Raw genomic sequence first — 48,184 nt, forward strand, 5'->3', positions numbered from 1 at the left:
TTCTGGCATCCCCGTCGATCCGGGGGCGTCGTACCAGTCGACCGGCTCTTCGGTCACACGGTAGCCGAGCTTGTGCGCGAGGTAGAGGACCTCGAGGTCGAACGAGAAGCCGTCGACGACCTGGGTGGAGAAGAGGCGTTCGGCCGCGGGCGCCGTGAACAGCTTGAACCCGCACTGGGTGTCGGCGACGTCGATGCCGAACACGCGCGACACCAGGATGTGCAGTCCGCCGCTCAGCACCCGGCGCGCGAGGCTCTTGTTGCTCACCGCCGCCCCGGCGACGGCGCGGGAGCCGACGACGACGTCGAATCCGTCGTCGACCCGGGCCGCCAGGCGGTCGAACTGCTCGATCGGGGTGGACTGGTCGGCGTCGGCGAACAGCACGAGTCGTCCGCGCGCGGCCAGCATGCCCCGACGGACGGCGTCCCCTTTCCCCGCGTTGCGCGGGGCGGTCAGCAGACGCAGGTTCGCGAAGCGGAGGTCGCGTACGAGGCTCGCGGTGGCATCCGTCGATCCGTCGTCCGAGACGATGAGCTCCCACGGCTCGCCGCGCGCACTCATGTGGGTCGCGATCGCGCCGATCGTGGGGAGGATCCGCCACTCCTCGTTGTACGCCGGGATCACCACCGTCACGGCGGGGTCCTCGGTCAACGGCTCCAGGACCCACTTCTTGTAGGCCCGGTAGGCCGATGTCGGTTCGCTCACGCGCTTCCCCCTTCCGCGACGATCCGCCGCCCGCCCGCCGCAGACACCAGCGCGTTCCCGGCCAGGACGACCAGCAGCACCGACATCGCGACTCCCTGCGCGGCGATGAGGGATGCCATGTCCCCGTGCCACACGAGGAGGAGGATCACCTGCAGCACCGCCGCCCCGAGGAGGATCCACGACGGCCGGGTCCGCGACCGGGACAGGTGGTAGCTGGCCACGAGGTTGCCGATCGCGAAGAGCGTCGTGGTCAGCGCGTAGGCCGCGATCGGCACGGACAGTCCCGCGTACGCGGGCCCCAGGACCACGCCGAGCACGGGTCCGCCCCAGAAGAACCCGCCGACGGCGCAGACGAGACCGATGGCGGTGACGATGACGATGCCGTTCCGCAGCACGTTGGAGGCATCCTCGCCCGCGGCGTGGCGACGGACCGCGACGGGGAAGACCACCGTGGCGACCGACCACGCGAGGAAGAACACGGCACGACCGACGAGGGCCACCGCGGCGTACACACCGGCGTCGGCCGGCGGGAAGACCGCCTTCGACACGAGGATGTCGCTGTTGTTCGCGATGATCTGCCCGACCAGCAGGATCGAGACCATTCCGGCGTAGGCCCGCACCTCGCGCGGGTCGATGGCGCCGCTCACCGGGCCGTTGCTCGCGCGCGCCACGGCGCTCACGACCGCGCACGTCACGACGAACGACACGCTCAGCGCAACCGTCGCGCCGATGACGCCGAATCCCGCCCACACCAGGGCGATCCCGAGCCCCACGCGCGTGACCATCTCGATGAGGAACGACAACGCCAGGGCGGGGAAGGCGAGCCGCGCCTGCAGCGTGCCGCGGCCGACCGCCTGGACGAGCCAGAACGGCACGCCGACGGCGAGCACGACGAACGGCCACGGCGACGCCGTGCGGAACAGCTCCGACCACAGCGGCGACCCGGCGGCGAGCGCCACCGCCGCGACGACACCCGACCAGATGGCGAGCCGCCGCAGCCGGCGCACGAGCGCATCCGCGTCGCCGGGGTACCCGGACGCATCGGCGCGCGCGACGAAGCGGGCGGCGACCATCTGGAGGGCCAGGGCGACGGAGGTCAGGGTGAACAGCAGCGTCACCATGAGGTTGGCGTCGGAGAACTCCGCCGGGGTGAGGACCCGGCCGAGGAAGAGGTTGAGGGCGTAGTTGCCCGCGTTGGCCACGAGCATCGCGCCGGCGAGCATCGACCCGCCGGCGACGAGTCGACCGGCGCCGGCGGCCGGCGCGCGCCGCTCCTCGGTCACGTCCGCCTCCGCGTCCGCAACCGGTCGATGTGGGCGATGTGCCACTGCACGACCTCGGCCATCGGGACGCCGCTCGCGGCGGCGAAGTTGCGGCGGCCGAGCTCCTCGCGGCGTTCGGGGTCGTCGAGGACCAGCGCGAGCGCGTCGGCGAGGCTCTCCGCATCGCCGGGCTCGAAGTACACGCCCTGGAACCCCTCCTCCTCGATCACGTCGACGAGGTCGCCGATGCGCGGCAGGACGGCGGCGCGCCCGTACTCCCCCGCTTGGTGCAGCACGCCGGAGCTTCCCGTCGTGGACGTGTACGGGAAGGCGACGACGGATGCCGAGAGGAAGAGCGGTGCGACCTCCTCCTCCGCGATGTAGCCCGGCATCTCGAGGTGCGGGACATCGGCGTACCGCTCCGCGGCCTCGGCCATGTACCCCGGCGAGTTCGGGCTGTCGGTGCCGGCGAGCACGAGCCGCAGGTCGTCGTATCCGCGGGCGAGCAGGAGGCGGTAGGCCTCGACCAGCAGATCGACCGTCTTGTACGTCCCCCACTTGCCGAACGCCATGATGGTCCGACGCCCCGGCGGAACGCCGAAGGACGGCTTGGCGATCTCCTCGAAGCTGCCGTGCGGGGCGAGCAGCGCGTTCGTCGCGCCGTAGCTGTCGCGGAGGAACTCGACGTACCGCGGGATGGTGAGCGCGACGATGTCGGCGCGCAGGAGCGCACGGGTGAGAATCCGGCCCGCGAGCGTCATCAGCCGCGCGGTGAAGGCCGATCCGGCGAAGCCCGCGTCCTGCATGTCGACGTTATCGGCCAGATTGTGGAGGATCACGAGCGTCGGCACGCCCCGGGCCCGCAGCAGCGCGGGGAGGAGCAGCCCGAGCGCGCCCGGCACCCGCTTGTCGCCGAACGTGGCGAACTGCAGGTTGAGGATCACGGCGTCCGGTCGGGTGCGGGCGATGGCCCGGGCGACACGCGGAACCGTTCGCACATCGTTGAACGTCCAGCTCGGTTCGAACTCCACGCGGTCGAGGGGCGCCGGCTCGCCGGCATCCGTCTCGTCCCTATAGACGACGACGTCGCTGACCTCTTCGAGTCGACTGAGGTGCCGGACCAGGTGATAGCCGTATTCGTTGAGGCTGTTCCGGCCGGGCGGGAACGCCGTGACGACGCCGATGCGCAGGCGCACAGCCGTATCGAGCGACCCTGCTCCCTGCTTCGGCACCATGGCTTCCCCCCACCGCGTGAGGATGACAGTACTCGTATGGCGGGCGTCGTTGTCACCTTCGCGATCACCCCGCCAAGCGATTTTGTTGACATCTTGAGAGCGCTCCTGCAACGTGGTGCCATCGCGCCCGCTGGGAAGTTCGGCGCGGCAGGCAGGATGCCACGATGACGCGACGAAACCTCCTCGGTCTGGAGCCAGGACAGGGCACTCCGCTGTGGACCGCGTTCGCCCTCGCGCTGGTCGTCACGGCGGCCTACGCCGCGTCGCTCTGGGTGCTTCCGGACGAGGGACCCGCGCTCGCGTGGTTCATCGCGGCGCGTCTGCTCGTCGAGTCGACCGCGTGCGGCCTGGTGATCGCGCGCGTCGTCCGCGTGCCGCGGGAGCGCGCGGCGTGGAGCGTCATGGCGGTCGCGCTCGGCATCCTCGTGCTAGCCAACGCCGTCGAGTCGACCGCGGGACTGCCCGGGGGCACCCTCCGGTGGCTCGTCCCCGCGTTCAACCTGCTGTTCTTCCTCGCGCTCCTCGGATGCCTCGGCATCCTGGTCCGCGATCGGTTCGCGCGCCTGTCCCTCTCGACGTGGTTGGACGCGCTGATCAGCACCCTGGGCCTGCTGTGCGTCGCGTTCTTCCTCACCGCGCTCACCGGCGTGGAGGAGCAGGCGACGCTCTTGAGCCTGGCGTACCTCATCCCGTCGCTGCTCTACGTGAGCGTCCTCGTCGCGCTGCTCTCGGCGCTCAACCGGCGACCGTCGGCGAGCTGGTGGCTGAGCCTCGCGGCCGCACTCCTGCTCTTCATCGGCGGTCTCGCCATCGGTCCCGCGCTCGCGGTGGGGCAGCCCATCCCTCCCTCGCCGATCGACGCCCTCTGGCCCGCGGCCGCGCTGCTACTGGCCCTCGTCTCGTGGTGCGCTCCGACCCGACGACCGGGCACGAGCGGCAGCCTCCGCGTCGTCGTGTACGTGCCCGCGATCTTCACGACCGGCGCCCTGGTCATCCTGGTGTTCAACGAGTTGGACGACGGCGGCGGGATCATCGAGTTCCTGGCGTTCGCCACCCTGGCCGCGGGCATCGCGCGGCTCCTCGCCTCGGTCCTCGAGGCCGAGCGTCTACGGCGCCGCGAGCGGGAGCTGAGCGTGAGCCTGGAACGCGCCCGGGATGCCGCGCTGGCGGCGACGTCGGCGAAGAGCACGTTCCTCGCGACGATGAGTCACGAGATGCGGACGCCGCTGAACGCGATCCTCGGGATGAACGAACTCCTCGCCAGCACCGACCTCGACCCCGTGCAGCGCGACTACGCGGACCGCGCGGCCGCGAGCGGCTCCCTGCTGCTGGACGTCGTCACCGACATCCTCGACTTCTCGAAGATCGAGGCGGGCGCGATCGACCTGGTCGCCGCGCCGTTCGACCTCCGCCGCCTGGTGTCTTCGACGGTGACGGTGCTGTCGTTCGCCGCGGAGAGCAAGGGACTCACGGTCGCCGCCGACTACGAGGCCGCCGTCCCCACGTACGTGATGGGGGACGCGACGCGGCTGCGGCAGGTGCTCGTCAACCTGCTCGGCAACGCCGTGAAGTTCACCGCCGCGGGCGAGGTGCGGGTCCGCGTGACTCGCGGCGCCGGACCGGATGCCGTGCACTTCGCGGTGACCGACACGGGAATCGGCATCCCGTCCGAAGCTCTGCAGCGGATCTTCGAGCCGTTCACCCAGGCGGACGAGTCCACAACCCGCACCCATGGCGGCACCGGGCTGGGGCTGTCGATCTGCGACGCGCTCGTGCGCATGATGGGCGGCCGGATGCACGTCGAGAGCGAGGTGGGGCGAGGCAGCACGTTCTCGTTCGAGATCGCCCTGGCCGCCACGGCCCCGCCGGCGGATTCCCCGCGTGCCGTGGTCCGGATCGGCCGCGACCCCTCGGCGCCCCGTCCGACCGGCGAGACCGAGCCTCCCGCACCCCAGCGCGACTCCGCGGCGGTCGTCACGGCATCCGTCGGTCTCCCGGGTGTCGGCGCGCTGAACGTGCTGGTCGCCGAGGACAACCCGACTCTGCAGCTCCTGTCGACGCAGATCCTGAGCCGGCTCGGGCACCGCTCGGCCGTCGTCGGCACGGGCGCGGATGCCGTCGACGCGGTGGCTCGGGAGGCCTATGACATCGTCCTGATGGACATCCACATGCCCGTGATGGACGGGTTGGAGGCCACCCGGGCGATCCGCGCCGCCGGCGACGCGATCCGGCAGCCGTACATCATCGCTCTGACGGCGGGCGCGACGGAGCAGGACCGCGACGACTGCCTCCGGGCGGGCATGAACGGCTACGTCACGAAGCCCTTCACGATGAAGGACCTGCGCTTCGCGTTCGAGACGGCGGAGCTGAACACCCCGGCACGGGATGCCGAACCGGCCGCCGCGACCCCGCACCGCTTCACGCTGCTCAACGACCTGGGCCCGGAGGTGAAGGCCGACGTGCTGCGCACCTTCGTGGATCGGAACTCCGACGACCTGGCCGCGATCTCCGACGCGGTGCACCGCGGGTCGGCCGACGAGGCGCGGGCGCTCGCCCACCGCCTGCGCGGGGCGAGCCTCGCCCTGGGCGCCACGACGCTCGCGGAGGCGTGCGCGCGGATCGAGCGGGGCTCCGACGAGCAGGCGCTCGATCCGCGTCGCCTCGCCGCGGTCCGGGACGCCGCGGCGCTCGTCGTCGACGACGCCGAGAGGGAGCTTCGTGCCCTTTCGTCGCGCTGAGCGCGCGGCATCCGTTTCCTCCCCCGAGACGGATCACCCGCTGCCCGACGACGCGCACGCGGAGCACCCGCGCCCCGAACGCGCGCGGAGCCTGTCGACGCGGACCATCGCCCTCGTCGTCGGGGCGGTGTACTTCGTCGGCTCCCTCGTGATCTTCCGCGACGTGCTGTTCGCCATCCCGTCGGTGCTCCGCGGCGACGCGGTCATCGCGGGCGACGAGCTCGTCCCGTTCTTCAACTGGCACAGCCAGCTGCTCGACCAGGCCGCCGGGCAGTTCAACGAACTCGTCAACGGGTACGAGTTCCGGGTCCGCTACGCGTTCCTCACCACCTGGCTCCGGTACTACACCGTCCTGCCGTTCGCGATCCTCATCGTCATCCCGGCACTGTTCTGGGTGGCGTACCTGACGGTCGCGCGATTCATGGACAAGGTCTTCACGTCGCTGTCCTCGCAGGCGATCTACCTCGCGACGTTCTTCCCCGTCTCGCTGATCTACCTGATCATGGTCTACGCCAAGATCACGCACTTCTACACGCTGGTGCTCGGCCTCGTCCTCATGACGATCTCGTCGCTGTGGATGCTCTACGCGCTGCTCTTCGCGGGCCGCAAGTGGAAGCGGTGGATGGTGATCGCGGCGCTCGCCACGCTGTTCAACCCCGCCATCCACTACCTGGTGCTGTTCAGCCTCTTCTTCGCGATCACCATCGTGACGCTCCTCGTGGGCGAGATCGGCAAGTGGATCCGCACGGGCGGCCCCCGCCGCCTGCATCGGCTGCCCGGACGCGTGCGCACCCTGGTCCTCCACGGCGGACGGTGGAAACGCCTCCGCGCGTGGTTCGGCCGCTGGTCCCTCACGACGACCGGGCGCATCGTCTGGGCGATCTTCATCTACGGCCTGATCACCCTCATCCCCTACGCGCTGTTCGTGAAGTACGTCGCGCTCGCGGGAGTGTCGAACCTCAGCGACACGGTTCCGGGCGATTTCTACTTCATTCAGGATGCCTCGGTCTCGTGGTTGCACGAACTCTCCTGGGACCTCGCCGGGATCACCGACAAGATCCTCTTCGGCGACTACCTCGCGAAGGTCCCCCGGTATCCCGACGCGGTCTACACGCTGCTGCTGTTCGTGCCGCTCGCGGTCCCTTGGGTGCGCCGGCGACTCTTCCGCTCCCGCCCGCACCGGCAGTTGCTCGGCGTGCTCATCGTCGCGATCGTCTTCGCGCTGTGGGCGACGATCGGCTATGGCGAGCCGCTGTGGTTCCCCACGTTCCACCGCACGCTGGCGGCCCTGGCGATCACGGCCAACGAGAGCCACTCGGCGATCGGCAACCTCGTCGTGACCGCCGCCGGCACGGTCGTGCAGATCCTGCGCTTCCCGCACCGGTTCCAGCTCATCCTCTTCATGCTCGCGCCGCTGGTCATGTCGCTGACGCTCGCGCTGTTCATCGACGTCGTGAGCGGACGGTGGCTCGCCCCGCGCCGGGGTCGGGCTGCCCGGCGGAGACAGGCTCCCCCGTCGGCGAGACCAAAGGATCCCGTGCGGGTCCGCGCCCGCAGCGAACTGCTCATCTCGCTGCTCGCGACCGCGTGCATCGGGGCGGTGTTCTTCACCCCGTTCTGGTCGAACAATCCGTACCGGTCGGTGTTCGGGTCAGGGAACATGGCGGGCTTCCTCGCGCCCTTCCCCCTGCACGACCTGCAAGAACTCAAGCAGGAATTGAACGCACTCCCCGAGGGGAAGACGGTCGTCCTCCCGCCCACCGAGACCGCGAAGCTCGTTCAGGATGCCAACGGCGTCGACCACAAGTTCATCGACAAGTTCTTCATCTACTACCTCGACAAACCGAGCTACTACTACGGCCTCACCGGGGACGTGAAGAACAAGTTCGACTTCTTCCTGATCCTCCGCGGCCTGTATTACCAGCAGGACTGGTGGATCAACGTCGCCCGCGACATCCAGATCAAGTACATCGTCGTGAATCGCAAGATCCACTCGAACAACGGCGTCGGCGCCGAATACCTCCCGAACGTCGAGAGCTACGTCGAGCCCGGGCTCCAGCGGCTGAAGGGCGACGTCGAACTCCGATTCCAGAACGACAGCTACGCGCTCTACGAGATCACCGACCAGCCGCACGCGGACCGCGAGACGATCCTGGTCGATTCCAGCTGGCAGACCTACCTCAACCTCGTCTTCAATCGCCGCAACCTCAGCCGCTGTTACACCTTCCAGTACACGCCGTACTACGACCCGTCCGAGGTTCCTGAGGGGTCCACGATCCATCTGCTCAGCGACGACGAGACCACCTCGGCGCTCGACCTGTGGCTGCTGGACCATCCGGAGGCCGTCGCGGGTCCGGACACCCGGATGTTCGCGTTCAACCCCGACGTCGTGGCATCCAACTACTACCTGTCGCCGATGTTCCGCTCGTTCCTGCTGTTCTCGAACACCAAATGGAACCGCACGGGAATGATCACGCCGGGGGTCTTCGGCACGCTGCGCGGATCGTTCATCGGTCTTCCGCGCGCGACCGAGATCAGCGTTCCGGTCACGGTGAAAGAGCCCGGGAAGTACCACCTGCTGATGCGGTCGGCGAACACCGCGAACACGCTGCACATCTCCTCGTCGACGCTGTCGTACGACGAGTCGTTCGAGCTGCGCTCCCCGCCGCAGAACGTCAAGCTGTTCCCGGTCGACGACGTGTACAAACCCGGCCGCGTGGCCACAGACACGTCCGGCATGTCGGTCGCCGATCTCGAGCAGCAGATCCCCGACACGCTCGTCCCGGTCAATTCGGGGTTCAGTTTCCAAGACCTCGGAGTCGTGGATGCCGAGGCCGGGAAACACACCTTCGCGATCGACAAGACCGACACGAATCCCATGCTCTTCGAGGGCCTCATGCTCGTGCCCGAGGAGACCTACCGGTCGCTGACGCTCCCGTCGAATGTCGAGCGGATCACCGATCCGAACGCCCTCGACTGCTCGGAGCGCACCGAGAGCGCCGGCGGCAAGGACGGCTACGTCGATCCCGCCGCCAACCCCGAGCACGCCAACCTCACGCAGGACGAGCTGCTCAACCTCGCCGCGGCCGACGTCACCGACCTCGAACCTCCCAACGGAGGCGTCGTCGGGTCGAGCTGGGTCGGCGTCGGACTCACCGTCGCGCTCATCGGCGCGAGCCTCGTGCTCGTACGCTGGCGCGCACGCTTGCACCACGACGACGACGAGGACGAGGATCGCGACGACGACGATCCCGACGACGACACCACCGACCCGCCACCCCAGGAGCCGCGATCATGACCGCACCGTCCCGCCGCATCGTCTTCCTCGGCACGCACGGGCAGTACAACATCGGCGACGAGCTGCTGCTCGAGACGTTCCTCACGCAGCTCGGCGCGCAGCACCGCTACCTCGTCAATAGCTACGATCCGGCCTTCACCCGGGCGCAGTTGCGCCCGCGGTTCGACGTCGAGGTGATCGACACCGGCGCGGACCGCCTGCGGCTGCTGCGGGCGCTGCGGGGTGCCGACCTGCTCGTCTTCGGCGGCGGCTCGATCATCAAGGAGCTCTACGCCTCGACGGGCCGGAACCCCTACTCGACGCTCGCGATGATCCTCGGGGTCGTGACGTTCGCGCGGCGCATCGCCCGGAAGCCCGTTGCGATGCTCAATATCGGCGTCGGTCCGCTGCGGACGCCGACCGGGCTGTGGCTGGCGCGCCGGATCCTGTCGCAGGTCGACCTGATCACCGTGCGTGATCAGAAGTCGTTCGACACGTGCCGCGAGATCGGCATCGACGCGACCCTCGTCCCGGATGCCGTGTTCTCCACCGACGAGGAGTTCCTGCTCCGGCCGGCCGACGATTCCCCCGCAACCCGCCCGGGCGGTCCGCTCCGCGTGGCCCTCAACCTCAACTTCGACATCGAGAACCCGGATGCCTGGGAGCCGTTCCTCAACCGGCTCGCCGCCGCCCTCGAGTCCGTCCACGCCCGGCATCCGATCGAGGTGCATTCGCTTCCGATGCAGATCGGTTTCAAGGACCACGACGACGTCGAGGTGCTCGACGCCCTCGCCGGGCGCTTGGCATCCGTCCCCTTCGTCCGCCACGAACCCCGGACGCACGTGGATGCCGCCCGCCTCATCCGCGACAGCGACCTGCTGGTCAGCGAGCGGCTGCACGCGATCGTGATGGCATCCATCCTCGGGGTGCCCTCGTTCGTGCTCGCGTACGACGTGAAGGTGCGCGAACTCGCCAAGACGCTCGGCCTCGAGGACCGCACGATCGACATCAACGAGCCGTTCGAGGCAGCCGCGCTGGCCGATGGTCTCGTCGACCTGATCGAGCGGCGGGATGCCGTGGGATCGGCGGTCGGCGCCCGGAGCGCCGAGCTGCGCGCCGAGGCCCGCGCCAGCTTCGCGCGGGCCCGCGGCTGGGTCGAGAACGCGTGAGCTCGTCGAGGCCCCGAGCCGTGACCCTCGTTCGCTCCGCTTCGCTGACCGATCGCGCCGAGTACGCCTACGCAGCAACTGCCCCGGCCGACGCGCGACTCGTGTTCCTCGCGGGGTCGTGTCCGCTCGATCTCGAGGGATCCGTGGTGGGCATGGGCGACTTCGCGGCGCAAGCGGCGAAGTGCGTGGAGAACCTGGCGATCGCGCTCGCGGAGGCAGGCGCCGAGCTGACGGATGTCCTCAGCACCCGGGTGCTCGTCGCGTCATCGCAACGGGAAGATCTCCTGGCGGCGTGGCGCGTGGTTCGGGATGCCTTCGGGGAGCACGACGCTCCGAGCACCCTGCTCGGCGTGACCGTCCTCGGTTACGAGAACCAGCTCGTCGAGATCGAGGCCGTCGCCGCCGTCCTCGACGCCGTCACCGAGTAGTCGGCGTTCCAGCCTCCGCGTCGGACAGAAAGTGCCGCAGCGCCAGCGGCCTCCGCAGGAACCGCTCCTCGTCGGGGAACGTCACCGGTTGCGTCCGCCAGTCCTCGCCCGCGTAGGAGATGAGCGCGGCCTCGTCCGCCCATTCGCTGACGTACTGCACCCGACTCGGCTCGGCCAGGTCGACGAGCACGTCGGCTGAGGAACCCGCGATACCGCTCCAGGAAAGATGCGAAAGCGTCAAGAAGGACAGGATGAAAGCCAGATGGTGGAGAACTCCGCCCACGACAAATCCCCGGCCCGCGCAGCGGCAACCGGGGCTTCGTTTAGTTCAATTTGCAGGCGCAGCCGCGGCCACTTTCGTAAGCAGATTCACGAAGGCCGAGCACGTGACGAGCAAGTAGACAGCCAGTGCGGCGTCAACCTCCTCGCCCCCGATGTTGGCGTGACGGATACCACCCGCTTGGCTCGTGTAGCCGTACATGGCGCTCCAAGCCTTCAGAATGGCGGGATGCACTGGGAGCCCCCTAGCACCCAGTTCCTTGACACCATCGCCGAGGGTTTTCTTTCCCGTCAGTGAATACACGGTAGCCTCCACTGCCAAGACAGCCTCGCTCGCCACCTTCGAGTACTGAGGGTTCTGCCGGTCGGACAGTAGCGCGGTGGCGCGCTCGAGATGTGACCTTGCCGCGTCGGTGGCCGATGTGATCGCCTCGCCAATCTCCGCCGCGCTCTGGTCGTCATCGACTCTTACGAGCACGGCACCGACGAATCGATAGCCAACGAGATTCCGCGTCAGGACCTCGTTGATACGTGACCGGAACTGTTTCGAGAACTCATCAGGGAATTGCTGGTCGAGGGCCACCCCGAGGCCTTCCACTAGTTCGAACATGTCGACCCAATCACCCTGCAGCACCGTTCGCTTAATAGCTGACTCGCAGCCAGCCCACGAGTATTCGTCGAGCGGGCGGCGCAACACCTCTGCCCAGACGTGCTTCATGGCGGGTTGAGACGAAGTGCGCAGCTGTGTCCAGAGAACCTGTATAAGCGGATGGATCACATTGAAGACTGCAACCCTAGTTTCCTCGTCAATTGAGTCCGTCTGAAGAACTACCCGCACCGGCCGCTGCCCAATACGCTGCCCGAATCGTTCCACCCGATGCCTCCCTGCAGGCAATGACCAATTCAAGTTACCGCACCACTTCGCATATCACGCCGCGCAGGGCAAGAAGGCGCCCGAGTCCGCGAAACGCAGCAGGGTGTCACACGGGGCTATCGGAACGAGGACACAGGCGTCGAGGAAGGCCGCGAACAGACTCACGCTCAGGCCTTGCGAGCACGCGCCAGGGCGTCGGAATAATTCGACGCCTCCACCTCGTAGAGACCATCGTCGTTCGCCTGTCGGGTCATCTCGTCCAGACGACTGCGCCGTTCGTCTCGCTTTCGGTCACGGTATGCGAGGACGTCATGGAGCCGAAGACGCCGATGACGCGACTCCCCGAGTCGCTCGAAAGGCAATTCGTGCTCATCGAGGAGCCGCACCAAAGTGTTTCGGCTGATGCCCAGCAGAGTTGCCGCCTGTTGTGTCGTCAGCTGCCGATCGATGGGCTCGAGACTGACGGACTCTCCTCGCTGCATGGCCGAGACCACTCGCCGCAACGCCTCGTAGGCCGGAAGCGGCAGTGCAATCTGCTCCCCGTCCGGTCCGAGGAGCATGGCGGGTGCCGAGTTCTGCTCGAGGAAGTTCGCCAGCTTCAGCATCTCTTGGAGATCGTGAGGAGGCTCCACCACCTGTGCCTGGCGAGATGAGATCGGCGTGCGTGTCATGGCATCCATTATCGCCCAATTCGCCCAAAACGTTCAAAACGTTCAGCGCGGCAGGGAAACGACTTTCGATCGATCTGCCTGTGGCGGGCCATCCGCCAGCCATGCATCGACGACCCGGGCGCCATGTTCGACGTCCGCCAGCGACGAGTTCGATGCATACAGAAGGCGGGTTCGTCCGTTCTGCAATCGAATCTTGACCGTGTAGAACGTGCCCCCGCTGTTCATCAACAGGGCCAGCCCGAAGTCTGCGAGGATCCCGAGCTCGCTGGGCTCAGCGCTCTCGACCGTCGCTCGCGGGTACCTCCGCGTGAGCAGGTACCCACGGGCGATCAGCGTCGTCGGAGTGAGTTCCACCCCGCAGATTCCGAGTCGGACAAGGAAGAGAGCCGTGAAGGCGGAGGCGAAGGCGAATAGTGCTGTGACGATCAGACGATTCCAGAGATCGGTCGTCCCCTCCGTCCAGACGTGGATGGGCACCACCGCCAGCAATCCGAGAAGGAGTCCGCCGAGGGGAACGGCCAGCACGTTCCAGATCCGAAAACGTCTCCCGAGCGACCACACCACTCCGATCAGGCTCTTCTGTCCGTAGTACCGCGCGAGCACGGATGACGGAGGGCTGAGGAGGACAAGGGTGGCGCCCGCCCACGCGAGGAGGCCGACAACGGCGACGACGATGTCCGGCTCGAAGGTGTACTCGGGCTTCCCCGTCGAGATGAGGATTACCCGCATGAGCAGCCACCCTCCGGCCGCGCAGCCGGCCAGGGCGATGACCGGGGACCACGCGAAAACCGCCCTCCAGAGGCGGGCCGACACCCAGTCCCGCGACTGCCGGTCTCGGTTACGACGAGATCGGACGGCGCGCGTGGTGTCGCCGACGACGTGCTCCCCCGTCACCGGCGCAGCCCCGGGTCCTGCTCGATCGTCGGCATCGACGATAGGAAGTGCCGCAGCGCCAGCGGCCGCCGCAGGAACCGCTCCTCGTCGGGGAACGTCACCGGCTGCGTCCGCCAGTCCTCGCCCGCGTAGGAGATGAGCGCGGCCTCGTCCGCCCATTCGCTGACGTACTGCACCCGACTCGGCTCGGCCAGGTCGACGAGCACCTCATGACGGAGCAGCCCGCGATACCGGCCGGGGAACGTGGCGACGAGCCCGCGCAGCACCGCGAGGAACTCGTCCTCCATGCCCTCCCGGACGTGCGCTTCCGATACCCGGACGATCATCCCCAGAACCCCCGGTGCGGCTCGGCGGCCTCGTCCTCGAGGTGCGGCCCCGACACGGCGACCGCCGGCTCCCCGTGCGCGAACACCTCGCGCGACGGCAGGTCGAGCTCACGGCCGCCGTCCTCCGACTCGGCGAGCGCGATGAGTCCGCGCCCCGAGAGGGCGTAGACCATGCGCCCGATGCCCGCCCAGAACATCGCCCCCGCGCACATCGCGCACGGTTCGCACGATGTGTAGAGAGTGGATGCCGCCAGGTCGGTGGCATCCACGGTTCTCCAGGCGAGGCGGACGAGGTTCGTCTCCGCGTGCGCCGTCACGTCACGGTCGGTCAGCACGGTGTTCTCGGCCTCGAGCACGCGGCCGTCGGCGGTGACGAGCACCGCACCGAACGGATGGTTGCCGTGGGCGCGCGCGAGGATCGAGAGCTCGATCGCGCGGCGGAGGTGGGCGAGGTCGGTCGGGGCGAGGTCGTCGGCCATGGCTCGATGATGGCAGGATGCCGCCCGGCTTACACCGAAGTCCTGCGGACGGGTTGCCGGAGGATGGTGCGGAGCTTGTCGGGAGAGGTTCGGCGGGCGTCGCTGAGGTAGATCTCGTGGTGCTCCCCGCTCAGGCTGAGCCCCTGACCGGGGATGAACGTGTGGTGCAGCTCGTCCAGCACGTCTGCCTCATCGTCGAAGGAACCGAGGTGCAGCGTCTGCACGCACAGTCCTTCGGCAAGGGTCTCCATCCGCACTTCTTCCAGCCGGGCGGCGGATCCTGCGGCGCGCACGGTCTCGACGGCGGAACGGAACATCGCGTCGTCGATCCAGTCGGGGACCAGGAGCATCATCGTCCAGTCCCACCGCGACTTGTCTCGCGCCACGGTGAAGGCATCCATATCTTCCGCCCACCACAGGCCCTCCAACGGAGGCACCACGTAGTCGCGGCCGAGTTCGCGTTTGCTCGCGAACTTCAGCTTGTACGCGACGGGGTACAGCGCCTGCAGGGCCTGCGTGTAAGCCGGCGCGGTGTTGGGGTCGCCGTGCCCGTCGATCATCAGATATCGCAGGTCGGGAATCTCCACGATCCTGAATTCGCCGACCCTGGCCTGATAACTGTCGAGAGACTTCTTGAAATCGACCTTGGCCGTCATAGTGCTCCTCCCCTCGCTCCGCCAGCCTGGCAGGCCACCGCGATCCGAGGTAGTGGCACCCGCCTTGGTCGATGCCCCGTTGCCTGTCAACGCCCGCGCGCACACCGCGCTCACCGACCTACCGTGCCGCAATGGCAGTGGAACGACTCTGGCTCATCCGACACGGCGAGAGCGAAGGCAACGTCGCGGCCTCGAGGGCCGAGCACGGCGGATCGCCGGTGATCGCGCTCGACACCCGCGACAGCGACGTCGAGCTCTCCCCCGTCGGCGTGGAGCAGGCGACGGCACTGCGGGCGTGGGTCGACGCGCTCGACGTCCCCGTCGACGAGTACTGGGTGTCGCCCTACTGGCGCGCGCGGCAGACGCTGTCGCTCGCGCTCGGCGACCGGCCGGCGTCGGTGCCCACGCTCATCGACGAGCGGCTGCGCGACCGGGAGCTCGGCATCCTGGATCTCCTCACCACCCGCGGGGTGCAGGAACTGCACCCGGAAGAAGCGGCCCGCCGGCGCCACCTGGGCAAGTTCTACCACCGGCCACCGGGCGGAGAGTCGTGGGCGGATGTCACGCTGCGGCTCCGGTCGTTCCTCGGCGAGCGCCTCGACGCGTCACCCGCCACGGTGCTGGTCGTCGCGCACGACGCCGTGATCATGCTCGTGCTGTACGTGCTGCTACGGATGACCGAGGCCGAACTGCTCGCGTTCAGCGCCAGCCACACCGTCCGCAACGCCTCGGTCACCGAGCTCGTGCGCACCGACGACGGCTGGAAGCTCGTGACGTTCTCGTCCGTCGACCACCTCGCGGCCGAGGGCGCCGACATCACCGTGCACTCGGGAGGCGACGATGTCCACCACGCCTGAAGAGGTCACGCTGGCGCTGCTGCGCGAGTGGGGTCGCCCCGACCCGGCCGGGTCGAAGAAGTCCCGCGGGCAGGTGGTCGTGGTCGGCGGATCGCCGCGCTCCCCCGGCGCCGTGCTGCTCTCCGCCGAAGCGACGCTGCGCGTCGGCGCCGGGCGCACCGCCCTCGCCGTCCCCGCCGAGATCGCGCCCTACCTGGGATCCGCGATGCCCGAGGCCGGCATCCACTCCCTCCCCACCGGCTCCGCTTCCGTGGACGACGCTCTGCGCGCCACCCTGGAATCCTCGGATGCCGTGCTCCTCGGCCCCGGATTCGACGATCCGGATGCCACCCGCGCGGCCTTGCACGCCATCGCCGAGGCCGACATCGACCGGCTCGTGCTGGATGCGTTCGCGCTCGGCATCCTGGGGTCGGTCGATCGGGGCATCCTCCCCGCGGAGCTGATCCTCAACGCCAACGAGGAGGAGGCCGCGCTGCTTCTCGAACGCGACCTCACCGACGATCGCGCCGCCGACATCCGGGAGATCGCCGAACGCTACGAGGCCGTTGTGCACTGCTTCGGCACGGTGGCGCACCCGGACGGACGCACGTGGCAAGCCGAGCCGGGCAGCTCGGGCCTCGGCACCGCCGGCAGCGGCGACGTGCTGTCGGGCGCGATCACCGGCTTCGCCGCGCTCGGCATGGAGCCGGAACGCGCCGCGGTCTGGGGCGGATGGACGCACGCCCGCGCGGGTGACCGGCTCACCGAGCGGGTCGGCATAGGTTTTCTCGCGCGGGAGTTGCTGCCGGAGCTGACCGCGGTCGTGCACGAGAGCTGATGCGCTGAAGAGACAAAACGTAGGCAGATAGCTCTAGCTGGGTACGAATGGTTCCGCCATCCTTGCTGACCCCGTCAGAACCGCCGCGCCTCACGCCCGAGCAGTCCCGCGTTCAACGCCCACCCGGCGAGCGTCACCAGCACGATCGCCCCCGCCATCGCGAGCAGCTGAACGGGCTGGGTCAGGATGCCAAGACTCACGATCAGCGTGGTCGCACCGGCCGGAGGGTGCGGGGTCTTCAGCAGCGTCAGCACGACGGTTGTCACCGCCACCGAAAGCGCCCCCGCCATGAGGTACCCCGGGGTCAGTCCTCCGACGGGAGCGGGCGGCTGACCGCTGAGACCCAAGGCGTAGAAACACGCGACGCCGACCCCCAGCCCCACCGCGTGCCCGATCAGCGCGTTGCGCGGGCGCGACGCGGGCTGCTCGGGCGACTCGAAGAACAGCATCACGGTCGGTCCGAGGCTCGGGAACAGCCACGGTTGATGCAGCGCCAGACCCACGGCGCCGGTGAGCGCGAGCACGACGAGCGACAGCACACCCGCGTACGCCGCCGCACCCGCGCGACCTTGCCGCAGCTGCGCACCGAGCCTCACGACGCCACCAGCAGCGCTTGCGGTGCCGCCTGCTTCAGCCGGGTCGAGAGCCAATCCTGCTGCAGCTTCGTCTGCGGCTCGCAGTCGTCGATGATCGCGAGCAGTTCCTCGTCACGCAGCGCGAGCGCGGCCTGCTTCACCACGGTCCACGTCGTGTCGACGAAACCCACGAGCGCGTGGAGGTCCTGCAGGTCGCGCAGCAGTCCGAGCGGCCCGCTCCGGCTCTCGCTCATCGCGTCGGCGTGGAAGCGTTCGGGCTCGGCATCCGGAGTCTCCCCGTACCGCTCGACGACCGGACCCAGCCTCCGCCCGTGCTCATCGCACTGCTTGGCGAGCGTGTGGCACAGGTGGTAGACGTCGGGCTCGTCGCCGTGCCCCTCGGCGAGTTGGCGGAACGACCGGGCGAGCACGTCCTCCCCCGCGTGCAGCAGGCCGATGTACGACGCGAGGTTCATGCTTCCTCCCGGGTGGCGATGCGCGGCGGGTCGACCGGTCGCAGGGATTCCTCCGCCTCACCGTCCGGTCCACCGACCGTGGCCGGAACGCGCGAGGGATCGACCGGACGGGATGCCGTGGTGGTCGGCGCGGGCGCGGGGGCGGTGGCATCCGCGATCTTCTCGATCTGCACCGCGGCCACCTTGAAGATGGGCTGCTTCGACACCGGATCCCACTCGGTCATCGTCAGCTCGTTGGCCGCGGTGGGGTGCCCGTCGGGTCCGGTGCGCCCGTCCTCCCAGTACCCGTAATGGAACGGGGCGAAGACGCAGCCCTCGCGCACCTGGCCGATCCGCGCCGGAACGACGATCTCGCCGCGCGCCGACCGGACGCGCACGAGGTCGCCTTCGTGGATGCCACGCGCCTCGGCATCCGTCCTCGAAAGCTCGACCCACGCCGACGGAGCCGCCCTCTGCAGCTGCCGCGCGCGACCGGTCTTGGTGCGGGTGTGGAACTGATAGACGGTGCGGCCCGTGGAGTACTGCAGGGGGTATTCGTCGCTCGGCGTCTCGTGCGGAGGGTTGTACGCGGCGGCCTTGAGGATCGCGCGGCCGTCGACGCGCATGGCTCTGTAGTTCGTGGGGCCGATCGTCGCGCCGGTGAGGAGGTCGTGGCCGAAAGTCTCGGCGCGGTCGACGTCGGTGGGGAAGATGCCGTCGCCGTACAGGCGGACGGTCCCGTCGGGGTGCTCGTCATTACAGGGCCACGGGATGCCACTTCCCCCGCGCAGCTTCTCGTAGCTGAGGCCCGTGTAGTCGCAGAGTCGGCCGCGGGTGCACTCCTGCCAGGCGCGGAAGCCGTCTTCGGGTCCGGTCCAGTCGAGGAGCGGCGAGCCGTCGTCGCGGCGGAAGTTCATGCGCCGCGCGTAGTCGAGGAAGATGTCGAGGTCGCTCCGCGCCTCGCCCGGCGGCTCGACGGCCTTCTCCGACAGGTGCACGGTGCGGTTGACGTTCGTGAACGTGCCCTGCTTCTCGCCCCAGTCGGCGGCGGGCAGCACGACGTCGGCGAGCATCGCGGTCTCGGTGAGATAGAGGTCTTGCACGACGAGGAACAGTTCGGGCTTCGCGAGGATCTGCCGGATTCGCTCGGACTGCGGCATCGACACCGCGGGGTTCGTCGCCTGCACCCAGAGGAATTCGATGCTGGCCTGCTCGACGTAGCGGAAAATCTGCATGGCGTGCGTCGGCGGCGACCAGTGCGGGATCTTGTCGACGTGCACGCCCCACAGCTCGGCGAGCTGGCGGACGTGCTCGGGGTTCTCCCAGTTGCGGAACCCCGGCAGGTCGCCGTCCGCGCCGGCTTCGCGCGCGTTCTGCGCCGTCGGCTGGCCGTTCATCTGCAGGATGCCGCACCCCGGCCGCCCGATCCGTCCGGTGAGCAGGTGCAGGTTGTTGACCTGGCACGCGGATGCCGTGGCATCCGACGCTTGATAGAACCCCTGCAGCACCGTCGAGAGGACGCGCGGCGACTCGGCGAAGATCCGGGCGGCGGCGCGGACGTCGGCGGCATCCACCCCGCACGTCTCGGCGACGGCCTCGGGCGTCCACGGCTCGACCGTGGCCTTCAGCTCGTCGAAGCCGATCGTGTGGGCGGCGATGTAGTCGTGGTCGATCCAGTCGTTCGCGAGCAGCTCGCGGATGAGCCCGTTCATCAGGGCGAGGTTCGTGCCCGGCCGCACGGGGAGGTGCACCTCCGCCTCGCGCGCGACCTCGGTAAGACGCGGGTCGACGCACACCACGCGCGGCGGATTGGGCCCTGCGAGCCGGTCGAGTACCCGCGTCCACAGCACGGTCTGCGTCTCGGCCATGTTGTGGCCGAAGAGGAAGATGGCGTCGCATTCGTCGATGTCGGCGTAGCTGCCGGGCTGGCCGTCGGAGCCGAAGCTTTCCTTCATGGATGCCGCGGCCGTCGCCGTACACAGCCGGGTGTTGCCGTCCATGTGCGGGGTTCCGAGGCCGGCTTTACCGATGATGCCGAGGGCGTAATACTCCTCGAGGAACAGCTGTCCCGACGTGTAGAAGCCGAGGCTGAGCGGGCCTTTCTCGCGCAAGAGCTGCTGACTGCGCTCGACGATGCGCGACATCGCGGTGTCCCAGTCTGTTTCGACCAGTTCGCCGTTCTCGCGGATCAGCGGGCAGGTCAGCCGGTCGGCATTGGCCATTCCCTGCCAGCTGCCGAACAGGCCCTTGGGTCCGAGGCGCCCGTGGTTGACGATGTCGACTGCGCGCCCGCGGACGCCGACCATCTGGCCGTCCTTCACCGCGATGTCGGTGCCGCACCCGTTGCTGCACAGCACGCACGCGGACTGCACCCAGCGGTCGACGTCGTCCTCGGTGAGGCCGTCGGCGAGCTTCAGGTCGACGCGGACCGGCCACCGCTCCCCTCGCGCGAACGGTGTGCGCGTGCCCCAGATGTGCTCGATGCGATCGACCATGATCGTGTCCTCCCTGCGGTACGCGGGACAACGTAGGGCGGCCCTGCGGGATCGCCGAGAGCCTCGACAGGGGGCCGCGGCAGTGCCAAGGTTCGCCCGGCTGCCAGACTCTTTCGTGGTTCACCGCCACGAATAGGAGACGCCTGTATGGAGATCGAACCCGGCATCTACGAGCACTTCAAGGGCCAGCGGTACGAGGTGTTCGGAATCGCGCGGCACTCGGAGACCGAAGAGGTCTTCGTCTCGTACCGGAAGCTCTACGACGACTACTCGTACTGGGTGCGTCCGGTGGAGATGTTCCTGGGGGATGTAGAGCGGGACGGGTACGCGAGGCCGCGGTTTCGGCGGGTCGATTAGAAGCGCAGCGCCAGGCCGCGTGGAATCGTTGTCGGCATGATGCGTACACGCAACCGAAAAGCACCCACTTGCGAAAACGACGAGCACTCAGCTGACTATGACCGCAGGGTTAGTCGCTCCAGAAACTACGTCGATCCGAGGACTGGTTCTTCGACCGGTTCCCCCAGAAAGCTGCCACCTCATCACCGCGCCGAAAGCACGCGGGGGCAGCCAAAAGATTCGAAGTCCGTCGCGATCGTGTCCAGCGGATCGGGGAAAACCCCCTCCCAAGAACAGGCCCTAGACCCCAGAACCTGGCCGTTCTGAAGGGCCGAAATCATGCTCTCAAGATCCAGAGCGCCCCCGTTATCCCCCAGAAGCCGGTCCAGCAACCCCGCCGTGGTCCAATCTCCTGCACCCGCCGAATCCACGAAGTGGCGAAGAGGGGGAGCGGGAAGGTGGTGCCAGTTCCTCGACGACGGCGTTCTAAGCCTCGACCCGAAACGGCCTTGCGTCTCCACAACTGCGGACTCGACCCCATTCAGTATGGAAAGAAATGAGCCGGACCGCTGGGAACTGAACTTGATCAGATTCGCTGCCCTAACTGCCCGCATGAACAAGCTCACCAAACCGAGAGAGGAAGGTTCAAAGACGACGAAGCTGCCGCGACGTGACCATTCCTCCGCAAGCCGTAATGTGAACCGACTAGCACGATCGAAGAAGAACACGTCGGGCGTGTCGAGTTCGCCCAAAAGATCATTTGCATCCGACTCAGGCGGCGGACGATGAGTCGCAAATCTCTCTCCGCAAGCTGGGCAACGAAAGCGCCAGCGATGATCCCCGCGGTGGGCCTCCTGTACCAAAACAGGCGTACGCCAGTCCGAATCACGCCGGAGGTGGTCCGTCCGGACCCCCGCTTGATGGAGTCGATTGACGACGAGATTGCCTGCCGGGTCGTCACCGACTCTTCCAACCAGGTCCGCCTCCCACCCGAGCGAAGCGAGCGCTCGCGCGACGTTAGCCGCCGTACCTCCGGGCGCCGCCCGGACGGACCCATTCACCAGCGCGTCGACTGTCGTGTAGCCACTACTCGCTAGGCGGCGTCGATGTACCATGCTCTGCTTTCGCGGTAGGGGGAGAGAATCTGAAAGTTGCGGCCCGTAGCCTCAGACGTCCCAGTATCCGACCGAGCGCAACCTCGTTCTGCACATCGGTTCCGAATAATGGCCAGCAACGACTCGGATCCGCAGAGGTCTGGCCGACCGTGATGGAGTCGACCGACGCGTGCAGGAGGTCGAAGTCGTTTCCTCCCGGACCACCTTGGTCGCCTATGGAAAGGTAGCGACCGTAGCGAGTCTGCACCCTGTCGAGCGTCATCACTTTGCCTGCTGTCGAGGGGAAGACGTCAACGCTGTGGGCGCTCGTTCGCAAGCTTAGCGAACCGCGAGAACTCGCCGGCAGTAGAGAGGCGGCAAGATGATGAAGCTCCGTGATCGACTGTGACAACGTGCTTGGGCTCAGCGAGATCTGATGCGCGCCAACCTTCACCTTGGCGACGCCCAAATGCTCAAGGCGCGTCAACACGCCACCCGCTTCCCTGATCGATTCGACAGACCTGGGTTCCATCAACTCATCCGCCAGGTTCTGCTGCCACGACCCGTTATGCAGGCCGAGATCGACGAGCGGCCAGAAATCTTTGGGAATCCATTCCCGAAGCCCAAAGAACAAGCTGTCACCGCGGCCAGAAGCCACAGCCAGACGAACACCGGCGCGCAACATCCCGATCAAAGAGCTGCGAATTTCATCTGCAGGAGGGTCCCACCTATTCCGCGTTGCGACGCAGGTCCCGTCATAATCAAGCAGCAGGCCCACGAACTCAGCGCGGCAAACTTGCTTTCGCCACGCATCATACCCCTCAGAAAAGAAGTGATGTAAGTCGCGTTGTTCTGCCGTAAGACCGGCAGCCCGCAGCTTTTGCTCGACGGGCGCGAGCGAGAACACGGGGAGCGATCGTTTGTAAGGGAGGTGGTACAACTGCCGACCAAAATAGGGCACCTCCGGACGACTTGGCTCGATTCCGGCGGCATTTGCGAGGGGGATCGGAACAGACATGACCTTGATAAGAAGCTCGACCGCAGCCTTCAAGCCGCTCTCAGCGCTCTCCACTAAAGTCACGCCCTCGTTTCCTGGAATGCGCCCCAACGTACGCAAACAGAGTTCGCGCGAGTCCTCACCGGTCAATGCAAGTATCGTTGTCGCCTCACTGTGGCGGCTGAAGCCAACATGGCGACCATGTGCGAAGTTTCGGAAATCTGTCCGCTGTACCGCAGCCAACCCGAGCTCATGGAGGCGAGTTTCCACGTCGACTGCAGCCGCCACTCCTTCAAGACCGTGAAGGACAATCACCCTCTCCTGAATATGCACCGAGGGCTCGATTGACGGCGATGAGACTGGATATCCGTAAACTCGCGACAGGACCACAGCCATGCGTACGACTGAACCGGTGGCCAAGAATCCGTCTTCGGTATCGCCTGGCGGAACCGTCAAAACAGAAAGGTTGCCGACCTTCAACGCCTCCGGCAGGTCTTCAGGTGCCCTCTCCGTCACGAGGAGAATATCCAATCCCTCGCGACGCGCCCGCGAGACGGCGAGCGCCGTGTCGGGGTGCTTGGCGCGTGCGGAGAACACAAGCACCACTGTCCCCGTCGGCATCGGACCGGACTGAGCAAAGCCGAGAGGCGTCATCGCCCAGGCAGAGCGACGTACGGACTGACGGTGCGCAAAGGCGGCCAACTCCGCAAGCGCCAAGGCCCCACCGCTTCCGACGGCAACAAGACATCTCCCCGAAAGTTTTTCCGCGAAGGCGGCCAGGGCCTGATGACTCGGCAGTTCCGAGGCTTTCCGTACGTCCGCCGGGATTCCAGACACACTCGCTGCATACGTACTCATGTATCAACCATCTCCCGGGGTTCCGACATCGTACGGCGAACCGGTCAACCATGCGCCATACAGCACCGGGAGTCGGTCTGACGCGAGGTCCGGGCTCGCGAAGTCATAGCTCGTCGTGTCCACCTGCGCCACAACGAGATCCTCTTCGTGCGCGGCCAGCAACACCCCGAGACTCATGAGCTTGCTGCCGTGTTCGCTCGTCGCGATCGTTGGACTCCCCAGAGGGCTCAGCGCCGCTCGGTAGCGGCGAGCGAGCGAAACCATCTGGCGATATACATCAAAAGGATTGAGTTCAGACGCGTGCAGAACATTCCGAGGTTCGAATCGCAGAACTTCGAAGAGAAGATCACCGTGTTCAACGATAAGGTCGTCGGCGCGTCGAGCGCGTGTCGACGGAAACGGAACGACTGGACAGACCTCCTCCGGATCGAGCATAACTCGGATTCTGCTCAGCTCCTCGCCAGCCCCCTCGCCCAGTATTGGTATCCAGATGACGGGTTGACGCGAACTTGGCAGCCGGGTCAACGCGTTCAGCACGCTCGGCCTACCAATTTCGCTGCGAACGATCCTCCTATCCGTCTCAGCATCCTCCGATACGAGCACTAAGAGGTTCCCCCTAAAGCCGGCGTCTTCGGAGCCATTCAAAAGCAGGTGAATAATGGGAAACGAGATGGATGACGGCATGCCGCTCATGTCTACGATGACTGTATCAAACTCGAGCAAGCCATGATCCGCCACCAACTTGCGCGTCAGTATAGTTGCAGCTGAATTTGGCTCCGCCACCTGCGGAGCCTCGACAACCTCGAGGTTTTCACGGAATAGATCACGTAACTTTTGCAGATTCCGGGTAGCGGATTCCTTCGCGTCGGCGTGAGAGCCCTGGGCGTTCGGCCGCAACGCCAGCACCCGAAGATCCCCGACGCCGATACCAGCGACGGCTGTCGGAGCATGCAACGTTCGAGGATCGAAACCGCCCCCACATAGGAGCAGTGTTCGAACATCGTCCGGACCGACCGCCTCCTTGACGAGACCGACCGTGTCCTGCGTGTTCGCCGTGAAGACGTAATCGTTCCAGCGAGGAGTGGATGAAGACGTCATCTCGGCCAACCCGGAATCTGGGCAGGAGTGAGTCCGATCGCACGGGCGGCGTCCAGGTCAAGCCGCACTACTGCTTCGAAACGCTTCACAAGTGTCGCGACACTCTGCTCTCTGAACCCACTGCGTTGCAACGGCAACTTTAACGCCGGAAGAAGAAGCCGATTCAGATGGAAAAGGATCAGATCCTGATTTTTCACGCGCGCAATTTCGCTGGACATTTCCAGGAGGTTTTCGGCAACCGCAATTCTGAGTGCGGCACTTAGACGATTCCTGATCTCGCTCTTGCCTTTGAAGCCATCCAGAAGCGCATTCCTCTGCAAGTATGGCAGAGCCGTACCCGTCACTCCGGGAGCATACGGAGCGTTGCCGCGGTAGGTCTGTTCAACGCTGACGGCCGCGATCACCGTCAAAAGTGCGAGCACGTCCGCTCCCCTCTCAACCCGCCTCGGAATCTCGTTCCAGAACGAATAACTGGTCCGCCTGATCAAACGGTCCTGATCCGCAGCAGACAGCGTAGCGTTTCCTCGGCGTGAACGGCGAGAAACGGCCGCGACCATCGCATCGAATGCATCGCCAGATATACGCAGAAATTGCTCTACGTTTCGACTCGACAACGCGGATAATGTCTCTGGGCCATAATAGTAGGGTAGGGAATATTCGTTCGACAGGAACAGTCTCGCCGCCCCTCGATCCTTCGATTGCGATTCTGGAACCAATTCAACTTCCACTGTGTCGTCGAACTCGGCACTAAAAAGAGTCTCAGCCGCACGATTGTGCTCTCGTTCGAGACGGATGAATGCTTCGCGGAACGCAATGGCCGACTCGAGGCTATTGCTGCCGGAAACGCGATCCTCGATGTCCTCGAACCACGATTGGTATGCAGGATGATCGCGTAGATGCTCCATAACAGCTCGGCGAGATCCCTCAAGGGCTGCCGTGATGCCTTTTTGTTCGAGGGACGCATCCCCGTCCAGCAGGTCGCTGAATGGAGAGTGGACGTCGATTGCACTCAAGCCCTCGACACCTCGTGTGTCAGCAATGTGTTTCAGCAGTCGGTGACGCTTGGTGTCGCTCACCACTCTTCCGTCATCGACAGTGATAATTAGCAGGTCTCGGCCCACAGTTTTGCCAATCAACTCACCCGACGATGCGGCAGCTTGCCGTTCAGCCACCCACCGCGCGAAGCCGATGCGCCGGTCGAGGAGTGCGTCGTAAACGGCGTCCCTCTGAAATTCGTGCAGCTCGTCGACGTCGTCGATCAGTAGCAGCGGGTCAAGCGCTGCGATCACGCCGTCTACGGCAAACCTCGACTGGTCAAGCAAATCCAAGCTATACAGCTTTGTGTGCCCATCGATCTGGTCCCATTCGACGGGCACCAGGGAGTCGAGCAAGTTGAGGACTTCCTTCTCGATCTCCTCTGCGCGCGTAAGTACTTCGGAAGCCGGCACTCGACCGTCGTGCAGCCGCTCGTCCGTGGCGTAACTGAGGCGCCGAATAGCAGCAGATCCAGTCGCATCGAGCGCTGAGAAAACGAGTTCCACGCGATCCAAGCCCTCGGGAAACTGCACCTGCCGAGCAAAGGCGATTGCCTCCAGCGCGGTCCTAATGATGCGAGCGTCCAGCAGCTTGAAGAGTATTTTCGAGGCAGACGCACCATTGGGCCCGAGGTCTACCAGAGCCTTATAGTCGGGGCGCATACTGAGGAATATTCCCAGGCGCTTCAAGCCCTTGGCATCAAGCGCTCCGCGGATTGTGATCTCCCTTCGCAGTGCTAGCACCGAGACCTCCGGGTGCACATAGGCAGACAGCTGAGCTAGGGATTCCGCCGAGAAAAGTCTAAGCAAAGAAGTCTTACCCGCCCCAGGAGCGCTCCTCAGAACGACCAACCGGTCCCAAAGTGACTGGCCCGTCGGCATGAGACTGAGCATCTCTACACCGAATGTGCGATGAAAGTTGGACAGCTGACTCAACTGCTCTGTTGCGCGGTAGCGGAACGGATTATGGATGACCATTATGGTCGCTCCGAACTGTGTCGCTCATGGCGGGGGAAGACTCCGCTCCACGCGGATCCAGTATCTGACTCATCCAGCTTCCAGATTACCGGGGGAGTATTGTTAGGGGCGTTGTGGTGCAGGACTAGAGGAAGTCGACTGTCAGCAAAGCCAAAGCGAGGGTGGCCCGCCTTTCTGTTATGCGCATCCACCCAATCCTCATTGAAGTATTTCCTGAATATGTTTAGATAATCGTCGTCTCGACCATCGAGCAAGGGGACGTCGTCACCGAACGTGTGTGCATCCCGCAGCTCAAACTCGGATTTCAGCCCGGAACGTTCCATCCTCTCAGCAAGAGCATGGCTAGACTTCTGAGTCATGAGGTAGATGAGCACAACAATCCGCGCATCGTCGGCGACGAGGTGGGCTTCCTTCAATTGAGCTAGGTGCTCTCGGAGCCTGACGAGTTTGCCCTCCCAAACGCCGACCTTTTCGGTCCCGTCCTCGTTTTCTGCGGGGCGCAGCATCGTCGTGCCGCTTGCGGTGAAGTCGTCGACCACGACCACGGTTGCGAAGCTGGCCGGCGCACTCGAGCCCATTTGATTGAGTGCCTTCTCAAGCTTTTCCCTGAGGTCATCCTGCTTTGCTTTGTCAAGGGTCGACACTAGATGAAACTGCTCGGTAGAAAAGGAGGATGCTCTTCGCAGCTTGTCCAGCCGCGCACCGTCACTCATACCCATGATGAGCGTTCGCCGGTGCAGTTCCTGAAACTCCACTGATGAGGTTATGCGTCGCACTTGCGTGGGACTGACACCAAGCACCTCGGCAGTCTTCCTGATGAAGTATGGCCGGAGCCGGTCCGGATATATAGTTCCCACTAAGTGATCCATCTCAGCAGCAGAGACGAACAGCAATCTCTCGTTGATGAATCGGAGCGCGATTCGTCGGTCCGACGGGTCGAGCTGACTCAACCAGGTCGCAAGTGACTCGAGAAACTTGACCGCGGGGCTGAACCCCTCGTATTCGTCGTACTTGAGTGCCGCCAAACGAGTTAGTTGCACGGTTTCGACCGCGACTTCCTCGGTAGATGGTCTTCCATCGTCCGAGTCCCCGTAAACCACGGTGTCTAACAGGCGCCTCGCCAAGATTTCCTTCACGGTCCCCCACAGCCGAATCGACGACAACAACGTCATATCGGACGGTATCAGGCGAGGAGTGCACCGCGTAGGAGGCATGGCTCTTCGCTGACGGTCCGGCCCCGCCAGGTGGCGAGCGAGGTCGGGGGTAAGCAGTGCCGTCTCCTGTATTGCTGTGCGATGAACCTACGTGTCCTGCATGTTACGGAGGTCTCTCGGCGGTCGCCTCAACCCGGTGAGGCAAGCGTTACTTCCTAGCCCCACCGGACGCGGTCCCGGGTAACGCCCCCTTCCTACGCTGACGGCACGCCTCGTCGATGCGGGGCGCTGCACCTCCCCCATCGCTGACCGGAGGAACCCCCGTGACCGTCACCGACCCGCGCCCCGAAACCGCAACGCCGCCCGCGGCCGCAACGACCAACGCCGCCAGGCCCGCGGCCCCAACCGAAGCAGCCACGCCAGAACTGATCCACCGCCCCGGCCGCTGGATCGACAACTGGAACCCCGAGAACGCCCAGCAGTGGGCCGAAAAAGGCAAAGCCATCGCCGCCCGCAACCTGCGGTGGTCGATCTTCGCCGAGTTCCTCGGGTTCGTCGTGTGGCAGCTGTGGTCGGTCGTGGTCGTGTCGCTGCCGGCGGCTGGCTTCCAGCTGTCGACGGGCGAGATCTTCTGGCTCATCTCGATGCCGAGCCTGGTCGGCGCGACCCTGCGGATCCCCTACACGTTCATGGTTCCGCGCTTCGGCGGCCGCAACTGGACGATCGTGTCGGCCGGTCTCCTGCTCATCCCCACGATCGGGCTGGCCATCGCGGTCAGCAACCCGCAGACGCCTTTCGGTGTCCTCCTCCTGATCGCCGCCCTCGCCGGCTTCGGCGGCGGCAACTTCGCCAGCTCGATGGCGAACATCACGTTCTTCTACCCGGCCGCGCAGAAGGGCTACGCGCTCGGACTCAACGCTGCCGGCGGCAATCTCGGCGCCTCGGTCGCGCAGTTCCTCGTCCCGATCGTCATCACCGTGGGCGCTGCCGCGACGCTGAACCTGCCGCTCGCGGGGCTCATCTGGGTGCCGCTGATCCTCGTCGCCATGGCCGGCGCTTACTTCCGCATGGACAACCTCTCGGCCGCAAAGGCCGACATCGCGGCATCCCTCGCAGCTCTGAAAGAGCCGCACCTGTGGATCCTCGCCGTCCTCTACATCGGCACCTTCGGCTCGTTCATCGGCTTCGCGGGCGTCTTCCCCAAGCTGCTCGCCGACACGTTCCCCGACTTCAAGGGCTTCACCATCGGCACCGCCACGGTGACCCTCGCGTTCCTCGGCGCCCTCGTCGGCTCGCTCGCCCGCCCCTACGGTGGCAAGCTCGCCGACCGCTTCGGCGGCACCCGCATCACGATCGGCGCGTTCACGGCGATGGGTCTCGGCATCCTGAGCGTCGTCCTCACCCTGCCGCTGCAGAACTTCGCGATCTTCCTGCTCTGCTTCCTCGTGCTCTTCGCGGCCGCGGGCATCGGCAACGGCTCGACCTACCGCATGATCCCGACGATCTTCGCCCTGCGCGCGAAGGACGGCGTCGGCGCGCAGCGCAAGGCCGCCGCGGCCCTCGGACTCATCTCGGCGATCGGCGCGTACGGCGGGTTCTTCATCCCGCAGCTGCTCGGCCTGTCGAAGACGTCGTTCGGCTCGTACGTCCCCGCGCTCACGTGGTTCATCGGCGCGTACGTCGTCTTCCTCGCGATCACGGCCGGCGTCTACCTGACGATGTCGAAGAAGACCGGCACCCGCATCTGATGCACACCATGAGCTCCGCCGACACCCACTGCCCCTACTGCGCGCTGCAGTGCGCGATGACCGTCCTCCACGACAGCGAGACGGCGGTCACCGGCCGCGACTTCCCCACCAACCGGGGAGGACTCTGCGCCAAGGGCTGGACGTCGGCGGAGCTCCTGGCATCCCCCCACCGACTCCGGATGCCACTGATGCGGCGCCCCGACGGAACCCTCGCCGAAGTCACGTGGGACGAGGCCCTGGATGCCGTGGCCGCGGCGTTCCGCGAGACGCGAGCGAACCACGGACCCGACGCGAACGCCCTCTTCGGCGGCGGCGGCCTCACCAACGAGAAGGCGTACCTGCTCGGCAAGTTCGCCCGCGTCGCTCTCGGCACCTCGCGCATCGACTACAACGGTCGCTTCTGCATGTCGTCGGCGGCAGCGGCATCCAATCGGGCCTTCGGAATGGACCGCGGCCTGCCCTTCCCGGTCACCGACCTCGACGACGCCCGGACGATCCTGCTCCTCGGCTCCAACGTCGCGGCGACCATGCCACCGTTCCTCGCGCACCTCGCGGGGGCGCGGGCTGCGGGCGGACTGATCGTCGTCGACCCGCGCCGGTCGGCGACCGCGCGCCTCACCGAGGACGGCGCCGGTCTGCACCTGCAGCCCGCGCCCGGCACCGACCTGCCGCTCCTCCTCGGCCTGACGCACATCGTGCTCGCCGAGGGGCTGGCGGACGACACCTATATAGAGGCACGCACGACCGGGTTCGACGCCGTTCGGCGCAGCGTCGCCGCGTGGTGGCCCGAGCGCACGTCCGCGACGACGGGCGTCCCGGTCGCGCTGCTCCGGCAGACCGCGCGACGGCTCGCGGAAGGCGGCGCGTACATCCTCACCGGACGCGGCGTCGAGCAGCACGTCGACGGCACCGCGACCGCCACGGCCGCGATCAACCTCGCGCTCGTCCTCGGGCTCGTCGGCCGCGAGGGCTCGGGCTACGGCACGCTCACCGGGCAGGGCAACGGCCAGGGCGGCCGCGAGCACGGGCAGAAGGCCGACCAGCTCCCCGGCTACCGCTCGATCCGCGACCCCGACGCCCGTCGGCACGTCGCCGGGGTGTGGGGCATCGCCCCGGACGAGCTCCCGGATGCCGGCATCCCGGCCACCGCCCTCCTCGGCGAACTCGGCGGACCGGTGAGGACGCTCCTCGTCGCGGGGTCGAACGTCGTCGTGTCCGCTCCCGACGTCGAGGCCGTGCGCGCCGGGCTCGAGGCCCTCGACACGCTGATCGTGTGCGACTTCTTCCTCTCCGAGACCGCCGCGCTGGCCCACATCGTGCTGCCGGTCCTGCAGTGGGCCGAGGAGGAGGGGACGATGACCTCCCTCGAGGGCCGCGTGCTCCGCCGCCGCCGCGCGCTGCCCGGACCCGACGGAGCCCGCAGCGAGCTGTGGATCCTCGCCGAGATCGCACGGCGCCTGGGCGCGGCATCCACGTGGCCGACCGAACCGGCCGAGGTCTTCAACGAACTCGCCCGCGCCTCCGAGGGCGGCATCGCCGACTACTCGGGTCTGTCGCACGCGCTGCTCGACACCGGCGTCGCGGCGTACTGGCCGTTCCGCTCCAAAAGCACCCCGCGTCCGTTCACCGAACGCTTCGCCCACCCCGACGGCCGCGCGCGCCTCATCCCCGTGGATGCCACACCCCCGACGCCCACCGACGGCGCCGGCGAACTGACCCTCGTCACCGGCCGCTACCTGCAGCAGTACCAGTCCGGGACGCAGACGCGGCGGGTGCCCGAGCTGAACGCCGCACGCCCCGAGGCGCGGCTCGAGATCCATCCGGCGACGGCGTCGGGGCTCGGCATCCGGGAAGGCGATCTCGTCGCGGTCTCGAACGCGCGCGGCACCGTGCGGGCGCGGGCGAGCGTGACGACCGACATCCGGCACGACACGGTGTTCCTGCCGTTCCACTACGCCGGCGACGAGTGCGCCAACCGGCTCACCGAGGCGATCGTCGACCCCACGTCGGCGATGCCGGAGTTCAAACGCACGCGCGTGCGGCTGTCGATCGAGGGGAGCGCGCATGTCTGAGCGGGTGGTTCTGGTCGGCTACGGACCGGTCGGAGCGCGACTCGTCGAGGGGCTGCTGCCCGCGGTTCGCGACGGACGCATCGACCTCACCGTCGTCGGCGCCGAGACGCACGACGTCTACAACCGCGTCCTGCTCGCCGAATACGCCGTCGGCCGCGCCGACCGCGAGCGCCTCGACCTCGCCGACCGCCGCGTCGCCGAAGACGCCGGCGTGCGGTTCCATCTCGGCAGCGCGGTGGTCGGGATCGACCGGCACTCGCGGGTGGTGCGCCTCCACGACGGCGAACGGATGCCGTACGACCGACTCGTGCTCGCCACCGGCGCCCGCGCGAACGTGCCGACGCTGGCCGGACTCGAGCGTGCGCACCGGGATCGCCGGGCCGCGCCCGGGGCGCCCGCCGCGCTCGACCACGGCACGGCGCCGCTCCCCCGAGGGGTCGTGGCGCTGCGCGACCTCGCCGACGCCGAGCAGGTGCGCGCGGCCGTGCGGGCGGGGCAGCGGATCGTCGTGCTGGGCGCCGGGGTGCTCGGCATGGAGTTCGCCCTGGCCGCGGCCGAGACGGGCGCCGCGGTGACCGTGGCGTACCACTCGCCCGCGCCGATGAACCGCACGCTCGACGAGAACGGCGGGCGCGTGCTCGCCGCCGCGGCCGTCGCGGCGGGCGTCGAGATGCAGCACCACGCCCGCGCCGAGAGCATCGACTTCCGCTACGACGACCACGGACGCGCGTGGTTCGACGCCCTCGTCTGCGCGGACGGCCGGGTGCTCGCGGGCGACCTGCTCGTGCTGTCGTGCGGGGTGGCGGCGCGGACGGAGGTGGCATCCCTCTCAGGCCTCGCCACCGCGACCGGCGTGCTCGTCGACGCCGACTCGCGGACGTGGACCGACCCCGACGTCTTCGCCATCGGCGACTGCGCACACGTCGCGGATCCCGCGTCGGAGGGCCGCGTCACGGGCGGCCCGAGCGGACTCATCGGCCCCGGCTGGCGTCAGGCCGACCGGCTCGCCGCGCTGCTGTCGACGGGAGACGCCGCGCCCGCCGCCGCCGAGCGCCCGGGCGTCGTAATGCTCAAGGCCGAGGGCATCGACGTCGTCGCCGGCGGCGCGGTCGACGTCGACCCGTTCGCCCACGCCCCCTCCTGCTCCGGGCCGCAGGTGACGCTGTGGGCCGACCCGGCCCGCGGCGCGTACGTCAAACTCGTGACGGTCGACGGCGTCCTGACCGGTTTCGTCGCGGTCGGGATGCCACGCACCGGCGCCGAACTCACCCTGCTGTTCGAGCGCGGATCCGAGCTGCCGGCCGACCGGTCGTCGCTCCTGCGGCTGGACGCGCCGGACGTCGGGATGCCCGCGGTCGGCGACCCCTTCGCGGCGGATGCCACGGTGTGCTGGTGCAACGGCGTCAGCGCCGGCGCCATTCGCGAGGCGGTCGCGGCCGGAGAGCCGACGGTCGCCTGCGTCAAGGCATCCACGCGTGCGGGAACCGGCTGCGGCGGATGCGTCGGGCGGATCAGCGAGCTGCTCGCGCGGGAGGGCGTCGGGGTGTGAGCGCGTCCCAGGGTGGTCCACGCGGGGTCACCTCCGACTCGTTGCGACCCCGGGCTTTCGGGGCGCCCCGGAATTAGGCTGAGCCGCGTCGGACCACGACCGCCGAGAGGGGACACGACCGTGTCGATGAGCGATCCGTTTCTGCCCGTGCATCGCGACGGAACCGAAGAAGACCCGCGCGAGATCGACCTCGACCACGACGTCGACGTGCTGTTCGACGACGGCGCCGAGGGAGAGACGCTGCCCGCCTCGACGGCGACGCCCCCGTTCCGCACGCCCGTCCCCGGCGACGCGCTCGACGAGGAGCAGTTGGATGAGGACCTCGGCGTGACTCCGCCGCCCGGCGAGTGATCAGCGGACCGGGAAGTAGTGCTCCTCGACCGGCTCCCCCACGGTCAGGTTGATCGCGGCATCCAGGATCCCCCGGTCGTACCCCGTCCACCGTTCGACGGACGCGCGTGTGAACTCGCCCCACGACGGCACGACGAACTCCTCGCGGTAGACGTTCTCGCGTTCTCCGCTGCGGTCGAGGCGCCAGTCGCTGGCGCCGGTCCGTCGACGTGAGCGCTCCACCGCCGCCATCGCCGTGACGAATTCCGTCTCGTCGCCGGGCTGCACCGTGTAGGTGACCGTGATCGCCACCGGTCCATCGGCGGGACCGGGGAGGAACACGAGCGTCGGCGCCGCCGACGCGAGCGCGACGACCGTGCGGTCGAGCCGCCCGGTCGACGGGAGCAACGGCAGCAACGGCACGCTCGCGGCGACGAGCACGAGCATCGCCGCACCGATGAGGAAGCACGCCAGCGACCCAATCGCCTGTGCGAGGGCGCCCCAGAAGAACGACGCGACGCCCTGCCCGCCGATGAACACCAGCAGATAGATGCCCATCCCGCGCGCCCGCACCCACGAGGCGAGCGTCAGCTGCAGCGCGGCGTTGAGGTTGGTGACGGTGGCGATCCACGCGGTGCCCACGAAGACGAAGGACACGACCACCGCGGGCAGCGACCCCGTCGCGGGAACGGCGAGACCCACGGCGTAGACCGCGGCCGAGCCGGCGAGGATCCACGAGTCCGACAGGCGCCGCCGGAGCACCGGCATCACGAACACCCCGAGCACCGCGCCCACGCCCAGCACGCCGAGGAGCAGACCGTACCCGGCCGAGCCGAGGCCCAGGTGCGCGTTCGCGACGTCGGGGAGGAGCGCCCACAGCACCGACGCGGGGATCACGAACAGCCCCGACCTCAGCAGGATGCGCCGCACGCCCGGTGCCGACCGCACGTAGCGGATGCCCGCGGCCGCCGCCGGGAGAAACCGCTCGCGCGCGGGGCGCGGGGGCGTGGCATCCGGTCTCCATCTCGCGAGCACCGCGACGACGCCGACGAACGACACGGCGTTGAGTCCGAACACCAGCGCGGGACCGCCGAGGCTGACGAGCACGCCCGCGAGCGCGGGGCCGATCGCCCGCGCACCGTTGACCGTGATGCCCGACAGCGACGCGGCCGCGGGAATCTCGGCGCGCGGCACGAGATCGGGCTGGATCGCCTGCCACGCCGGGTTCGACAGGGCGGCGATGCATCCGAGCACGAACGTCATGAGGAGCAGCGACCACGGCGCGAGCGCGCCGACAGCCTCCATCACCCACAGCGCGCTCGCGGCGACAGTGGATGCCGCCGACAGCACGATCAGCAGGCGCCGCCGATCGCCGCCGTCGGCGAGCACGCCCGCGACCAGCGAGAGCAGCAGAACCGGGAGAAGGGATGCCGTCTGCACCCACGCCACGAGCGCGGACGAGTGCGTCGCCTCGAGGAGGAACCACTGCGCACCGACCGACTGCATCCAGCTGCCGATGTTCGAACCCAGCTGCGCGAGCCACAGGTTGCGGAACGCGGGGTGGGCGAACGGCGCCCACGCCCCACCGCTGGCGCCGGTCCGATGTGCCATGCGTTCTCCCATCGGTCCGCCCACCCCGCCGCCCGAACGTACGACACTCTCCGCGGCGAGGCACCCGACAACTGTCGAGAGGCCGCGGCTCCCCTAGGCTTCCCGTCATGACCGACGCCCCCGCCCCTCCCGGCCGCACCGCCGTCGTGGCCGCCGCGATCGCGCTCTTCGCCGAGCGCGGCTACGACCAGACGTCGGTCGAGCAGATCGCGCAGGCGGCGGGAGTGTCGCGGTCGACCTTCTTCCGGCAGTTCGGCGGCAAGGAAGACGTCGTGTTCGCCGACCACGAGGTGCTCCTCGACGAGACGCGCACGTTCCTGTCGCAGCCGCACCCCGACCCGTGGGCCGCGGTGTGCGACGCGTCGATGCGCGTGTTCCGGCACTTCGCCGCCGACCCCGAACTGGCCCGCCGCCGCTACGCGATCGTGCGCGAGGAACCCGCGCTGCGCGACCGCGAGATCGTCACGGTGTTCCAGTACGAACGCCTCTTCGACCAGTACCTGCGCGAGTCGCTTCCCGGCCTCGACCCCCTGGATGCCGTCGGCTTCGCCGCCCTCGTCACCGCCGTGCACAACCACGTGCTGCGCCGCCTCATGCGCGGCGCTCGGGTGCCGGCATCCACTCTCCGCCGTGCCCTCGACGACGTGCTCCGCCGCTACGGCGTGCACCCCGACGGCGAGGACGCCGCGGGCGACGACCTCATCGTCGCGGCGTTCCCCCGCCGCATGCCGGCGGCCGAGGTGACCCGGCGCTTGCGCGCGAGCCTGCCGCAGTAGGGGCACGGGGTCGCTGCGCGGGCGCCGGTGGCAGCGCCGGCGCGCACGCTGCGGCGGTCCTCCCCCTGTTGAGTGTCCAAGACACGCCGCTGCGCGGCCGCGCGGTGCGGCGTGCCTTGGACGCTCGGGCACTCACCCCACGCGCGCGTGGCGCACATGCGCTCCATCGATGATCGAGCGTCCAAGACACGCCGCTGGGCGGCACCCCGATGCGGCGTGCTTGGACACTCGGTGTTCGCGAACACGTGACACTCAGTACCACCATGAGCGATACTGAGTACATGAGCACCGACGCCCAGACCCGCGCGCTCCCCGGCGAGCGCATCGCCTCGTACGACCTCCTCGGCCGCCGCGACACCGACTACTACGCGGTGTTCGCCGACATCCCCGACGCCGACCGCGACGCGTGGGACCGCGCCAAGACCTTCGTCGACGAGGTCGGCACCCGCATGCAGGGCGAATGGGATGCCGCGACCTACCCGGTCGAGCTGCTCCGGCGCATGGGCGAGCTCGAGCTGTTCACTGACGGCATCGAGCACCCCGAGCTCCCGGCATCCACTCCCCTCGCGGCGGGCCTGGTGAACATGGAGGTTTCGCGGGGCGATGGCTCGCTCGCGACGGCCCTCGCCGTGCAGGGCGGCCTGGCGCTCCGCACGCTCGCGCTCTTCGGCTCCCCCGAGCAGCAGGCGCGCTGGCTGAAGCCCCTCGCCGAGGGCACGGTGCTCGGCGCCTTCGCACTCACCGAGCCGGATCACGGCTCCGACTCCGTCTCACTCGAGACCACCGCGACCCGCACCGACGACGGCTGGTCACTGTCGGGCACCAAGAAGTGGATCGGTAACGGCGCCTCCGGCGGCATCACGTTCGTCTGGGCGCGAGTGGATGCCGAGGGCGACGCCGACCACGATCAGGTCCGCTGCTTCCTCGTCGAGCAGGACAGCCCGGGATACACGGGCACCGTCATCACGGGCAAGGTGTCGCTGCGTGGCATCCATCAGGCCCACATCGCGCTCGACGATGTGCGTCTTCCCGCGGATGCCGTGCTCCCGGGCACCCACACCTTCAAGGACGCGTCGACCGTCCTGTTCGCCACGCGCTCGGGCGTCGCGTGGTCGGCGCTGGGCCACGCGACCGCCTGCTACGAGGCCGCGCGAACATATGCCACGGAGCGCATACAGTTCGGCAAGCCCCTCGCGAAGTTCCAGATGGTGCAGGAACGCCTCACGCAGATGCTCGACGAGCTCACCGCGATGCAGCTCTTCTGCCGCCGTCTCGCCGATCTCGAGACCTCGGGCGGACTCCGCCCCACCCAGGCCTCGCTCGCGAAGTACCACAACACCCGCGCCGCCCGCCGGATCGCGGCGATCGCGCGCGACCTCCTCGGCGGCAACGGCATCCTGCTCGAGAACGGCGTCATGCAGCACATGGCCGACATCGAGGCGATCCACACGTACGAGGGCACGGAGAGCGTGCAGGCGCTCCTGCTCGGCCGCGACATCACCGGGATGAGCGCGTTCGTCTGATCCCGGATGCCACGCCCCCGGCGCGTAACCACCGCCGGTGTCGTGCGCAACCGCCGGACCCATGTCGGTGGCGTTCGCTACCTTCTGACCATGGGCCTGTTCTCTCGCCATCCCGCCGCTCGTGACGTCGCGACCACCGTCGCCCAGACGGTGCAGGCGCCACCCCGCAGCCTCTGGGCCGACGGGTTCGGCCGTCTCGCCGTGCGCGCGGTGCAGATCATCGTCGTCGTGATCCTCGTGGCCGGGGTGATCTGGGGCATCCGGCAGCTCACGTTGGTCATCATCCCGCTGGTCCTCGCGCTCATCTTCGCGTCGGCCTTCGGACCCGTCACGATGTGGCTGCGCCGCAAGGGCGTCCCCGCGGTGCTCGCGACCCTGCTGACGCTGCTCGCGGTCGTCGTCGTCCTCGGCCTCCTCGGGTGGCTCGTGGTCAGCGCCGTCATCGACCAGTGGCCCAAGCTCAGTTCGCAGGCGACGCAGGGCTTCCAGCAGGCCCAGGATTGGTACCACACGCTGCCGTTCGCGATCTCGCAGGAGCAGGTCGATCAGGCGGTCCAAGGCATCCAGGGCTTCGTCACGAGCTCCGACTTCGGCAACAGCGCCCTGGCCGGCGTCAATGCGATCGCCTCTTTCGCGACGGGCTTCGTGCTGCTGGTCGTCATCCTGTTCTTCTTCCTCAAGGACGGCCCGCGCATGTGGGAGTTCGTCCTCCGCCCCTTCCACGGCTCGGACTACGACCGCGCGCGCCGCATCGGCGACAAGACGGTGACGGTCCTCGGCTCGTACATGCGCGGAACGGCCTCCGTCGCCGCGGTCGACGCGATCGGCATCGGCATCGGTCTGCTGATCCTTCAGGTGCCGCTCGCTCTGCCGCTCGCCGTGCTCGTGTTCCTTCTCGCGTTCATCCCCATCGTGGGGGCCGTCACGGCCGGCATCCTGGCGGCGCTCGTCGCGCTCGTGACCAACGGCTGGGTCGTCGCGCTCATCGTCGTGGGCATCGTGGTGCTCGTGAACCAGCTCGAGGGCAACTTCCTGCAGCCGGTGCTCATGGGCCGCTCGATGAAGCTGCACTCCTTCGTCGTGCTTGTCGTCCTCGCGGGCGGAACGGCGATCGGCGGCATCCTCGGCACCCTTCTTGCGGTTCCGCTCACCGCCGTCGTCTGGGGGATCATCACGGTCTGGAACGGTCCCGACCAGCCCGCCGAGTGGGCGCGGCGGAAGAAGCGCCGGAACCCCGTGCCGCTCGCCGGCGACGAGAGCGAGGGCTGATCCGATGCCGTACGACATCCCCGCGCCGATGCTGGCGAAGGCCGTACCCGCCGTGCCCGAACCCGGCAAGGTCGAGGGCGGGCTGTCGTACGAGCCGAAGTGGGACGGGTTCCGCGCGCTCGTGTCCTGGGACGGCACCGACGTCGAGATCGGCAGCCGCGGCGCGAAGCCGCTGACGCGCTACTTCCCCGAACTGGTCGAGGCGTTCTCACGGCTCCTGCCCGAACCGTGCCTCATCGACGGCGAGGTGGTCGTGGCCCGCGGCGAGGCCGGGGCGCAGCGCCTCGACTGGGAGGCGCTGTCGCAGCGCATCCACCCCGCCGCGTCGCGCGTGAAGCTGCTCTCGGAGGAGACCCCGGCGATGTTCATCGCGTTCGACCTCCTCGCCCGCGGCGACCGCGACCTGCAGGAGGCTCCGTTCGCGGAACGCCGGGCGCAGCTCGTCGACCTCCTCGGATCCGTGCCGCACCCCGTGCACGTCACCCGCACCACCGACGATCCCGACCTCGCGCGCCGCTGGCTCGCCGAGTTCGAGGGCGCCGGGCTCGACGGCGTCGTCGCGAAGCCGCTCGCGCAGCCCTACGCGCCGAACAAGCGCACGATGTTCAAGATCAAGCACGCCCGGACGGCCGACGTCGTCGCGCTCGGATACCGGATCCACAAGTCGGGTCAGGGCGTCGGGTCGCTGCTCGTCGGGCTGTACGACGCGGCCGGCCGTCTGCACGGCGTGGGCGGCGTCTCCGCGTGGACCGACAAGCGCCGCCTCGAACTCATCGACGAACTCGCGCCGCTCGTGGAGCGGGATGCCGAGGGGGAGGCGGTCGTCGGCGAGACCGATCGCTCGAGATTCTCGGCATCCAAGGATGTGTCGTTCGTCCGGCTCCGCCCCGAACGCGTGCTCGAGGTGCGCTACGACCAGCTCGAGGGCATGCGCTTCCGCCACACGGTGCAGTTCGAGCGCTGGCGCCCCGACCGCGACGCGACGTCGTGCACCTTCGAACAGCTCGAGACCGTCGGGGCGTACGACCTGGGCGACGTCCTGGACTGACGCCGGAGCGCTACTCCGCCGGCATCCTCGCGCGCGAGGGTTGCACGCGCGGCGGCTCCCCCGGCATCTTGGGGAACTCCGGCGGGAACGGCAGCTCGCCGAGCCCGGCGTCGAGGTCGCGCTGCCACCATTCGAGCAGCGTGTCGATGCGGCCGGGTGCGGCGCCGAAGTCCGCCCACGGATCGCCGACGGATGCCAACCTCTCCGGCACCGAGCGGACGGTGAAGGCCGTGGGGTCGATGGCATCCAGTTCGTCCCACGTCACCGGCGTCGACACCGTCGCGGCCGGGAGCGCTCGCGGCGAATACGCCCCGGCCATCGTCCGGTCGCGGTTGGCCTGGTTGAAGTCGACGAAGATCCGCTCGCCGCGCTCCTCCTTCCACCAGTGGGTGGTGACGGCATCCGGCATCCGGCGCTCCAGTTCGCGCGCCGCCGCGATCACCGCGTGCCGCACATCGAGGAACTCGTGCGTCGGCTCGATGGGGCAGAAGACGTGCAGACCACGGTTGCCGCTCGTCTTCGCCCACGCCTCGAGACCGGCCTCGCGCAGCACCTTCCGCAATTCGTGCGCGGCGACGACCGCCTCGGCGAAGCCGGTGCCGGGCTGCGGGTCGAGGTCGATCCGCAGCTCGACGGGATGGTCGGGGTTGCTCGCGAGCGACGCCCACGGGTGGAACACGATCGTGTTCATCTGGGCCGCCCAGACCGCCGACCCGATCTCGGTGAGGACGAGCTGGGGATGCCGCCGCCCGCTGTTGTACGTCACGGTGACGGCCTCGACGAACGACGGCGACCCCTTCGGCGGGTTCTTCGAGAAGAAGCTCTCGCCGCCCACACCGTCCGGGAACCGTTCGAGAGAGACGGGGCGGTTGCCGTTGGCCGCGAGGAACGGCTCGGCGACGGCGATGAGGTACTCCGCGAGCTCGCGCTTCGTGATGCCCACCTCGGGCCACAGCACGCGGTCGGGGTTGGAGACGCCGATCTCGCGATCGCCCTCGGGCCCGGGAACGGTGAGCGTGATGCGCGGGGATGCCATGCCCCGACGGTAACGGTCAGCGCGCGCCGTGTCTGCCCCGTTGCCCCGCCCCTGAGGTCTCGCCTTGCTGCGTGAGGTGCCAACATTTGTCGCCTCCGGGCGCGGCGAGGCGACAAATCTTGGCACCTCACGCGCTGTTCAGGGCACTGTCCAGCCCTCCCCATGGCATACCGCGCCCGCCTACGCTCGATGCATGACCTCCCGTGCCGCCCGCACCGCCCTCGACGTCGCCGACTGGCGGCGCCGCGTCTTCGCGCTCTACGCCGCCATCCGCGAGGAGGACGACCCCGAAGACGCCCACGAACTGTGGCGCATCGAGCGCGACGCTCTCTTCGCCGATCACCCGGCGACTCCCCTGCTCCCGGAGCAGCGCGAAGGATTCACGGGCCTGCCGCTCGCCCCGTACGACGCCGCGTGGCGGTTCGAGGTGACGCTGCTCGACGCCGAGGAGGCCTCCTTCGTCGCGACGACCGGCACCGACGGCGACGTCGGCTTCGAGCGCATCGGCCGCGTCGAGCTGCCCGACACCGGGTCGCTTGACGTGTGGCGCCTCACGTCGTACGGGGGCGGGCTGTTCGTCCCCGTGCGGGACGCGTCGGCCGGACGACCGGGCGGCACCTATGGTGGGGGCCGGTACCTGCTCGACACGATCAAGGGCGCCGACCTCGGCACCGGCGCCGCACCCGACACCCTCGTGATCGACTTCAACTTCGCGTACAACCCGTCGTGCGCGTACGACCCGGCCTGGGCGTGCCCGCTGGCTCCCGTCGGCAACGTGCTGCCCGTGACGGTGCCCGTCGGCGAGCTGTACGGGGTGTAGCCCGCCGGCGAGCCGGCCTGCGCGTGCCGGGCTCCGTGTGCCGAGCTCCGTGTGCCGGGCTGCGCGTGCCGGCCTTCGTGTGCCGGGCTCCGTGTGCCGGGCTCCGTGTGCCGGGCTCCGTGTGCCGGCCTCCGTGTGCCGGGCTCCGGAGAATCCCGCCGTCCGTCCCGCAGGGCCGGCCTACAGCCGCGCCACTCCGCCGACATATCCGGAGCGCGGCACGTGCCTCCGTGCCGAACTCCTGAGAAATCCGGCGCGGAGCGCGCGAAACCAGTCCCCGCGGCCCCGCGGGGGCAGAAACTCAGGAGTTTCGCCCGCAGCGCGGCCCCGCCGCAGGCCGGCCGCATCCACAGCGAAGACGTCGGCCGCCGGCTGTTGCGGCCGACGCGACCGTGCCGAACTCCTGAGAAATTCGGCGCCGAGCGCGCGAAACCAGTCTCCGCGGCCCCACGGGGGCAGAAACTCAGGAGTTTCGCCCGCAGCGCGGCCCCGCCCCAGGCCGGCCGCATCCACAGCGGCACGCGCGCGGCCCCGCCGCAGCCCGGCCGCATCCACAGCGGCACGCGCGCGGCCCCGCCCCGCCGGAGCCCCGCCGCAGCGGCGCCGGAGCCCACCCGCGGCGCGGAGCGGGTCGGACTACTCCGCCAGAGCCAGCAGCCCGCCGAGGTCGTCGCGGGTCAGCCGGATCCACGGACCGGCCGGGTCGACGAGCAGCCCGGTGAGACCGTCGTCGCCGGCGATCGCCTTGGCCAGCTGCTCCTTCTGCAGCGGCACGGCCTGGTCGCCGCGGCCGAGCGCGAGCAGCTCGAGCGGGTGCGAGAACACCTCGAGGAACCGTTCGCCGGTCGCCGTCCGCGACTCGGCGACGCCGACGGGCCCGCCGTCCTCGGGCTGAGCGACGGCGATCCACAGGGGCGCACCGGCAAGGATCGCTGCGGCGACGGTGGATGCCGTGGCCTCGGTGCGCGGCTCGCTGAGCGCCGTCTTGATGCGCAGCTCGGGATCGGCCTCGGACACCATCCGCTCCAGCAGCGCCGTGGGCAGAACGGCCCGGGCGTCGCCGGACGAGTGGTCGAGGACGACACCGGCGAAAGGTCCGCTGAGCGCGTGGTTGATCATCGCCATGACCGGCTGCCCCATCGCCGAGGTGTCGCGGTCACCGTCCGCTTCCACGGCCTGGCTGAGCGCCTGGCCGCTGCTGTACGCGAGGACGAGCTGCTCGTCGCCGCGGGTCGCGATCGCGAGCGGCAGGTCCTTGCCCTCGGCCACGAGCGCGCGGGCGTCGCCCTTCACGCGTAGGAAGACGTGGCCCTGCAGGAGCTGGCGCGCGACGTTGAGGAGCTGCGACGGTTCCGCCGAGCCGGTGATCTCGGCGAGGGCCATCGCGAGCAGAACGTTGTCCTGGACCCCGGGGATGGATTCGCGAGGTGCGGGCGCCTCCATCGGTCCGGGCTGCCGGGCCGACGGGCGGGCGGCGACCGGCGGAGTGGAGTCGGTGACGGGAGCCGCATCGGCCGGGGCGCCGACGCCGCGGAAGGACGACGTCGAGATGGTGACCTGGGGCACCGGAGCCTCGGACTCCGCCGGGGCGGGGTCGACGGGCTGCTCGCCCGGTTCGATCACACCCTCGGGGCGGTCGGCCGACACGTCATCGGAATCGGAATTCTTGCGGCGCGAGAAAAGTGCCATTGTTCGACCCTATCCGTGCGGCGTGTCCGCCCGGCGTGTCGCGGGTCGCCTCACAGCTTCGAGATCGGCGCGATCTTGACGAGCAGCTTCTTCGCGCCGACCGTCTCGAACCGCACGTGCGCCACGCGCTTCGCGCCCTCGCCGGTGATGGCATCCACGCGTCCTTCGCCGAAGTCGTCGTGGCGGATGCGATCTCCCGCCGCCAGTTCCATGTCGCCGTTGTCGCGCACCTTGGCGGGAATGCGGTTGGGGAACTTGCTCGGGTCGGCCGGCGCGCGCTTCGGCAGCGGGACGAGGTCGTCGCCGTACCGGCTGCCGCCGCCGGTCTGTCCGGGCCGGCGCCCGCGGGCGTTGAGCGCGCGGGACTGCGTACCGCCCCGACCGTTCACGTCGCCGGGCGACTGGCGCCAGTCGATGAGCTCGGCCGGGATCTCCTGCAGGAACCGGCTCGGCATCGCGACGGTGACCTCGCCGAACTGCGCCCGGGTCATCGCGAGCGAGACGTGCAGGCGCTTCCGCGCGCGCGTGATGCCCACGTAGAACAGACGCCGCTCTTCCTGCGGGCCACCCGGCTCCCCGGCCGAGATGCGGTGCGGGAGCAGGTCTTCCTCCACGCCGGTCAGGAACACCGCGTCGTACTCGAGACCCTTCGCGGTGTGCAGGGTCATGAGCGAGACCGAGCCGGACGCGTCGTCGAGGTCGTCGGCATCCGCCACCAGGGCCACCTCGGTGAGGAAGTCGATGATCGTGCCGTCGGGGTTGTTGCGGGCGAACTCGCGCGTCACGGCGACGAGTTCGTCGAGGTTCTCGAGTCGCGCCTCGTCCTGCGGGTCGCGGCTGGCGCGGAGCGCGTCGAAGTAGCCGCTCTTGTTGAGCAACAGCGTGAGTCCCTCGGTCACGGAGGTCGAGGGGGCGAGTTCACCGGATGCCGGGAGCATCACGGCCGTGGCCTCGCTCAGCACCGCGTCGAGCTGGTCGATCGCCTTCTGCAGCTTCGGGCCGACGCCGAGCTGTGCGGAGTTGGCCAGAGCGTCGCGGAACGTGATGTCGTGCTCGGCGGCGTACCGCGCGATCGCCGTCTCGGTGACGTCGCCGATCCCGCGCCGCGGGCGGTTGAGGATGCGCCGCAGAGCCATCGAGTCGGCCGGGTTCGCCACGGCGACGAGGTAGGCCAGCGCGTCCTTGATCTCGGCGCGCTCGTAGAACTTCGTGCCGCCCATGATCTTGTACGGCACCGCGGAGCGGATGAAGATCTCTTCCAGCGCTCGGGACTGCGAGTTGGTTCGGTAGAACACCGCCATCTGCGCGTAGTCGATGCCCTTGCGATGCAGAGCCTCGATCTCGTCGGCGACGAACTGCGCCTCGTCGTGCTGCGAGTACCCGGTGAACCCGATGATCGGGTCGCCGGCGCCCACGTCGGTCCACAGCTTCTTGTCTTTGCGGTCGAAGTTGTTGGAGATGACGGCGTTCGCCGCCGAGAGGATGTTCTGCGTCGAGCGGTAGTTCTGCTCGAGCAGCACGACCTTGGCACCGGGGTAGTCGCGCTCGAACTCGCTGATGTTGCGGATGTCGGCGCCACGGAAGGCGTAGATCGATTGGTCGGAGTCACCGACGACCGTGAGCGACGCCCCGCTCTCGCCGGAGGGCTCGGGCTCGAAGATCATCATGCCGCCGCCACCCGAGAGCGGTTCGGCGTCGCTGCCCGGCGGGCGGGTCAGCTCGTGGATGAGGGCGTACTGCGCGTGGTTGGTGTCCTGGTACTCGTCGACCAGGATGTGGCGGAACCGCTTCCGATACACGTCGGCCACCTGCGGGAACGCCCGGAACAGATAGACGGTCTGCGCGATCAGGTCGTCGAAGTCGAACGCGTTCGCGCGCTGCAGCTCCCGCTGGTACGCCGCGAAGATCTCGATGAACACGCGCTCAGCGGGATCGCTGGTGTTGGCCTGCCGCGCGTAGGACTCGGCATCCGCCAACTCGTTCTTGAGCTTGGAGATACGACTCTGCGTGCCGGCGGGGGTCAGGCCGAACGCGTCGCCCTCGTGGTCCTTCACGAGACGCTTGATGAGCGCGCGCGAGTCGCCCGAGTCGTAGATCGTGAACGCCTTCGTGAACCCGAACTGCTGCGCCTCGCGCCGCAGGATCCGGACGCACGCCGAGTGGAACGTCGAGATCCACATGCCGTCGGCGCGCTGCCCGATGAGGTTGTGCACGCGCTCGCGCATCTCGCCCGCGGCCTTGTTGGTGAAGGTGATCGCGAGGATCTGGCTGGGGTACGCCTCGCGCGTGCGGAGCAGCGACGCGATGCGCCGCGTCAGCACACTCGTCTTGCCCGACCCGGCCCCCGCGACGATGAGCAGCGCCTGCCCCCGGTAGGTGACGGCCTCGCGCTGCGGCCCGTTCAGCCCTTCGAGCAGGTCGGCGTCGGGGCGGGCATCCGACGGGGCGGAGCCGCCGACGATGAGGGGGGTGGAGGCGTCGGTCATGGCGATATCAAGTCTAGGCGGGGCCTCCGACACGCCGCCCGTTCGGGGATCATGGACGCATGCGCCTGATCCTCAACGTCCTGTGGCTCGTCCTCTCGGGGTTCTGGCTGTTCCTCGGGTATCTCGCGGCGGGCATCGTGCTCTGCATCCTGATCCTCACGATCCCGTGGGGCATCGCGTCCTTCCGCATCGGCCTGTACGCCCTGTGGCCGTTCGGTCGCGAGATCGTCGCGAAGCCGACGGCGGGCGTCGGGTCGTTCCTGGGGAACGTCGTGTGGGTCGTGCTCGCCGGGTGGTGGCTCGCTCTCGGCCACATCTTCACCGGCCTCGCACTGTGCATCACGATCATCGGCATCCCTCTCGGGATCGCGAACTTCAAGCTCGTTCCGGTGTCGCTCATGCCGCTCGGGAAAGAGGTGCGAATCCGACGTGGCGGCCCCTTCGACCGCACGCTCGCGGGCTGACCTCACCGCTCAGGCGGACCTGGAGGCTCAGGCGGGCCGCCACGCAAGCGGGCCACCGCTCAAGCGGTCGGTCGCCGGCGCCGGTGCTCCCCCGGGCGCAACGGCAGCGCGAGGATGAGACCGGTGATCGCCGCCAGCGTCGCGATCACGGCGACGGTGACGAGCAGCCCGGTCGGGAACCGCTCGTCGGAGAGGCCCGTGACCCGCGCGAGATGCCACGGCAGCACGCCGATCTGACTGTTCCACCCGCGCAGCGCCTCGCTCGCGCCGATCGCGGCGGCCGTAGCGGTCGGCAACGCGAACACCGCGCCGACCCCGGCGAGCGCGACGCCCACCGCACGGCGCACGCCGAGCTGCGCTTCGAGCGACCACCCGGCGACGACGAAGACCCACGCGACGAGAGCGAGCGCGACGGTCACGTAGACGATGCGGACGAACGGCAGCCCCCACAGCGCGGGCCAGATCCCTTCGGGGCCGGAGAGCGAGATCGCGCCGAGCGTCACGATGCAGCGCAGCACGATGGCCCCGCCGACCGCGGCGATGATCGGCCACGGCGAGCGCGCACCGAGCAGCAGCCGCACGACGAGGGCGAACACCAGCCACCCGGCGATCGCGAGCACGACGCCGCCGAGCCCGTCGCCATGCGCCTGCAGGATGCGTGTCGCCAGCAGCAGCACCCCGGCACGAGGATCATGCACCCCGGTCGAGCGGCAGCACGCCGAGCGTCGATTCGCGCGCACGCCAGGGCCGGGTCGAGGCGATCCACGTCGCCCGCGCGGCGGCGGCACCGGGTCGTCCGACGAGACGCGTCCGCGCCGCCAGCATGCCGATCACGACCCAGGCGACCCCGAGAACGAGGAGCACCCGCGCGACCCACTCGGTCGCGGTGTCGACCTCGATCGGCATCCTCGCGAACGGATCGACCAGCAGCGCGAGCAGCACGCCGATGACGAGGAGCGCGGCGACGGTCCCCAGGGCCAGGATGCCTCGCCCCGCCGTCGTCGCCATGTGCCCACGTTACCCGGCCGGGCGGGGCTCCCCCGCCCACCCGGCGCCGGCCCGGCAGCCGGGGCGCTTCCCCAGCCCGGCGACCCCGGCCGCCCCCGCCCCGCCGGGCGGGGCGCACCCCACCCGGCCGCCCCCGTCAGGCGCGGTCGTGAAGGGTCACGTGGTAGCCGTCGGGGTCGGCGAAGGTGAAGGTCCGCCCGAACGGCCCGTCGATGGGGGCCGAGACGATGCGGTGTCCGTCGGCGGCGAGCGCGTCGTGGATCGCCTGAGAGTCCGTCGCGTGGAGCCACAGGGCGACACCGATGCCCGGCTGGGCGATCGCGTCGAGGTCGGTGCCGGGGACGAGGTCGCGAAGCGCGAACGCGATGGGGGCGGTGTCGAAGACGACCGCGTGCGGAGGCCCGGCGGGCGAGCGCACGAGACCCAGGTACTGCTCGTAGAACGCGCGGGAAGCGTGGAGGTCGCGCACCTGCAGGGAGATGAAGTCGGGGCCGGTGACGGGCATGGGATCCTTCTTTCGTGTCAGTTATCTGACATGGAGCATATGTCAGAATACTGACATGACGCAAGAGGCGATCGACCTGGACACCTCGCTCGGCTATCTCCTCAAGGAGGCGGCGAGCGCCCTGCGGGCGACGATGGAAGACGTCCTCCGCCCCCTGGGCATGACCATCACGCACTACTCGTGCCTCGAACTGCTCGCGCAGCGCCCCGGCTCGTCGAACTCCGACCTCGCGCGCGGTGCGTTCGTCACCCGGCAGTCCATGAACGTGCTCCTGCAGTCGCTCGAGCGCGACGGTGTCGTCGAGCGACCCGCGACGGCCCCGTCCGGCAAAGTCCTCCCCACCCGCCTCACCGACAAGGGGCGCCGCGACCTCGCCGCGGCGAGCGCTGCGGTGCGATCGGTCGAGCGGCGCATGCTCGGCGGGATGACGGATGCCGAGCAGGCGGCGGCGCGGATCGCACTGCGATCGATGGTGCAGGCACTTCGCGAAGGATGACGCGGGAGGCGGA

Annotated in this window: 43 protein-coding genes; 18 read left to right on the plus strand and 25 right to left on the minus strand. The window is 68.5% G+C overall.

Annotation, left to right across the window (positions count from 1 at the left end):
• The 3 genes from I5G_RS26060 to I5G_RS18535 all read right to left on the minus strand — a co-directional run.
• On the minus strand, positions 1 to 705 hold a 705-nt coding region (locus I5G_RS26060), incomplete at its 3' end, for a dolichyl-phosphate beta-glucosyltransferase (protein ID WP_022880388.1).
• Positions 702 to 1,988: an oligosaccharide flippase family protein gene (locus I5G_RS18530; protein WP_022880389.1), complete on the minus strand. Its 1,287-nt coding sequence runs from the start codon at positions 1,986 to 1,988 to the stop codon at positions 702 to 704. The genes I5G_RS26060 and I5G_RS18530, both read right to left, overlap by 4 nt.
• Positions 1,985 to 3,202, minus strand: a complete 1,218-nt coding sequence (locus I5G_RS18535) for a glycosyltransferase (RefSeq protein ID WP_051038886.1) — start codon at positions 3,200 to 3,202, stop codon at positions 1,985 to 1,987. The genes I5G_RS18530 and I5G_RS18535 overlap by 4 nt, the downstream gene beginning before the upstream one ends.
• Positions 3,203 to 3,366: 164 nt before the next feature.
• Here I5G_RS18535 and I5G_RS24205 point away from each other — a divergent pair, with 164 nt between their 5' ends.
• From I5G_RS24205 to I5G_RS18555, 4 genes are read left to right on the plus strand one after another with little or no spacing between them, the layout of a single operon-like run.
• A complete protein-coding gene (locus tag I5G_RS24205; RefSeq protein WP_022880391.1) occupies positions 3,367 to 5,940 on the plus strand; it encodes an ATP-binding protein in 2,574 nt (857 codons plus the stop codon).
• Positions 5,921 to 9,238 carry a hypothetical protein gene (locus I5G_RS26065; protein WP_022880392.1) on the plus strand — a complete coding sequence of 1,106 codons (3,318 nt, stop codon included), beginning with the start codon at positions 5,921 to 5,923 and terminating at the stop codon, positions 9,236 to 9,238. The genes I5G_RS24205 and I5G_RS26065 overlap by 20 nt, the downstream gene beginning before the upstream one ends.
• Positions 9,235 to 10,386 carry a polysaccharide pyruvyl transferase family protein gene (locus I5G_RS26070; RefSeq protein WP_022880393.1) on the plus strand — a complete coding sequence of 384 codons (1,152 nt, stop codon included), beginning with the start codon at positions 9,235 to 9,237 and terminating at the stop codon, positions 10,384 to 10,386. Before I5G_RS26065 ends, I5G_RS26070 begins: the two co-directional genes overlap by 4 nt.
• Before the next feature lie 20 nt (positions 10,387 to 10,406).
• Positions 10,407 to 10,814: a RidA family protein gene (locus I5G_RS18555; protein ID WP_022880394.1), complete on the plus strand. Its 408-nt coding sequence runs from the start codon at positions 10,407 to 10,409 to the stop codon at positions 10,812 to 10,814.
• Here I5G_RS18555 and I5G_RS18560 read toward each other — a convergent pair.
• The 7 genes from I5G_RS18560 to I5G_RS18590 form a co-directional block, all read right to left on the minus strand.
• On the minus strand, positions 10,804 to 11,055 hold the full coding sequence (locus tag I5G_RS18560) for a hypothetical protein (RefSeq protein ID WP_148286546.1): 252 nt from the start codon (positions 11,053 to 11,055) through the stop codon (positions 10,804 to 10,806). The genes I5G_RS18555 and I5G_RS18560 overlap by 11 nt on opposite strands.
• A gap of 87 nt (positions 11,056 to 11,142) precedes the next feature.
• Positions 11,143 to 11,967, minus strand: a complete 825-nt coding sequence (locus I5G_RS18565) for an AbiJ-NTD4 domain-containing protein (protein ID WP_187288875.1) — start codon at positions 11,965 to 11,967, stop codon at positions 11,143 to 11,145.
• 167 nt (positions 11,968 to 12,134) lie between these two features.
• Positions 12,135 to 12,638, minus strand: coding sequence for a helix-turn-helix domain-containing protein (locus I5G_RS18570; RefSeq protein ID WP_051038889.1), 504 nt, complete (start codon positions 12,636 to 12,638; stop codon positions 12,135 to 12,137).
• Positions 12,639 to 12,680: 42 nt separating this feature from the next.
• Positions 12,681 to 13,532: a hypothetical protein gene (locus tag I5G_RS18575; protein WP_022880398.1), complete on the minus strand. Its 852-nt coding sequence runs from the start codon at positions 13,530 to 13,532 to the stop codon at positions 12,681 to 12,683.
• Entirely contained in the window at positions 13,529 to 13,858 is a 330-nt protein-coding gene (locus I5G_RS23565) for an antibiotic biosynthesis monooxygenase (RefSeq protein ID WP_051038891.1), read from the minus strand. Before I5G_RS23565 ends, I5G_RS18575 begins: the two co-directional genes overlap by 4 nt.
• Positions 13,855 to 14,337 (minus strand): nucleoside deaminase, encoded by a 483-nt coding sequence (locus I5G_RS18585; protein WP_026096087.1) that lies wholly within the window; start codon positions 14,335 to 14,337, stop codon positions 13,855 to 13,857. Before I5G_RS18585 ends, I5G_RS23565 begins: the two co-directional genes overlap by 4 nt.
• Before the next feature lie 29 nt (positions 14,338 to 14,366).
• Positions 14,367 to 14,993, minus strand: a complete 627-nt coding sequence (locus tag I5G_RS18590) for a GyrI-like domain-containing protein (protein WP_022880400.1) — start codon at positions 14,991 to 14,993, stop codon at positions 14,367 to 14,369.
• Positions 14,994 to 15,124: 131 nt separating this feature from the next.
• Here I5G_RS18590 and I5G_RS18595 point away from each other — a divergent pair, with 131 nt between their 5' ends.
• Together I5G_RS18595 and I5G_RS18600 are read left to right on the plus strand one after the other, a co-directional pair.
• Positions 15,125 to 15,850 carry a histidine phosphatase family protein gene (locus tag I5G_RS18595; RefSeq protein WP_026096088.1) on the plus strand — a complete coding sequence of 242 codons (726 nt, stop codon included), beginning with the start codon at positions 15,125 to 15,127 and terminating at the stop codon, positions 15,848 to 15,850.
• Positions 15,834 to 16,667 carry an ADP/ATP-dependent (S)-NAD(P)H-hydrate dehydratase gene (locus I5G_RS18600; protein ID WP_022880402.1) on the plus strand — a complete coding sequence of 278 codons (834 nt, stop codon included), beginning with the start codon at positions 15,834 to 15,836 and terminating at the stop codon, positions 16,665 to 16,667. The genes I5G_RS18595 and I5G_RS18600 overlap by 17 nt, the downstream gene beginning before the upstream one ends.
• A gap of 74 nt (positions 16,668 to 16,741) precedes the next feature.
• Here I5G_RS18600 and I5G_RS18605 read toward each other — a convergent pair whose 3' ends face one another.
• From I5G_RS18605 to I5G_RS18615, 3 genes are read right to left on the minus strand one after another with little or no spacing between them, the layout of a single operon-like run.
• Entirely contained in the window at positions 16,742 to 17,263 is a 522-nt protein-coding gene (locus I5G_RS18605; RefSeq protein ID WP_026096089.1) for an HPP family protein, read from the minus strand.
• On the minus strand, positions 17,260 to 17,718 hold the full coding sequence (locus I5G_RS18610; protein WP_022880404.1) for a hypothetical protein: 459 nt from the start codon (positions 17,716 to 17,718) through the stop codon (positions 17,260 to 17,262). Before I5G_RS18610 ends, I5G_RS18605 begins: the two co-directional genes overlap by 4 nt.
• Positions 17,715 to 20,192 carry a molybdopterin oxidoreductase family protein gene (locus I5G_RS18615; protein WP_022880405.1) on the minus strand — a complete coding sequence of 826 codons (2,478 nt, stop codon included), beginning with the start codon at positions 20,190 to 20,192 and terminating at the stop codon, positions 17,715 to 17,717. Before I5G_RS18615 ends, I5G_RS18610 begins: the two co-directional genes overlap by 4 nt.
• A gap of 147 nt (positions 20,193 to 20,339) precedes the next feature.
• Between I5G_RS18615 and I5G_RS18620 the strand changes: the two genes are divergently transcribed.
• Complete coding sequence (locus I5G_RS18620) at positions 20,340 to 20,549, plus strand: DUF1653 domain-containing protein (protein ID WP_022880406.1); 210 nt, start codon at positions 20,340 to 20,342, stop codon at positions 20,547 to 20,549.
• Positions 20,550 to 20,731: 182 nt separating this feature from the next.
• Here I5G_RS18620 and I5G_RS27430 read toward each other — a convergent pair whose 3' ends face one another.
• The 5 genes from I5G_RS27430 to I5G_RS18640 form a co-directional block, all read right to left on the minus strand.
• Positions 20,732 to 21,643 (minus strand): PfkB family carbohydrate kinase, encoded by a 912-nt coding sequence (locus tag I5G_RS27430; protein WP_083896704.1) that lies wholly within the window; start codon positions 21,641 to 21,643, stop codon positions 20,732 to 20,734.
• A complete protein-coding gene (locus tag I5G_RS25570; RefSeq protein WP_148286547.1) occupies positions 21,615 to 23,216 on the minus strand; it encodes a hypothetical protein in 1,602 nt (533 codons plus the stop codon). Before I5G_RS25570 ends, I5G_RS27430 begins: the two co-directional genes overlap by 29 nt.
• 264 nt (positions 23,217 to 23,480) lie before the next feature.
• Positions 23,481 to 24,575 (minus strand): hypothetical protein, encoded by a 1,095-nt coding sequence (locus I5G_RS23575; RefSeq protein WP_239642574.1) that lies wholly within the window; start codon positions 24,573 to 24,575, stop codon positions 23,481 to 23,483.
• The gene (locus I5G_RS25575; RefSeq protein ID WP_148286548.1) at positions 24,572 to 26,587 is read right to left on the minus strand and encodes a hypothetical protein; all 2,016 of its coding nucleotides are present in this window, start codon (positions 26,585 to 26,587) and stop codon (positions 24,572 to 24,574) included. Before I5G_RS25575 ends, I5G_RS23575 begins: the two co-directional genes overlap by 4 nt.
• Positions 26,587 to 27,723 carry a hypothetical protein gene (locus I5G_RS18640; RefSeq protein ID WP_026096090.1) on the minus strand — a complete coding sequence of 379 codons (1,137 nt, stop codon included), beginning with the start codon at positions 27,721 to 27,723 and terminating at the stop codon, positions 26,587 to 26,589. The genes I5G_RS25575 and I5G_RS18640 overlap by 1 nt, the downstream gene beginning before the upstream one ends.
• Before the next feature lie 341 nt (positions 27,724 to 28,064).
• Between I5G_RS18640 and I5G_RS18645 the strand changes: the two genes are divergently transcribed.
• From I5G_RS18645 to I5G_RS26075, 4 genes are all read left to right on the plus strand, one after another.
• Positions 28,065 to 29,489 carry an MFS transporter gene (locus I5G_RS18645; RefSeq protein ID WP_022880411.1) on the plus strand — a complete coding sequence of 475 codons (1,425 nt, stop codon included), beginning with the start codon at positions 28,065 to 28,067 and terminating at the stop codon, positions 29,487 to 29,489.
• 8 nt (positions 29,490 to 29,497) lie between these two features.
• The gene (locus I5G_RS23585) at positions 29,498 to 31,561 is read left to right on the plus strand and encodes a molybdopterin oxidoreductase family protein (RefSeq protein ID WP_051038895.1); all 2,064 of its coding nucleotides are present in this window, start codon (positions 29,498 to 29,500) and stop codon (positions 31,559 to 31,561) included.
• Positions 31,554 to 33,110, plus strand: coding sequence for an FAD-dependent oxidoreductase (locus tag I5G_RS18655; RefSeq protein WP_022880413.1), 1,557 nt, complete (start codon positions 31,554 to 31,556; stop codon positions 33,108 to 33,110). Before I5G_RS23585 ends, I5G_RS18655 begins: the two co-directional genes overlap by 8 nt.
• 126 nt (positions 33,111 to 33,236) lie before the next feature.
• Positions 33,237 to 33,461 carry a hypothetical protein gene (locus I5G_RS26075; protein WP_036329407.1) on the plus strand — a complete coding sequence of 75 codons (225 nt, stop codon included), beginning with the start codon at positions 33,237 to 33,239 and terminating at the stop codon, positions 33,459 to 33,461.
• On the opposite strand, the gene I5G_RS18665 is transcribed toward I5G_RS26075, so the two are convergent.
• Entirely contained in the window at positions 33,462 to 35,051 is a 1,590-nt protein-coding gene (locus I5G_RS18665; RefSeq protein WP_022880415.1) for an MFS transporter, read from the minus strand. It abuts the gene before it with no gap.
• A gap of 107 nt (positions 35,052 to 35,158) precedes the next feature.
• On the opposite strand from I5G_RS18665, the gene I5G_RS18670 reads away from it, so the two are divergent.
• The 4 genes from I5G_RS18670 (at position 35,159) to I5G_RS18685 (ending at position 39,667) form a co-directional block, all read left to right on the plus strand.
• A complete protein-coding gene (locus I5G_RS18670) occupies positions 35,159 to 35,827 on the plus strand; it encodes a TetR/AcrR family transcriptional regulator (RefSeq protein WP_022880416.1) in 669 nt (222 codons plus the stop codon).
• 281 nt (positions 35,828 to 36,108) lie between these two features.
• Entirely contained in the window at positions 36,109 to 37,350 is a 1,242-nt protein-coding gene (locus I5G_RS18675) for an acyl-CoA dehydrogenase family protein (protein WP_022880417.1), read from the plus strand.
• A 90-nt stretch (positions 37,351 to 37,440) separates the two neighbouring features.
• Complete coding sequence (locus tag I5G_RS18680; protein WP_026096091.1) at positions 37,441 to 38,619, plus strand: AI-2E family transporter; 1,179 nt, start codon at positions 37,441 to 37,443, stop codon at positions 38,617 to 38,619.
• A 4-nt stretch (positions 38,620 to 38,623) separates the two neighbouring features.
• Positions 38,624 to 39,667, plus strand: a complete 1,044-nt coding sequence (locus I5G_RS18685; RefSeq protein ID WP_022880419.1) for an ATP-dependent DNA ligase — start codon at positions 38,624 to 38,626, stop codon at positions 39,665 to 39,667.
• A gap of 10 nt (positions 39,668 to 39,677) precedes the next feature.
• Here I5G_RS18685 and ligD read toward each other — a convergent pair whose 3' ends face one another.
• Complete coding sequence (gene ligD, locus I5G_RS18690) at positions 39,678 to 40,703, minus strand: non-homologous end-joining DNA ligase (RefSeq protein WP_022880420.1); 1,026 nt, start codon at positions 40,701 to 40,703, stop codon at positions 39,678 to 39,680.
• A gap of 193 nt (positions 40,704 to 40,896) precedes the next feature.
• Here ligD and I5G_RS18695 point away from each other — a divergent pair, with 193 nt between their 5' ends.
• On the plus strand, positions 40,897 to 41,523 hold the full coding sequence (locus tag I5G_RS18695) for a DUF1684 domain-containing protein (protein ID WP_022880421.1): 627 nt from the start codon (positions 40,897 to 40,899) through the stop codon (positions 41,521 to 41,523).
• Between the two features lie 636 nt (positions 41,524 to 42,159).
• Here the strand turns inward: I5G_RS18695 and I5G_RS18700 are convergent.
• Positions 42,160 to 43,212: an SseB family protein gene (locus I5G_RS18700; protein ID WP_022880422.1), complete on the minus strand. Its 1,053-nt coding sequence runs from the start codon at positions 43,210 to 43,212 to the stop codon at positions 42,160 to 42,162.
• A gap of 50 nt (positions 43,213 to 43,262) precedes the next feature.
• On the minus strand, positions 43,263 to 45,698 hold the full coding sequence (locus I5G_RS18705) for an ATP-dependent helicase (protein ID WP_026096092.1): 2,436 nt from the start codon (positions 45,696 to 45,698) through the stop codon (positions 43,263 to 43,265).
• 59 nt (positions 45,699 to 45,757) lie between these two features.
• Here I5G_RS18705 and I5G_RS18710 point away from each other — a divergent pair, with 59 nt between their 5' ends.
• Positions 45,758 to 46,162, plus strand: coding sequence for a YccF domain-containing protein (locus I5G_RS18710; protein ID WP_022880424.1), 405 nt, complete (start codon positions 45,758 to 45,760; stop codon positions 46,160 to 46,162).
• A 59-nt stretch (positions 46,163 to 46,221) separates the two neighbouring features.
• On the opposite strand, the gene I5G_RS18715 is transcribed toward I5G_RS18710, so the two are convergent.
• The 3 genes from I5G_RS18715 to I5G_RS18725 form a co-directional block, all read right to left on the minus strand.
• Positions 46,222 to 46,860, minus strand: coding sequence for a hypothetical protein (locus tag I5G_RS18715; protein ID WP_148286549.1), 639 nt, complete (start codon positions 46,858 to 46,860; stop codon positions 46,222 to 46,224).
• On the minus strand, positions 46,853 to 47,170 hold the full coding sequence (locus I5G_RS18720) for a hypothetical protein (RefSeq protein ID WP_022880426.1): 318 nt from the start codon (positions 47,168 to 47,170) through the stop codon (positions 46,853 to 46,855). Before I5G_RS18720 ends, I5G_RS18715 begins: the two co-directional genes overlap by 8 nt.
• A 136-nt stretch (positions 47,171 to 47,306) precedes the next feature.
• Entirely contained in the window at positions 47,307 to 47,675 is a 369-nt protein-coding gene (locus I5G_RS18725) for a VOC family protein (protein WP_022880427.1), read from the minus strand.
• A gap of 55 nt (positions 47,676 to 47,730) precedes the next feature.
• On the opposite strand from I5G_RS18725, the gene I5G_RS18730 reads away from it, so the two are divergent.
• Positions 47,731 to 48,171: a MarR family winged helix-turn-helix transcriptional regulator gene (locus I5G_RS18730; RefSeq protein WP_022880428.1), complete on the plus strand. Its 441-nt coding sequence runs from the start codon at positions 47,731 to 47,733 to the stop codon at positions 48,169 to 48,171.
• Positions 48,172 to 48,184 lie beyond the last annotated feature (13 nt).

Origin of the sequence: Microbacterium sp. B19 (genome assembly GCF_000333395.1) — a bacterium.
Classification (GTDB): Bacteria; Actinomycetota; Actinomycetes; order Actinomycetales; family Microbacteriaceae; genus Microbacterium.

What these genes read in the sequence shown, in the direction of transcription:
- I5G_RS18535 (WP_051038886.1), bottom strand. Translation starts at nt 3,202, where the DNA reads ATGGTGCCGAAGCAGGGAGCAGGGTCGCTCGATACGGCTGTGCGCCTG.
- I5G_RS24205 (WP_022880391.1), top strand. Translation starts at nt 3,367, where the DNA reads ATGACGCGACGAAACCTCCTCGGTCTGGAGCCAGGACAGGGCACTCCG.
- I5G_RS26070 (WP_022880393.1), top strand. Translation starts at nt 9,235, where the DNA reads ATGACCGCACCGTCCCGCCGCATCGTCTTCCTCGGCACGCACGGGCAG.
- I5G_RS18570 (WP_051038889.1), bottom strand. Translation starts at nt 12,638, where the DNA reads ATGACACGCACGCCGATCTCATCTCGCCAGGCACAGGTGGTGGAGCCT.
- I5G_RS23565 (WP_051038891.1), bottom strand. Translation starts at nt 13,858, where the DNA reads ATGATCGTCCGGGTATCGGAAGCGCACGTCCGGGAGGGCATGGAGGAC.
- I5G_RS18585 (WP_026096087.1), bottom strand. Translation starts at nt 14,337, where the DNA reads ATGGCCGACGACCTCGCCCCGACCGACCTCGCCCACCTCCGCCGCGCG.
- I5G_RS18590 (WP_022880400.1), bottom strand. Translation starts at nt 14,993, where the DNA reads ATGACGGCCAAGGTCGATTTCAAGAAGTCTCTCGACAGTTATCAGGCC.
- I5G_RS18595 (WP_026096088.1), top strand. Translation starts at nt 15,125, where the DNA reads ATGGCAGTGGAACGACTCTGGCTCATCCGACACGGCGAGAGCGAAGGC.
- I5G_RS18600 (WP_022880402.1), top strand. Translation starts at nt 15,834, where the DNA reads ATGTCCACCACGCCTGAAGAGGTCACGCTGGCGCTGCTGCGCGAGTGG.
- I5G_RS18610 (WP_022880404.1), bottom strand. Translation starts at nt 17,718, where the DNA reads ATGAACCTCGCGTCGTACATCGGCCTGCTGCACGCGGGGGAGGACGTG.
- I5G_RS18615 (WP_022880405.1), bottom strand. Translation starts at nt 20,192, where the DNA reads ATGGTCGATCGCATCGAGCACATCTGGGGCACGCGCACACCGTTCGCG.
- I5G_RS18620 (WP_022880406.1), top strand. Translation starts at nt 20,340, where the DNA reads ATGGAGATCGAACCCGGCATCTACGAGCACTTCAAGGGCCAGCGGTAC.
- I5G_RS27430 (WP_083896704.1), bottom strand. Translation starts at nt 21,643, where the DNA reads ATGGTACATCGACGCCGCCTAGCGAGTAGTGGCTACACGACAGTCGAC.
- I5G_RS23575 (WP_239642574.1), bottom strand. Translation starts at nt 24,575, where the DNA reads ATGACGTCTTCATCCACTCCTCGCTGGAACGATTACGTCTTCACGGCG.
- I5G_RS25575 (WP_148286548.1), bottom strand. Translation starts at nt 26,587, where the DNA reads ATGGTCATCCATAATCCGTTCCGCTACCGCGCAACAGAGCAGTTGAGT.
- I5G_RS23585 (WP_051038895.1), top strand. Translation starts at nt 29,498, where the DNA reads ATGAGCTCCGCCGACACCCACTGCCCCTACTGCGCGCTGCAGTGCGCG.
- I5G_RS18655 (WP_022880413.1), top strand. Translation starts at nt 31,554, where the DNA reads ATGTCTGAGCGGGTGGTTCTGGTCGGCTACGGACCGGTCGGAGCGCGA.
- I5G_RS26075 (WP_036329407.1), top strand. Translation starts at nt 33,237, where the DNA reads ATGAGCGATCCGTTTCTGCCCGTGCATCGCGACGGAACCGAAGAAGAC.
- I5G_RS18665 (WP_022880415.1), bottom strand. Translation starts at nt 35,051, where the DNA reads ATGGCACATCGGACCGGCGCCAGCGGTGGGGCGTGGGCGCCGTTCGCC.
- I5G_RS18670 (WP_022880416.1), top strand. Translation starts at nt 35,159, where the DNA reads ATGACCGACGCCCCCGCCCCTCCCGGCCGCACCGCCGTCGTGGCCGCC.
- I5G_RS18675 (WP_022880417.1), top strand. Translation starts at nt 36,109, where the DNA reads ATGAGCACCGACGCCCAGACCCGCGCGCTCCCCGGCGAGCGCATCGCC.
- I5G_RS18680 (WP_026096091.1), top strand. Translation starts at nt 37,441, where the DNA reads ATGGGCCTGTTCTCTCGCCATCCCGCCGCTCGTGACGTCGCGACCACC.
- I5G_RS18685 (WP_022880419.1), top strand. Translation starts at nt 38,624, where the DNA reads ATGCCGTACGACATCCCCGCGCCGATGCTGGCGAAGGCCGTACCCGCC.
- ligD (WP_022880420.1), bottom strand. Translation starts at nt 40,703, where the DNA reads ATGGCATCCCCGCGCATCACGCTCACCGTTCCCGGGCCCGAGGGCGAT.
- I5G_RS18695 (WP_022880421.1), top strand. Translation starts at nt 40,897, where the DNA reads ATGACCTCCCGTGCCGCCCGCACCGCCCTCGACGTCGCCGACTGGCGG.
- I5G_RS18700 (WP_022880422.1), bottom strand. Translation starts at nt 43,212, where the DNA reads ATGGCACTTTTCTCGCGCCGCAAGAATTCCGATTCCGATGACGTGTCG.
- I5G_RS18705 (WP_026096092.1), bottom strand. Translation starts at nt 45,698, where the DNA reads ATGACCGACGCCTCCACCCCCCTCATCGTCGGCGGCTCCGCCCCGTCG.
- I5G_RS18710 (WP_022880424.1), top strand. Translation starts at nt 45,758, where the DNA reads ATGCGCCTGATCCTCAACGTCCTGTGGCTCGTCCTCTCGGGGTTCTGG.
- I5G_RS18720 (WP_022880426.1), bottom strand. Translation starts at nt 47,170, where the DNA reads ATGGCGACGACGGCGGGGCGAGGCATCCTGGCCCTGGGGACCGTCGCC.
- I5G_RS18725 (WP_022880427.1), bottom strand. Translation starts at nt 47,675, where the DNA reads ATGCCCGTCACCGGCCCCGACTTCATCTCCCTGCAGGTGCGCGACCTC.
- I5G_RS18730 (WP_022880428.1), top strand. Translation starts at nt 47,731, where the DNA reads ATGACGCAAGAGGCGATCGACCTGGACACCTCGCTCGGCTATCTCCTC.